Here is a 57,671-nt window from a genome sequence, read left to right as displayed (position 1 = left end):
AACTCCGGAAATATCATTGTAAAAGCCCCGAATAAAACACTTTTGGAGTCCATATATCAGTACAATGACAAAATAGATAGATTCGAGAAAAATATAAAAAGAGCAGCGCTGCTATTTGTCATCATTATGGCAGTAATCTGGATTGGCGGAGACATAGCCGGAATGAACTCGAATCTTGTGCTGATGTTTGGTCTGTTGACTATTTTCGGATATCCGTTGATATTGGTGATGGGGGTGATATGGGTAAGCAGACCATCGCTGAAAAGAAAATCTGAGGAAATGTCAATGCTGGCTGGCGGTGAAATGGACGTACCTGATGATGCAATTGAAATTGAAATGTTATTTCCGCAAATTGTTTCAGATGATTTTAATCAAAAAAAGAATCTTCTCTTTGATAACAGCCTGCAACTTGTCTACGCAGACACCGAAGCATTATACTTTGTAGATGTGACTGGAACTGCAAAAATATCTTATTCGCTGATGGAACCGTGGATAGATGCCGAAAACAATGCAAGGATTAAGCATTGGATTCAGAATAAAAAGCCGTCTGCTTATGCGAAGGATGGTGTGAAAAAGAAAGGAAGGCTGATCTCACTGATACCTTTTGTAGGGAGTTTTTTTTCGGATCATTATTTGATTCCATACAAATATACAGTTCTTCATACAAGCAACGATGATTACTTGGTTTGTATTCCTGTATATGAAATGGGGAAGATTCAAAACCTTTGATCTTGATTAAACGTTTAATTAGACATTAGAAATGGAGTATACAAAATGTTTGAATTCATAGGTTTTGTAAAAGAGGATTATAAACATGAACATGAATCACTGCCCTGCAATGCAAGAATAATTCCAGAAGAGGCATCGAATTTAAAGAGAATAACTGCCGGATTAATGGGGATTGCAATAGGATATGGGCTGTTACTGCTCAAGCAATATAAATATAATAACGGAGATTCCATATTGAACAAGCCTTTTATTCTAGCAGGAATAATATTAGGAGTATTGTTATTATTACCACACGAGATACTGCATTTAATTCCTTATCCTAAGAACAGTACGAAAAAAATATTAATAAGGAATTGGGCACCAAGCGCTTACTGTTCAGCGGCTGTCAGTAAAAGGAGATTCATTATATCAAGTCTTTTGCCTATTTTATTAGGAATTGTTCCTCTATTACTATTTATGATAACATCTTCAGTTCATAGTGTAATTAATACCATTCTTTGGACGGCGGGAACAATAGGACTTGTCACACCAGCAAATGACTATATTGATGCCTTCAATTGTTTTATTAAAGCACCATCGAAGAGTATGATTCAATCCGGAAATGATGGATTTTATTATTTCTCTAATGAAAAGTAATGGAGGAGGCTAATTTAGGGAAAATAATGAATATGCTGAAAATACAGATACCGGTTTGAATGCAGGTGATATATCATAAATAGCAAAACAGCTCCCTGTGACTAAACACAGGGAGCTGTTTTGTAAGCGTGCCAGGCATGGCACAGTTCTAGCGGGTGAAAGTCCTGCCACGGGTATTTACCGCCAAGTGTAGTGAACCGCAAGCCGTTGTCAGCAATGACAACGGTGGAGGAAGCGGTGTAGAAAAGTCGACGGGCCTAGTAACCGTGATTTTGTGCGTGGAGCGCACGCTGAAAAAATTTTTTAAAAATGTGTCACAATTTCAATACTTGAATTGTATGTATTAAGTGAAAGCAGATCTGTTTGGAGAATGCCGGTATGAAAAACTATCATGCTGAACAGTCTCAAATTAATATGAAAGGAGTTAAGGAATGAGCGAAAGCGAAGTAAATGACAAGCTTAAGCATTCGCCTGATGATGGCCATCGTGCTTTATTTGATCATTACTACAACTATGTATATGCGATCACATTGCGTATTCTTCGCGGAAATGTATCCATGAGTGATATAGAAGAATGTGTCATCGACACATTTGCAGATATTATGCTGAACTATGATCCTGACAAAAGCGGCTCACTAAAAGCTTATATAGGAACGGTTGCCAAAAGAAATTCCATAAATATGCTAAGAAAATCAAACAGGAAATCCAACAATACCATTTCCATTGACAGCGATGATTTAGGTGAGCTCGTTTCCGGCACGGATGTAGAGCAGATTGCTGAAAATAATAATGTTTCCGAAGCTTTAATTAACGCAATAAAGGCACTCGGCGAACCTGACTCCATAATCATAATACAAAAATACTTCTACGACAGAAAGTCGTCAGAGATAGCAAAGATAGTGGGGCTTTCGTCAACTGCGGTACGTGCAAGAATAAGCCGTGCAATGAAAAAACTAAAAAAGGTCCTCGCAGACTTTTGTTGATAGGAGTGAATAAGTATGAAAGACAAAAGGAGAATAATAAATATGCTAAGGAATCCTGATGAAAAGACTCTGGAAAGACTGTCTTCAGAATATCCTCAGGCAGAACAAAGCCAGAAGGATAAAATGTACGAAAAAGTCAAAGAACGAATGAACAGTAATGACAATGTATTCACCGATGAAGTAAGCGGCGTTGAAAGATACACACGCCGTAATCTGTGGAAGAAAATCCCTGCAGCTGTGATGAGTATAGCTCTTGTAGGCGGAGCTATCAGTGGCAGCGCAATTATGCTTAAAAATAACAGAAGTACAATGCCGTCATCTGAAGTATCTGAAGAAACATCTACTGAAATAACCGAAGAAACAACTACCATAAATGACAATGAAACTACGGCGAATAGTGTAATCGATGAAACCAATGCTGAACAGAGTATTGATCAGTCTGACGTAACCAAGGAGCTGATATTCTCAATATGTGAAAACGGCAATACAAAAAATTTCGACAAAATATCATATTCTTATGAAAGCCGATCTGACTATGATACCGGTTATCATGATGAAATAAACGCCGAAGTTTATGTCGATAATATTCAGGATACAGCAATAAAAAAAATAAATGGCGGATATTATCGTGGCGATGGCAGTGTAGTGTACAATAGTAATTATATCGAATATTTCCATCATAATGATGCGGCTGGGATTAGCGAGCCTGATACCAATGAATTAGGCAACAAAAAAGAATTCTATACCTTCCAAAATGAAGAACTGAGCTTTAAAATCACAGATTTTAAAGTTGATGGAAAGAATCTCCTTGAAAATCTTGATAACTGGGATATTACAGGCTTTGAAGAGTATCTTGGAAGAAAATGTGCAGTTATAAACGGAACAACAGATATTAAGATCCCATATGAAAGTATTTCTGATGAAGAAGAAAACTTTGATATATGCACGTGTGAATTTACAATTTTGATCGATTATGAAACAGGTATATGGATGAAGAGTGACATTAAAGAAAAAAATTATGGTTCCGCGCATTATACATTCACAATTACCGATATAGCTTTAGAAGATGATGCAAAACCACTACCTATGTCAAAGGAAGAATTCAAACAAGCTGCACTTAATGACTGTGTTAAACGTGTATGTTTCGAAAACGAAGAGGACTATATTATCGAACCAGTCGATGAATCTGATCTTGCTTTTCTTAATTAAATCATAGCTTAGCACTCAATTATTTGCACATTGCAAGCTCAGACCTACGTTTTGTTTGGAAGCGGTGTTGAAGTGATATCATATAAATGCATCTGTAAGTATACTTAAGGATCATACGTCTGGTATTTCTGGTGAAAATGATACACTTCAATGCTGAAATTATAATTGAATATAAGAACTAAGGCAGCGTTTGGCTGCCTTTTAGTTTTATATGTTGCTTTATGTATATAAAGTACCTCGTCAGCTGCCACGTTTTAAAAGAAGACAATGTTTAACGTTTTTTCTGCCGATTTGTCTTTTATTCATTATAGAACGTAAAAGGAACTCCGCCGGAAGCATTTTCCTGTGAATCATACCAGTAAGCTTTATTATCAGAAGCCATGAAATCTATCTCACCGCTGCCGTCCGTATACTCTATCGTGTTGCTCATGTTCGAGCCGTCACCTGCATAGCTGACAGATTCCTTTGTACAATTATTGTATGTCACTGTAACTGCCTCGGTAGTTGCTGTAACATTACCGCTCATCGTCCATACAGAAGAATCAGCAACGTTGCCGCTCCATTTGATAACTATCGAAGCCTGATCAGTACCGATGCAGGAAACATACATCATAGCTCTGCCGTTAGAATAATTGCCGATGTAATTCATCAATGGATTCTGCTTGCCATCCGGCTGGATCCTGTTATCCGGATAGCAGAACTGATAGCCTGAATAGTAAGTTACAGTATCAGGTCCGTTTTCTGTGGTCACAGGCTCAACAGCCACTACCCAGCATTTAAAGCCTTCAAGACTTGTTCCTTCTGTAACGCTGACGATTTTTGCACCCGATCCTGCCAGTTGTTTTACGTTGCTGATAGCTGTTTCACGATCCACGCCGATGTTTCCGGAACTGTCGGAGGCGGCAGTGCTTCCTTCGACATTGCTGTTATCAGCAATGTCCTTTGAAGCTTCTTCTGTTGTTTTAGTTGTTGCTACCGTTGTTGTCTTGGATTCAGCAGTGGTTGTCACTGCTTCGGCAACGGTTGTTGTAACTGTTGGTTTACTGTTAGGAGCAGGACCGTCGTTGCTTTTTCCACAGCTTGTAAGTGTAGCTGTGATCATGAGTGCTGTGATAATGTTCATTCTTTTCATTTTTTATTTCCTCTTTCTTTCAGTTTAATACTGTAATTAGCTTATTCTATATATCGCTTCTTGTATAGAAAATGCTTCGACCGTTATGAGAAGAAAGCTTCTCTCGAATGGCCAGGCGTAGGCACGGTAAATATTTTCAGATAATAACCGCAGACGAACCATTTTTTCGTCTGCGGTTCTGTTTTTATATCAGTAAGTCAGATCGTACCTTGATACGCCTGTTTCGAGAGTCTTTATAGACCAGACGTCAGGACCTGCGGAAGTGTAGCTGGAAAGCTTGAGGTACTCCTGTATCTCCTCGCAGTCTATCCAGCCCAGAACATCTCCTGAAGTGAATATCTCGAGAAAAGCAGGCTTTCCGTCGCTGTCGCTGCCGATAAGGTACAGTGTGGACTGTCCCGCGTCAAACATCTGACCTATCCTTTTACCAGGTTGATCATTAAGATGCTTGTCCAGCTCTCGGGAAAGCTTTCTTGCTCTGCCTACAAGCTGGTCGGGCAGATTCTTTCCGTCGGCATTTTCGCTCGTCATCATGGCTGTCAGTCTTTCGTACCAGTTCTCGTCGTAGCCTAAACTGAATAACTCGTCATATGTATTCTTATCTGTTCCTCTTTTGGAACTGCCATAGGACATACTGTATGCGACTCCATTCTCATCATATAAAGTCATGCTTTGCTGCGTTCCCCAAGCAAAATTCTGATAAACAACAAGCAGCATGGGCTTGGGCTCCGCAACAAGTCCGTAGGAGCCCCCCTCACCATTTACGACCTGCTTCTTCATGCTGAGCAGATCGAATATGTCAAGAACTCCGTCTCCGTTCATATCCGCATTCTCAGGCTTTCTGAGCTTGCCGCTGCCCAGGATCCATTTCTGAAGGACTACCACATCGGAAATTCCGAAGACGCCGTCATAATTGCAGTCTCCGAGGATAAGGGAATCGCACTCCTTCCTGCTGATGATGCTCGGGATAAGATCGTTATCGAACCTGACAGATACTTTTGAGTCCTTGGGCTCATACTCGCTCTTTCCGCCACTGTAGCCGAAATCCGCAGTCAAGGTGCCTGGCCTGTCTCCCATATAAAGTATTACTCTTGCATAGGGAGCGCCGAGGATATCAACCAGCTGCGCATTCTCAAGATGGTAATCGAAGCTCTTTTCCAGCTCGGGTATGCCATCCTGTGAAAGATCAATGCTGAAAGCATTGCTGACTGAGCAAAATACCAGATATTCATCATGGGTGGAAATATTGCCGTTCTTTTTTATGTATTCCCTTGTCTCTGCGATAGTATCCGGCACCCAGCTGAAGAGATCATTCTCGGTTATAACGCCGTCCTTGTCTATACTGAAGCTTAGATTGCATTTTCCTCCAAAGTCGCTTCCGATATTACCGCGGTAGTCATCGAAGTACACGTTCAGCCTTGAAGACGGCTTAGGCTTGAATACATTAACGCTGTAGCGTATCTCCTTATTGGCGTATTCCAGCTCTTTTTCCGTAATACCAAGCTGTTTAAGCTCAGAAAGGTATTTTTCATATGCCTCCGAGGAAGTGTCCTCGGGCTCAGGGAAGGTAAAGACCTTTGAGTAAACCTGACATTCGTACGGATTGTACTCTTCCTCGTCCAGCAGATCCATATATATCCTCTTTGAAAGTCCCTTGCCGTATCTGTCAGATCTACGTATACAGCATACATAGCCGTCTGCAACATATGACGCGCCGTGCTCATTTTCAAACTTCACGGTCTGAGTATAATCCGTAGGCACCCATTCTGGAAGATCACTGTTGTTCTTGACGATCTTGAAGTTCACATTCTGAGCCTCGTCCTCTTCAATAGTAAAGTTATTGCTTATCACTTTATTTACCGTATTATCAAAGCGGACATGACAGAAATCAACATCGCACTCGCCCCAGGAAACAGGCTCGTACATCTTTACTGTCATTACGGGAGCTCCGTCAGGAGCATTGCTCATATCAGCCAGCTTTTCACTGATAGTATAGCTTATGACCTCCCTCACCTGAGCATCGCCATTCTGCTCCATTTTCAGTTCCTCTCCTGCCGAGCTCAATACATCGCCGCAATAGATCAGATAATTGTTGAAGACGCAGACATTTCCATGTTCCTTTATGAAGTCATCATACTCTTCAACGCTGTCGGGCATGAATTCAAAGATATCCCGCTGTTTTTGGTTGAAAATAGAGAGCTGATAACCGAATTTATAGGTATTCGAGGAAGTGACCACAGGAGTTTCTCCGTCATACCAACCCTCCTCCAGCGTCACATCTATATAGGATAGAACAGGTCTGTATACCTCGACTCTGAAGTAATTGTCCAGCTCCTCTGTATCCTCGGATATCCCTGCTGCCTTCAGTCTTTTATAATATTCCTCATATGCCTCCGTGTCGCTCTTGTCGGGAGCGTCATCGGGACTGAAGTTTATTTCTCCTGAAAAGGCATATTGTACATTTACGGATGACCTGTCGGACAATGTACAATCCATGGCATAATAAGCATTAGGCGCCTTTGAACGCTGCTGTATAACGCAGACATACTCGCCCTGCACATAGGTGGCACCGTGCTTGTTGATGAACTCAAATGCATCCAGATAGTTCTTCGGTACCCAATCAGGAGCATTGCCGGCAGCAAGCTTTTCGGGAAACGACACACTGACATCAGGACTCACACCGACCGCAGTCGTCGTCACTGCAGAGGCTCCTGCAGAAAGCATTACCGCCGCCGAAGCTGCAATTGATAATAAACGTTTAAAAATACTCATATCTAACCTCCTTGCGTGTATTTTTCTTTACACATATTATAACGTCTGAAAATTGACGATGTGCGGCTGAAATTGTAAATATTCTGTTAATTATGCTGCAAGATGGAAAACTTCCGCTCCCCGCAGAAAAACAGGAGCAGCCCCACGCCGCAGCAAAAGCTGTTCAGTGAAAATAAACCCGTTGAACATATACTTCCCTTTCATAGTATTTCCTTTGTAATTGGTTGACCTGCTATAAGACGTTTTCTCATTGCGCATATATCAAATACATCTATTCTGTCGTCCTCGCAGAGATCTCCAGCTTTCCAGTTCTCCAGTTCAACATCGGAAACAGCAAGTAGCCACTTCTGCATAAGTACAAGGTCTGAGACGTTGAAGCTGCCGTCAGCGTTTACATCACCTGCAATGAAAGTTTCACCTCTGAGGGTATCACTGATGACCTTCAAAAGCGACTTTTCGCCCTTTGCGTCCTGTGTAAGCTCCCATATCATGATACCGCCGTAATTCTTAGCAAGTTCAGCTTTCTTAGCTATCGTAGCAGCTCCGTTGTATGCGATATCGTTGTAGTTGTTGGCATTATAATACTTGCTGCCTTTGCTCACTATATCCGCAAATGACATATATGAGTTCCAGTCAAGCTCACCGTCAGATGTATAGCCTCTGCCGTAAAACGGTACACCGAGAACCAGCTTCTCTTTAGGAATTTTCTTTTTTGCTGAGAAGTAATCGAGGCACTTGCCAGAGTATTCATACGATGCATGGGAGTATCTATCCTCGTCATTGTCGTAAGCCATAACATTTACAAAGTCGAACAGTGCAAAAGTTTCGGGAGTGACTTTTTCAGCTACCCACTGAGCTGTAGCTGTGGACATCTCCATATTTCTTTCGTCACAGAGAGCACGTAGCTCCATACACCAGTCTCCGTAGAAATTCCATATTTGATGATCAGAACCCAGCTCGATATCAAGATCGATACCGTCAAAGTCGTAGCTTTCACAGTAATTCATAATATTCGCATTGAAAGCAGTTCTTTCTTCGTGGGTGTCAAGGTGTTGAAGATAACCGTCACAGCCATCGCCGCCGCCCAGTGCAGCAAATACTTTCACATCATTGCTGTGTGCATCAGAGATAATGCTTTTTAATTTGCTTTCGGGAATATTACAGTGCAGCTTGCCATTTTCATCGGGATTGCAGAAGGCGATGTTGATATGTGTCAGCTCACTGAGGTCCAGCTCACTGAACGGACGATAGTTCCAATCGGGAAGGTAACCGACTATCCTATGCTTTGCTTCACTTTCTGCTGCCGATGAATATGTGGGAATCAAAAGAAATGCTGCGGCAGTTACGGCGATTACCCTGTGTGTCTTCATACAGAACCTCCTTTTTGGCATATTTGGCCATGGGGACTTCTCCTTATGTTTAGATAATTTTATTTTATCATATTTAAGTATATATGGCAATATCCAATATCTTGAAAAAACCAGGATTATGTGATATAATTGTAAAAAACAAGGAGTACGGATATGGGACTATTTTCAAAGCTTTTAGGGAACAAAGAGCAGCCACAGGTGCAGCCGAATGATAATGCAAAACAGATAGCGGAACTAATTGGCTGTGAATGTAAAAATATAAGCGGCTTTCTGAACAGCGATAGCATAATGAAGCTATATAAAGATGAATCAGAAAAGGGGCAAAGAGAAGGATATATACCGATAATACTTGTGCTTAATGGTCATCTTCTTGAGATGATACAGTGCAATTACAAGGACAATGGCGGAGCCGAGATTTACAGGAGCAAGATGCTTAGCGCCGATATATCTCATGGAGAGTCCTTCTTAAAACAGCGCTTTGATGAGAATATGGAAATGTTTGATGAAGACTTTGGTGATGATGATATATATGGCGAATACACCGACGGCGTAACGCCTGCTTTAAACTTTCTGAGCACTGATAATAATGAAAAGCTTATTCTTGCCAGGATCCCTGCGAATAAGCCATGGGAAGTCTTCGCGTGGATACCTTTCGGTGGTTGGAATGAATGCCCTGATACCGAAGACATGATGGCAGTTTGCAAGTACTGGCATGAGAAATATAAAGCTGTGCCTGCTGTTATTTCAAGCGATGAACTACAGATGTTTCTTTCTGCTCCGATAAAAAGTATAGATGAAGCCTTGAAAGCAGCTGAAGAACATTACGCTTTCTGCAATGATACTGTGGATCAGGGAGCAGGTACGCTAAAAGCACTTGCCAGTACACTTAAGGATTCAAACGTCTGGTATTTCTGGTGGGACTGATACATTTCAAAGTTGCAATTATAACTGAATATAAGAACTAAGGCAGCCCGTAATGGGCTGCTGTTCATTCATAGGATATAATAAGTAATGAGGTGAAAAATGAACGAATTGTCGAAATATCTGTGTTTGCTCCTTCGCCATCAGCCTGCGAAAGCGGAGCTTGATATGGATGAGCACGGCTGGGTATCAGTAGAACAGCTCATAAACGGCGTTAACGGCCACAGCAATTATAATCTGGATCGTGAACTGCTTGAACAGATAGTAGCCGAGGACAACAAGGGGCGCTACAGATATGATGAAAAACACGAAAAGATCAAGTGCTGTCAGGGACACTCGGTTCCCTGGGTTGAGCCCGAGCTTGAATACTGCGAACCACCTGATTTTCTGTACCACGGAACGACTACAAAGGCTCTTGAAGCCATTGTAGAAAGCGGAGCTATAAAGAAGATGCAGCGACATGCTGTACATATGCAGGCTGATATAAGCAAAGCATGGCAGTCGGCTGAGCGCTGGCATAAGACTCCTGTTGTGCTAAAAATAGCAGCATCGGAGATGTACAGGGACGGATACAGGTTCGGAGTTACCGAGAACGAGGTCTGGTGTACCGAGGAAGTGCCTGTGAAGTATATTTGTGACAGGGTTTATACCAAATAATAGTTTACGTTTAGGGGGAGAAAACATGAAAAACAAAAAACAAGGCAATAACTGGACAGCTTACTATGATAATGATACGAAACGATACTTTGCGGAAATAATGTACACCAGCCGTGAGGGGCGTGAGCAGTATGATTATGAGATTACTCAGGATATTTACGCCCGTCTCGGTACATTCAGCGATGATGTCCACAACGAGAGACTTATCAAAACAGGCAAGAGTGTATACTCTTTTGAGAACACGATGTATGGCACTCTCGGCCCCGAGAGAACGGTCTGGGATGAAGAAGCTAATGAAACCATGAATAAGTGTGTGAAGAAAAACAATGACTAATAAAGCTTATTTTCATCTTCCTGGTCTGTTTGAGTTCTATGACCTGTACAGTGCGTTCCTGCCGCTGTATCGTAAGCACCGGGAATATTTTTACGACTGGTGTGAAATAGCATCTGTCTATGGTGCTCCGGCAGACTGTATCTGGGGCGGCGGACGTGCCGGATTCGGAGAATGTGAAGCTGAAGATGTACTTGCACTTATGAATGAATACAATATTTCTTCAAGGCTCACTTTCAGCAATTCGCTTTTAAAACCTGAACATCTCACCGACAGGAAATGCAATGCCATGTGTGAGCTTTTCGCCAGAAGCAAAGGTGTACAGAATGGTGTGATAATCTACTCAGATCTTCTGCTTGAACATATTAAAAATAATTATCCCGATCTTTATTTCGTTTCCTCGACTACAAAGGTTCAGACTGATTTCGATCAGTTTATAAAGGAAACGGAGCGAAGTGATTTTAAATATGTTATTCCTGATTTCAGGCTGAATAAGCTGTACGATAAACTTGATACACTCTCGCAGGCCCAGAAGGAAAAAGTCGAGTTTCTGTGCAATGAATGCTGCTCGTTTTACTGTAAAGACAGAAAAGCGTGCTACGAAAATGTAAGCATGAAAAATCTGGGAGAGAACTGTCCCGAGCATATCTGTATCGCACCAGATGCCAGTGACGGATATCGTTTTTCAAAGGCAATGAAAAATCCCGGATTTATCAGTATAGATGATATCATCAACACCTATCTGCCCTTCGGTTTTTCTAATTTCAAAATAGAAGGAAGAGGACTCGGAAGTGCTGTCAATCTCGAATTTCTGCTTTATTATCTCACAAAGCCGGAATATCAACTTACTGTCCGTGAAGAGATCTATCTCGACAGTATGCTGGATCTTTTCTGAATATTTGACATGATATAGGAGGAAAAATGAAAAACAAACTGTTACCTTTTCTTTTACTGCTGTTCTGCTCAGTCAATGCAGTAAGTGGATGCAGTGGTGATAAAACATCGAAAAATGATGTTTCTGCAAGCGACAGTATCCATGTACAGCAAAATACTACCGACACTAATAAAGTCGAAAACGAAAAATCTGATATCACAAATATAAGTATTTGTGGAAATACGCTTGTTTTCCCTTTTAAATTTGGCGAGCTTGGCAACGATTTTAAGCTTGAAAACGGTGTTTATTATCCTGATGACGATTATACGCTCTATGATATGTATAACAGTAAAAACTACATTTGTACTATAGCTATCGAAGGAGATAAAGCTGATAATAATTCAGAGAAGAAAGTAGTTTTAGTTGATGCCAAATCGCCCGAAAATGATTATATCAAGATCAATGGTTTAGATTACAAAACGTCAATTGAAGACTTTGCATCAAGCTTTGGCGAAACGAGCATCCAAACGGAATCTTACCTTGAATATAAAAAAGACAATATTATTTTAGGTCTTTTATTTGACAATACTAAAAATGAATTATCAAATATCATGTTAATCGAAGAAAGAAAATAAGGATTAAGTCAAATTATATGGTCGATATAAAATGCAAAAATAATGAAAGTGGGTGAAGTATGTTTGGTGCGTTCTATGGTGATGTTATCGGCTCGGAATACGAAAATGCATGCACTAAGGATTATGACTTTCCTTTTAAACGTGAAAGCCATTTTACTGATGACAGTGTTATGACTGCAGCTGTGTGCAGGGCTATACTCAATAACGGTGAAAATATCGGCAGGTTCGGGATACGTAAAAGAGCTTTTGAGTATGCGGCTCAGTACAAGCAGTATTATTCCCGTTATCCCCACGCCGGATACGGGAGCATGTTTGTGCGTTGGGCAAAGGAGAAAAGCCTCAGAAGGCAGCACAGCTATGCTAACGGAGGTGCAATGAGAGCAGTTCCTATTGGTTACGCTTATGATGATATAGAACAGGTCATGCTGCAAGCTAAAGCAAGCTGCTATTATACTCACGCTCACCGTGAGGGGATCAGAGGTGCACAGGCTGTAGCCTGTGCAGTATTTCTTGCCCGTCATGGTGAATCGAAGGAACTTATCCGCAAATTCATCGCTGAAAAATTCCGCTACGATCTAAATTATACTGTTGAGCAGATACGTTCTGAGTATAGCTTTGACAGCAGCTGCGAATACTCAGTGCCGCCATCAATTGTTTGTTTCCTCGATTCCACTGACTACGAAAGCGCTGTGAGAAATGCCGTATCCCTCGGAGGCGACGCTGATACTATGGCTTGTATTGCAGGAGGTATTGCCGAAGCTTATTATAAGAATATTCCTGAAGGAATAAGACGTTTCTGCGACAGCCGTATTGACATCTCTCTCAAGGAAACTGCTCGTGAATTTAATCTCAAATATAAAAATACCTGATATGATTTTTAAGCTATATAAAAGGACAGTTTAAGATAATGGAAAACAAAGAAGACAGAAGAATATATACACTTAGTCAGGAAGTCCCTGCCAAAGCAGTTATTAAAATGAGCATACCGCTGATATTCGGTATGTTTATTATGGTGCTATACAATCTTGTAGATACATACTTTATCGGGCTCACTGGCAATGATTATCAGCTGGCAGCTGTTAATCTTGCATATCCTGTTATGATGGTTACTGTTGCCATATCTAATATTATAGGTACAGGAGCTTCATCATACATAGCCCGATGTCTCGGTGCAAATGAAAAGGATAAGGCGGCACATACACTGACCGTTGCCTTTACCCTCACATTTATAAATAGTATTATAGTAATGGGGCTCGGGCTCGGGTCCCTTCCTGCTTTAGTCCGTCTTCTCGGAGCCAAGGACAATACTTTTATATTTACAAAGCAATATGTTCAGGTAATACTGACAGGAATCTTTTTCACTATGGGAAGCTATACAACAGGCGCTTTGCTGAGAAGTGAAGGCTCCGTACGCTATTCCATGACAGGAATGATAGTTGGAACAATTATGAATATCATTCTTGATCCTTTGTTTATTTTTACGCTGAATATGCAGATACGAGGAGCTGCTGTTGCAACTATCCTCAGTAATGCAGCAGGTTTCGGAGTATCAGTTTTGTATTATGTGCGCAGAAAAACTCTGCTTCGTCCATCAGTTAATATGCTATTGCCGACCAAAGAGATACTTTCTGAGATATACTGGGTAGGTATCCCAGCGTCATTAGAGACACTTCTTACCTCAGCTGCATATACGGTAAATAATAACCTTGCAGTTAATTACAGCGAATTGACGGTGACCGCTATGGGTATAGCCCAGAAGGTATTGTCTTTGGGTAATTATGTCTATCAGGGCTTTGCATCAGGAACACAGCCTATTATGGGCTATAATTACGGCGCAGGTAATACAGACAGAATGCGTAAGGTACTGAAAGCTGGAGTTTTAACAGTAACAGGTACAGAGACCGTTCTAATGCTGCTTTATTGTATATTTGCTCCGCAGCTGATAGATATTTTCACTGATTCGGCGGAAGTTATCAATATCGGTTCCCATGTTTTACGCCGTTTGATGTTTATCCTGCCGTTTGTAGGGACAGTATCTATGTGCCGTATGTCATTCCAGGCAATGGGTAAACCCCAGTATGCATTTGGTATAACGCTTATACGTCAGCTTATACTGTATATCCCGCTACTTTTGTTACTGAATCATTGCTTTGGCTTTAATGGTATGCTGTGGGCACAGCCGATAACAGAGGCGGTTATGATGGCAGTATCACTTTCATTGCTTTTACAGGTTATAAGACGTAATACAGTTAAGTTATAAAAGCTGATTATACCATACTTCTTGACATGATATGATAGTATTCTTATGAACATTCTTTTCAGTTGTTCATATATCAATCATGACGTTGTTCAGAGTTGCTGAATGTTTCGCAGAAGCGTCCTGCAAAAGCGGGAGGTTCGCCGTGATTATTCAGGTGAGAAATATCACCGAAAGCAGTAACGCGGAAGTATGCTATTCCCTCACGGCGTTCTTCTGTGCATACAGTTGTTACCGAGGTAGGAGCTGCCATGAAGCCGTGCCAGAGTAGCATAGGGGAGATACCGAGAAGATGTCCAAGTATTACGCACTCAACTCCGAAATGGCAGAACAGTGCGATAGTATATTCATTTGGACGAACGGCACTATAGTAATTGCCGTTACGCTCATATCCGTGTCTGGCAAGCAGAGAATCAAGACCGTTTTGTACATAGGCAATTCCGTTTTGCATATCGGCTTCTGCCATAACTGGAACATCAACCCATTTGTCCTTGTCATAATATTCAGGAACAGCTGTCCAGTTCTGAGGCAGCATATCCCATGCAATGCGGCGCTGACCGTCGGGGCCGATAATGAGATTGCGGTCAAATTCGCGGAGCCAGTCCAGAGTTTCTGCTGAGCGCCCGCATTTTTTCAATGTATATCCGGCAGTAGCCTGAGCTCTGCCGAGAGGAGAAACATAATATGCAGCAATGTCCATGGGCGCTATACGCTCTGAAAGCAGTTCAGCTTCTCTATGTCCCTTTTCAGTAAGTGAGTCGATGGTGTAGTCCGGATCACCATGTCTGATAATCAGTAATTTCATAATTATCTCCCTTCAATAAACGGCACAACGTCCTGCCATATAAGATCCTAGCAAATAATATTCGAATACTGTTATTTTATCACATTTTAGCATTATTGGCAATATCTGTATAAAAAGTCATTTGCATGCCCGATACCGTATGTTTCAATAAGTAGTTTGGGTTGAGATACACTTCAGAAAGCAGAAACATTTCAAAATTGTAATGTCCTGTAATTATAAACGAATGACAGATATCATATTACGGTGTATAATAAGATCATGGAAACGGGAACAACCCGAAAATGAACACCGAAAGGAAGTATTTACCATGAAAAAGTCAGAGAAGATCATTTTTACAATTTTTAAGACAGTATACTTTATGTGTCTTATTGCATTCGTAATAGCATATATAACAGAGCTTGTCAGCCCTACAGCTGCATATTGCAGCATAACTTCATCTGACTGGTTCACTCTTGGACTTATGTCATGCGTTTATGTGCTGATTGCAGATAAGCAGAAAAAGGATAAGGCTTCTGATAATAACTGAATATAAAACCGGAGGCAGCCTATGGCTGCCTTTTCAGTTTAATGTTCGATTTTGATTAATAACGTGTCTTATCCAGTATTCAGGTATACCCTGATTTCTGTCTATAAACAGTAAAACGGGATTATCTGCTTTTGTTCACTTCATAGCCATTCCAAGCTTTGTTCCATTAAATAGGTAAATAGTAATATAAAGCGGTTAATTTAGCAATAGATTTCCGCCTTGAAATAAAAACGGATTTATGTTATAATGAGACAAATCAGAGAGAAAGCGGTGGTAAAATGCATACAAGCGTCCTTGTTATTGACGACGAGCAGGAGTTGGCTGAATATACGGCTAAATACTTCAATATGTCAGGTATAGAAACACAGTATGCTCTGACTGCTCAGGATGCTCGTAATTTCCTAAAAAATAATACTTGTTCGCTGATTCTTCTTGATATAAACCTCGGTGATGATTCGGGGTTTGAACTTTGCAGGGAGATACGTACCGGTATTGATGTGCCTATCTTCTTCATAAGTGCAAGGGCTGCAGAAGACGATATGCTTCTCGCGTTGAGTATAGGCGGTGACGATTATATATGCAAGCCCTATTCTCTTGGGGTGTTGCTTGCAAAGGTCAAGGCAGTGCTTAAAAGGTATGAAGAAACGAAGAATACAAATGACAAGGATAACAGTGACGGCATCATTCCTCTCGGCAATGCATTCTTTGATATGAAAAAGGCTGCAATAATTAGGGACGGTCAAAGTACAGCACTCAAAGCGAAGGAATACAAGCTACTCATGTATCTTCTGAAAAACAAGAACCGTGTTATTCCCAAAGATGAGTTTTTCGTGAAAGTCTGGGAAACCGAATATGTCAGCGATGTTACGCTGAACGTACATATCCGTCATCTGCGCGAAAAAATAGAAGATGATGCAGGCACTCCGACAGTTATAAAAACTATATGGGGTGTTGGTTTCATGCTGGAGGATAACAATTGAAAAGGCGGTTTATTGTATTATATGTCGTTTTGTTCTCTCTGATTAGTTGTTTCATATGTACTTACATACTTCATTCCGGCTCAAAGCAGGTCATGCCGCAGTATACAACGGAGATAAATAGGCTTATTATCGATACAGGTGAGAAATGGGATGAGATCTCCTCATTGGACAACGCCTTTGTTGAGAGCGGAGAAGCTTTTGATTATGCAGTTATTGACAATGAAGGTCGTCTTCTCTGTTATACTAAGGAGGGCATGTCAACGACTGTCTCTTCTGCCACAGGGCATTATGACATTATACGAGATATCGGGGTAAACGGTGAAACAGCAGGGAAACTGATAGTTCACAATCCATATGCTGAACAGAAACACAGCAGCGATGTAAGAAATGCAATAATGATAGGAAGTATGGCTGCACTGATGATAATGATATCTGTGGTATACTTTATTATCCTCAGAAAACGTGTAGTTGACCCTTTCAGAAAGCTGAAGAATTTTGCAGTGCGTGTTGCGGGCGGAGATCTTGAAACTCCTCTTGAAATGGATAGGGGAAACATATTTGGTGCATTCACTGAGAGCTTTGATATAATGCGTGAGGAACTCAAAGCTTCACGGAAGCGGGAGGAAGCTGCTGTTAAAAGCCGCAAGGAGCTTATAGCTGAGCTTTCACATGATATCAAGACGCCTGTTTCATCTATAAAGGCAATGGTTGATTATCTTGAACTTGTCACTCAGGATGAAGAGACAAAAGAAACACTTAAATCGATAAACAGCAAGGCTGACCGTATAGACAAGCTTGTGCTTAATATGTTTCACGCCACTCTTGAAGAACTTGAACAGCTTGAAGTTAATCCACAGGAAATGTCTTCGCGTGATATTGAAAACATCATAAAAGAGTGCGATGCCTTAAAAAGGGTGACAGAGGCAGATATAAAAGACTGCATGGTATATGCCGATAAACTGAGGCTTGAACAGGTATTCGGCAATATATTCTCAAATTCATATAAATATGCAGATACTGAGATAAGAGTTACAAGCTTTTTCGATGACGGCTTCTTCGTTATTGAGGTATCTGACAAGGGCGGAGGAGTTCCTGATGAAGAACTTGATATCATAATGGAAAAGTTCTGCCGTGGAACAAATGCTGCAGGAAAGGAAGGTTCGGGGATCGGACTATATATTTCACATTATCTGATAGGACAGATGGGCGGAGAACTGACTTGCCGCAATAACGGCGAAGGCTTTACCGTTTCACTGAGTTTCAGGCTCATTTAAAGAATAATTAAAGAATCGACAAAGATTTAAAAAATGCAATATGATATAATAAGATCATACAGAAAAGAACTGTATGATCTTATTTTTTGGAGGACTGCTATGAATAACAAGAAAGTTATTGTCAAGACCGAAAAGCTTTCAAAAAGCTTTTCAGTTGGCGGAAAGCAGCAGCACGTTATAAAAAATCTCGATCTTGAGATATATGAAGGTGATTTTACTGTTATAATGGGCTCATCGGGAGCAGGAAAATCGACTCTGCTCTATATGCTTTCGGGTATGGATAAGCCCTCTCTCGGCAGTGTGGATTACTGCGGTGAGCATATCACTGATATGAATGATGACAAACTGGCTGTTTTTCGCAGAAAGCACTGCGGCTTCGTATTTCAGCAGATTCACCTTGTTGATAGCATGAGTGTTATGGATAATGTGATAAGTACTGGTATGCTTATCGGTCAGAAGCAGAAGGAACTGAAGAAAAAAGCTATAGGGCTGTTTGGAAAAATGGGGTTAAGCGAAGAGCTTACCAGGAAATTTCCGGCTCAGATATCCGGTGGTGAAGCACAGAGAGCTGCAGTTGTACGGGCGCTTATCAACGATCCGGATATAGTATTTGCGGACGAGCCTACCGGTGCTCTTAACAGTGCCGGTGTAAAGTCTGTGCTTGATGTTCTGACAAATATCAATAATGCCGGACAGTCAGTTGTAATGGTCACACATGATATCAAATCGGCAAGACGCGGCAATCGCATAATCTATTTGCAGGATGGCGGTATAGTCGGGGAATGTGAGCTCAGTAAATATGTCAGCGGCGATGAGGAACGTCATGAGAGGATAAGGAAGTTTCTGGAGGGAATGGGATGGTAAAGCTTATAAAAGCCGGTTTCCGCAAGGACAGGACTATCATGGTGGTGTTCCTGATGATAATCTTTATCTCCACATTCTTGCTGCATACTGGAATGCTAGCGTCTATGTATCCACGTCTGTTTGACGAATATGCCGATGAGCAACACCCTGCTGACTATATAATATGGACGACTGCGGACAACGGCAGTATTGATACAGCACTTGCAGAGTGTAACGGTGTGAAGTGCTATGCTACAGAGGATATGGTAAATATACCTGTATTCAAATTCACAACGAGCAGATGCTCGAAGGAAAGAGCGCAAAGTGGTTGGTTCGTTCAGCGGCTCGGTGATAACGTAGGCTATGAGACCTTTGTATTTGATAAGCGCAATGACAACATAGGTGAAAAAAGAATATATATCAACACCTACATTGCGGCGGCAAATGATCTCTGTATTGGAGATAAAATGAGCCTCGACACACCTTACGGCAAGTTCGAGTATTATATCGCAGGCATATACCAGCATCTCATAATGGGGAATTCGTATTACTACGAATCTGCTCTTCTCGATGAGACATCTTTCAGGGAGCTTCAGGAGGCTGCGGGAAAATCAGACAGCGGTAAAATGCATTTGGTATTTGCATTTGCGGAAGGCGGTGCAGATATAGAGGACGAAATGGAAGCTGCGTTATTGCAGCTTCGCGGAGACGGAAGCACATACGCGAATGGTCACGGTATTGAACTCTCAAGAAGCGGATACACCGTTGTCGTGAATATTCTTGCGGGATTTATTGCAGCTTTTGCAGTGATAATCATGGCAATATGTTTCATAATGATAGTGTTCACCATTAACAACAACATCAGCCGCGATATAATCAACATCGGAGCTCTGCGGTCTGTCGGACACACTGTACGTCAGATACGTGCGGCACTGACTGCCGAATTTGTGATTCTTGGAGCAGTCGGCTCATTGGCAGGCATGATCCTGTCATATGCCATTTATCCCGCTATGGAAAAGATGTTCATCAGGGAGTTGTGCGGTATAATCTGGAAGGAGCGCTTTTACCCCGGCATATCGCTCGGGATGCTTGCAGGAGTACTGCTTATGACAGCGGCAGTTGCTATGTTCTCTACGATGAAGATTAAGAAGCTTCAACCCGTAACTGCTCTACGCTTCGGGTTAAGGTCAAATAGCTTCAAGAAGAATCATTTTCCGCTCAGTGAGACAAGGGGAAAGCTGAATTTACTGCTCGCATTGAAGAGCTCTATGCAGAATATGGGGCAGAATATCGTCATCTTTTTTATGATAACGGCGGTCGCATTTGTCACTCAGTTCTCAGGACTTCTCTTCTACAATACAAGGGTCGATATCACAAATTTTCAGCGTATGATACAGGGTGACGCTCCGGATGCTTATGTATACCTTAAAGACGATTCTTATGAATCAGCTTGCCGTGTCATAGACGTTCTGAGCAAGGTTGACGGAGTATCTGAGGCATACGGACTATTCTCTGTGGAGGCGACTGTCGGAGAGGATGACGTTACGCTCATTTATGTTACAGATCCTGACTGCGTTTATTGCGGTGTCTATGAGGGAGAGATAATGCGTGAGGATAACGAGGTCGTGATAGGAAGCTCGGTCGCCGAGAGCCTTGGCGTAGGAGTAGGCGATGAAATAACAGTTGGATATGGTGAGAACAGCAGGCGCTACCTTATCACCGGCTTGCAGCAGTCAGTAATGAATACGAGACTATATATGACTGATAAAGCTGCTCAGGCACTTGGAGTCGATACAAGATACAATCGTATTCGCGTGAGGGTAACTGATGCGACAGATAAGAGAGTGGAAGAAGTACTCGGCAGGATAGACAGTCTTGATGACGATGCTATCACCGAGACGAAGAATTATTACCGTGAGCAGCGAAGCTCGGAGAATGTTCCGGTATATGCAGTGGGCTTTATTGTCCTGATAATGATAATACTTAGCGTTGCGACTGTACTGTTGGTAATACGCCTTTTGCTGAAGGCAGTGTTCATCAGGAAAGAGCGTGAATTCGGCATTAAAAAGGCGGTCGGCTTTACCAGTACCCAGCTACGTTATCAGCTTTCGCTGTCACTTATGCCGACAACGATCATAGCTGCCATTACAGGCTCTGTAGCGGGATACATACTGCTTAATCCGCTATTTACGCTCATACTTGGCGGATACGGTATAAGAAATGCAAATCTTCTGCTTCAGCCGCTTCTGATACCGATAACAGCGATTTCGGTAACGCTGCTTGTATTTGCATTCAGCTTTATTATGTCGGGCAGGATGAAAAAACTTTCGGCTTATAAACTTATACAGGAATAATATATTACAGGGGGAAGTATTATGGATATAAGAAAAATAACTGCATCATTATCAGCGGTGTGTATTCTCGGTAGCGGAATCGCTTTAAACAGTGAGGTATGCATCCAACATTCACTTATTGCAAAAGCAGCGTACTTTGATTCCGGTGAATTCGGTGATGGCCTGAGATGGGAACTGGATGATGAGGGAATACTGAAATTCGGCGGAAGCGGAGAAATAATAGACTGGCCCTGGAGAGAATATGAACCGAGGATATACAGTCAGTGCAGAATAAGAGAAGTAATAATAGACAAAGGAATCACAAAAGTTGGATTTTTTGATTATTCGAACTATGGTCTTGAAAAAATAACAATTCTGAATCCTGATTGTATCATATGTGAAACACCGGATAATGCTGATCCGAAAGATAGTGGAGTCATCAGTAATGTAAGGTTCAATGGTTGTATATACGGTTTCAGCGATTCAACAGCTCAGACTTATGCAGAAAAGCACGGATTTGCCTTTGAAGAGATAGATGCAGCATCTGTCAGAAAAGCAGGTGACATAAACTGCGACGGAGAGTTCAGTATCGCTGACATCGTCCTGCTCCAGAAATGGCTTATTGCCGCTCCTGATACTGAACTTGCAGACTGGAAGGCGGGGGATTTCTGTAATGATGATGTCCTTGATATTTTTGACCTTTGTATTATGAAGCGTGAATATCTGAAACAGGCAAAGTGAGATGTCCAATAGATGATTGTGATTCCCAAATGCAATCAAGGACAGGAAATCTTCATTAATTCAGTATCAGCGCCAACAGTATTATCCCTTAATTCCTCCCAGATCAGATTACCATTGCCATTGAGTCGGAAATGCGCGCATCCGTTGGTATAACGTATAGTGGCAGATTCATTTCCGTTCTCATCATAAATCGAATCTACGCAGCGGCCGTTTGTAGAATCGAGGTATTCACCGTTGAATTCGCAGCTATATGTCCAGTTCGTCGATTCTGCAGCACTGCTCGACCATTTGACAGATGCTTCGTAACCGGCACCGCTTTTTACAATGGTGATATAAATTCTGCCTACACTCCATGTACCGAGGAAATCATCACCTGAATGCTGTCCTATGGAAGATTCGTCCGCCATATTATATTTCTCTATAGCTTTGATATATTTGCTTTCTACATAGCCTATCTTATTCTGATAATTTACAACACACCAGTTTGCATCAGAAGGGAGTAAATAATAATTAACCTGTGTGCCGTTCGGGATTGTGATAAGGCTCTCTGCATAAGAATGAGTGCCGCTCATCAGATTGATATCCCTGGTAACGGAGCCGCCAAGTACATTATCGCCGCCGACTGCCGGATCAAAAGGCGTGATTTCTTTGACATTGTTTGCAGGGATGTAACCTACTGTTTCCTTGAAATCCGTCATAAACCAACCTTCAATACCGCTTTCAAATACACCGATCTGGGTACCGTCAGGGATTGTCAGCAGCGTTTCAGAATTTGCGTCCGCTGTCTTTTTTACAGCTGTATCAGCTGTGACATAGCCTCCGAAAATACTGTTTCCGAGCTTTGAAGATTCTGCTATGGTGCTGTTCCCTTTGTTTTCAGATTTTACATTATCAGATTTTTTATTTACAGCAGTCGTTGTTATCTTATTAGCTTTTGACGTAACTGATTCAGTTGTTGTTACAGCTGTAGTTTGGGGGGAGGATATTAAGCTTTCGGTTGTTGCGCCGCTTTCTGTACTTCCACATGAAACCGTGGATGCTAATAATGTGAGTATTGCAAGACAAGATATCATTTTTTTCATAATAACTACCTCATTTCAAATTAATTTTGCAGACCTGATGTTCTTGGTGTAATTGTATAATACCACATTAATCACGAAATGTGTTCAGAATTACAAATTTGTAATTCTGAGAAATTCAATAAGTTGAGAATGTAACTAAGGGCGTTCGTGGTTATATAATTGAAGAATTACCGAATATAAGAAGTAAGGCAGTCCATTACGGACTGCCATTCATTTTCTGTAGAGCTTTGGTATATGGTCGGGGACTATTGAACTGAGATACGTAGTAAAGCGTTCAAATCCTTCTTTGTCAAAAACAGGTTCGGAGCAGGCTATGGTGAATTCGGTGTCATCATAGAAGCTGTACCAGTCGGTTTCGTAAAACCCATTTCTCAGGTAAAAATCACGCCTGCGAAGTCGCATTGCATTATTATCGCAGCTTACATCGGGTGTCTCGAATTCGGTCACTATCTGTGTGCCATGATAGCGTTCTTTCAGAAGCTGTAAAGCCTGACTACCGATACCGGAGGAGCGTTTATCACGGCTAACGGCAAAATATGCAAGATAGCGTATATTCTCATATTTGCGCACCGTGAAGAAGCCGACGATAGTATCATTATCATATATTCCTAGCATATCGAGCTTTTCACTTGTATCGGAAGCATACAGATCATCAAGGGAGTTCTTTTCACATTCGGGAAAGGATTCTTCGTTTATGGTGTCTGCAATGCGTTTATCCTCCGAATCCTGCTGTAATATTCTTAGCTCCATTATGTTTCTCCTGTTTTTTTACTCGTTGACGATATTGCAGAAATAGTAAAAGTCATCATGCATTCCGTACCAGCTGGTCATTACTTCGTGGCGTTTTCCGTTGTCTTCCGTGTATATGAGCTGGGTTTCTGTGACATCGCCCTGAGCGCTCCAGGAACGATAAAGCAGATGTTCATTTTCAAATTCGGTCCAGACTTCTTCTTCATGCGAGCCGAATTCTTCGAAAAAGCGGTCAGTAGTTACGGCTTCGGGGATGTATTTGTATAATTCGTAAAGGGGCATGACGTTCAGTATCTCAACGCTTATGAAAGCTGAAAAATCATCTGCCCACAGAACTTCCTCAAAGCGGCAGAGCACAGCTGCGGCTTTGTATATATCCTCAGGTGACGCGGCACTGTCCCAGCCGTTGAGAAACATCTGCCATGGTTCATATACATTTGTGAATACTGCTCCTATCTCCACATCGAATGGCGCTTTTACCCTGAGTATGCGCTTGTCTCCGACCTTTGGAGTAATATTTGTCTCTGACCATTCTCTCTCATTTATCGGTTTAATGTTTTCTTCTTCATCGAAAACAGCCCATTCCATGTGATAGGCTTTTTCGTGGATACCTGCGGACTCTATATAATCCGAACGTTTGTCCTCAGTTACACGCGACTTGCAGCATTTGCATAAAAAATTCATATCCATTCTCCCTGAAAAAAATCATTTTATCCTTTCAAGTATGAGCTTTATGTGAGTATGCTCGGTGAGCTCAAAACCGAAATCTTTTCGTATCTGCCATGAGGTATAGGGGAGTGTGAAAACGTCCTTGTATACGAGCCTGTATGAATCGGGTATCCTTTTCATAAGCTCCTCTGTGAAAACAGGGAAGTAGTTCTCGTGGACCTCTCTGTCCCAGTTCTGGGTATATTTGTACTTCAGCAGAAAATGAACGAGCTGGCGCTGTTCTGTGATCTTGCCCCAGACACTCTCAAAGCTCTCCAGCCATTTTGCATATATGCTGTTTCTTATGGCTTCAAGCTGTTCTGTTCTTACGGGAATATTTTCAGCCTGTGAGAACATCATGTCGCGTATGGTCACATACCTGAAACCGCTGCCGAAAACTCTGTCCCAGAACAGGTCGATGTTCTTTTCTGTGCCGTAGGAATAGACCTCGTGAATAGTGCTTGAGATATTGATAAGGCTTTCATCAAACGGGATATCTATCTTGTCCCAGTCTTCATAGAACTTCGCGTCCGGGACGTTCTGTCGTGCGGCTTCTATCATCTCGCGGCTGATATCGTAGCCTGAATACTCATAATCGGGAAACATGGGCTTCATAGCCTTGATAAGCTCTCCGTTGGCACAGCCGAAATCAAGGATATATTTAAAGGGCTCGAAAACCTTGTCAATGAAGAACATTTTATCAAGTATCGAGCGCTGCATTCTTGTCAGGTAAATATCCAGATCGGATATACGGTTCATATCTGTATCCATAATGGCTCCCCCTTTTGGAAATCAATTTCAGTTTTTCATTTTCATCAGAATATAAGCGGATATTAGTGACCTTGTTCTTTATATAATTATCACTTATTTTTTTCAATGAGCTGCTGTATCACAGGAACTCCACTTCGCCGCTTTCAAGGTGATATATAGCTCCGAGGACCTTTAGTCCGTATTCCTCTTCGTCCTTCTGTATTTGCAGGCTGTGCTCGATAATATCGCAGCTGTGCTTTACATTAAGACAGCAGGCTTTTACTTCGTCCTTTTCATTACCGATAGCCTTGACTATCTCGTCTGTGATATACTTAATATAGCCGTCAGGCTCGTGGTTCATAGCGGCGTCAACTGCTCCGCAGTGGTCATGTCCGAGAACCACGATAAGTCCCGTACCGAGGTGCTCTGCGGCGTATTCTATGCTGCCCAGCTGATGTGAGTCGATAACGTTGCCTGCAACTCTGATAACAAAAAGGTCGCCTATGCCTGCCGAGAAAATAAGCTCGGGAACTACCCTCGAATCCGAGCAGGCAATGATAATTGCATAGGGCTTCTGACCGCTGTTGCTGAACTTCAGGAGAGTATCAGGCGAAACATCGCTTGTTAGTTCATGGGACTCAATATATTTCTGATTGCCGATGATAAGACGTTTCTTTGCTTCTTCGGCTGTTATTCTGTATGACTCCATAGCTGTTACCTCACTTTGAAAATAGTTTTATGGTTCTGAATACCTGTTCTGCTGTATCGGCAAGATTACGGTAAGCATTAGTCCTGTCCATAGCCTGTTCAAGTGTCGATACAGTCCTTAATACAGGGAAGTATGCGTCTATGCCGTTTTGGTTGCAAAGCTCCGCTCCGCTTTTAACTGCTCCGCTGAATGCAATAACAGGCTTTCCGTATTTCTTGGCTATCCTTGCGATTCCCACGGGAGCTTTTCCCATAGCGGTCTGACTGTCGAGACAGCCCTCGCCTGTGACGACTATATCTGCGTCTTTTATTGCGGCTTCAAGCTTTGTTTCGCGTATCATCAGGTCGATACCTGATTCAAATTCAGCGCCGAGATAATACATCAGCGCAAAGCCAAGTCCGCCTGCCGCCCCTGCCCCTGCGGTATCGGGAGAAGCCGCAGGATTATAGTTTTTGGTGAGTTCGGCGTAGTTTTTCATGGCGATGTCCATAATCACTATTGATGTCCCACAGACAAATTTCTGCGGACCGAATACAACGCTGCACCCGTTTTCACCGCATAGCGGATTGGTAACGTCGCAGGCAACATGAAAACGGCATTCCTTTAGTTCGGGTATAACATTGTCGTCGGTTATGCGGACGAGCTGCATAAGTCCTTTTGCACCAAAGCCGACCTGCCGTCCGTTATCGTCGAGCATACCGAAACCGAGAGCCTGCAAACAGCCGATACCGCCGTCGTTGGTGGCGCTTCCGCCTATGCCGATTATGAAGTTACGGCAGCCGCGCTTTATGGCGTCGAGTATGAGCTCGCCTGTACCGTAAGTGGTGGTGTGCATCGGAGCGTCCACAAATGGTGGGATCAGAGTAAGCCCCGAAGCGGCAGCCATTTCGATAACTGCGGTATTATCTGGGAGAACGCCGTATTTTGCGGTGATAGGCTTGCCCAAGGGATTAGAGACCTCAGCTTCGCATAATTGTCCGTTCATTCCGCTTACGAGAGCTTCAACAGTTCCTTCGCCGCCGTCGGCAACAGGTTTTATTATGGTATCAGCGTCGGGAAAAACGCGGCGTATTCCCTCTGATACAGCATTTCCTGCTTCGATTGAGGAAATGCTGCCTTTGAATGAATCCATTGCGATAACTGCTTTCATTTTGCTCCTCCGATGTTTTTGTTGATTATATTATAACATTTTTCAAATGTGTTGTAAATAGAGTATCGGTGTGCTATAATTAAGAAAAAACATAGGAGAAGATTATGTCAGTAGAAAACGGTGAATGGATAATGCACGGGCTTGCGTGGGACGATCCATACAGGATACGAAGTCCTAAAGAGCTTGTGAACTGGATAAATGAAGTGGGCTTTCTGCCTTTGTTCGGTAATGGAGTTAAGGGATTTTCGGTAGAGGAGCACGTTGCTTCTGATTACTGGTGGACAGGTGACAGGGAGCAGGATCCATGGGAATGGCGTGAAATAATTGCCGCAGGGCATGAGGTTGTATACGGCAAGTTCTTTGACAAGAAAGCAGGCTTCATCAGCCTTGAATGGCTGCCATATTTTGCCAATTACAGGCGGGATGGTTACGATTTTGATTCCGCATGGGAGGACAGCAAGGTCAACCGTCGTGAGAAGCTGATAATGGACGTTCTCACTGATACTGACGGCGACGGGGATATCGTGTGGAACGACAAGCAGATACTTTCAACGGAGCTGAAACAGATTGCAGGCTTCGGAAAGGGCGGAGAGAAGAACTTCCCGGGTATCACAACAGACCTGATGATGAAGACATATCTTGTTACTGCTGATTTTCACAGGCGCAGGAACAAGAAAGGTGCAGAGTACGGTATGGCTGTATCGGTATTGTTGCCGCCTGAGTCTATATGGGGCTATGACGCGGTCACTTCTGCATACAGCGAAGCTCCGCATGATTCGTGGGAGCGCATAATAAACAGAGTAAAAGAGCTTTATCCCGACGCTGATGAAGCTGAGATAATAAGGCTTATCGGGAAAGAGCCGAAATAAAGGAATGATAATATGAAGATACTGAATTTACACGGCTTCATGGGCGAAGCCGATAACAAGAATTACAAGGCGCTTTGTGAGATGTATCCTTCGGAGAATATCATTTCGCCGAAGATAGATTATATAAACACTGCTCCCGAGGAACTGATGAAAAGGTTTTCGGATATAGCTGATACCGATGATTTTATCTTTGTGGGGCAGAGCCTCGGAGGCTGGTATGCGGACAAGCTGAGCAGAAAGTTCAAGCGTCCCTGCATACTTACAAATCCATGTTATTATCCGCATGAACTGGAGCTTATATCGACTTCGGGCATTCCTGCGGAGTTTCTGGAGCAATACCGTGCTATGTCTGCTCGTGATAGGAACGAGCGGGCTTATACACTTTACAGTGACGCTGATACTATTCTTCCCGATAACTTCTCAAACTGCAAAAAGCTGTCGGAGCAGGTAGTAAGAGTTCACGGCAGCCACAGTACTATCGAAAATGTGGGGGAGCATATTTCCGGGCTGCTCGCTGAGATACAGAACGACAGCCTGCTCCTGTTTTTAGGCAGAGGCTCGGCATTTGCAGACGAGCATAATTCTGCATTCTTTGTAGAGGACAACGAGCTTGTTCTCATTGACTGCCCTGCAACTTCCTATCAGAAGGTCAAGAAGATGAACTGGGAGCAGTACGATAATATCTATATCCTTATTACCCATACTCACGGCGACCATAGCGGGGGAGTGGGTACTATGCTGCAATACGTCTGGTTTGCCAGCTATATGAAAAAGAAAGTCACTATTGTTGCACCTTCGGAAGAAGTTAAGGAGGACCTGCTCCTTATGAGGATAGAGGGCTGCGAGCAGGAGTGGTTCGATATTATTACTGCTGATGAGCTCAATAAGAAGTGGTTCATTGCGGCAGTGCCTACTACTCACGTTAAACCGCTGGAGGGCAGGTGCTTTGGTTATCATCTGAATATCCACGGGAATAATGTAGTCTACACAGGTGATACGGCTACCCTTGAGCCGTTCAAGTCTATGCTGAAAAGGGGCTCGTTCCTGTATACAGAGGCGGCGTATTATAAAAGTGCAGTTCATATGCATCTGAAAGATATGCTTGCGGAGTATATAAGCTTTGCGGAAAGCGGCGTTCATGTATATCTCATGCACCTTGATGTTGAGGAAGAAATAAAGAAAATGACAGCCGATACGCCTTTGAAGCTTGCGCAGCTTTATGACTAAGATGATATGACGAAAAAACAATCAGGAGTTGCATTGATGATATGAAAAATCATTTTTATTATCTGATCACAAATACAAGAAAAGAACGCAGGCTGTCAGTGGAAGATGTTAAGTTTATTCTTGAACACTGCGGTTATAAAGCTCAAATGTTCGATACACAGTTTAAAATGGGCGCTAAGCGCTGGAGCAAGCGTAGGGAGTTCACAAATGCTTTGATAGACAACGGGCTCACATATTTTGCATACATCAAATTCTATAAAGGAGGCGATAATTCCTATGCTATTGTAGCAGGAAAGACTAAGGTAACAGAGTGCTATCGTACAGATATTTGTTTTACCAAGAGTGAGAAGTTCAAGGGCAAAGCTAAGGCGTTCCTGAGAGATAATAACCTTGAATGGGATACGGAAAAGATCATGGTCGTTATTCCAAATAATACTAAAAGCGAGCAGGAAGCCATAGACATCGAAAGGGAGATTACAGGCTTATTAGGTCTGTATTCAAGCTGAATCATCCTGACAGATTTGACAGGACTAAATGGAATGGACAGAATCTGCTTGGATATGCATTGATGATGGTTCGGGAGGAACTATAATATTTGATATCCTGAGAATAGATGAATATAAGACTCTAAGGCAGCCAGATATGGCTGCCTTTTGTCATGCGTACAGTGTGGAAAACTAAGCAGGCTTATTTCTTATTGTTAATACGTCTTTATATGCTGTATTCTCTATATAAAAAAGGCGGTATTTTATAGGAGCGACTTCTGTAAAGTCGGCAGTAAAAACTATGAACTATAAATAACTTGTAAAATTCAAAACTGGAATGAGCAACAGTAAGTGTTAAAGGGCAGCCATTTTGGCTGCCCCTCAGTATGTCTCGTGTGTCTTCTGATCCAAATTGAATCAGAAGGTTAAAATTTAAAGTAATATGTAATGATACGAATATTGGGTGAAAATGTACAGTAAAATCAGAAGAAGACAGCTTACTTTCTCAGATTCATAGCAGCAAATAAAAGCTTGTTTGGATAAAGACATTTCACTTTTTACTTTTATCATCGTTTGAGGAATTTTTTAATGTGTCATCTGGTATCTGAGGAGTGCTTTCACTCTGATACCATGGAGGTACTTTTAAAAAATCTAAGTATTCAGGAACTGTATCAACACCAGGCATAACCCTATAAACGCTCGGAGAAACGGATGTAGAATTTCTAGAAATTCCTACACCTGTTGAATTTGCATTCACGGTGGATGTGACAGATGCCATTAAGCTTTCTCCAGTAACGATGTTGTCACTGGGCAGAAGTACTATTACTACTACAGAGCCGTTGACACTGATTTCAAGGAGTCCAAGCCGTCGAATACTGTTGAGTGTATTCCACTGGACAAGGATAAACCGCAGATAGTTCATACTCCTGTAACGGACTCCGAGCCAGATAAGACAATTACTATCAGTGCAAATGTTACCGATAATGTCAAGGTCGACAGTGTAACCCTGTTCTATAAGTACAGCGATGAACAGGAGTGGAACAGCGAATCTATGAGAAATCCATCGGGATCGACATATAATAAGATCTTCTCTCAATATGAGGTGAGAAAAGGTCAGCTCCAGTATTATATCGAAGCTACAGACGGTATCAACAAGGCAAATGTCGGCAGCAAGGAGAAGCCCTGCGTTATTGATATCAAGCAATATACGGAGACTACATCTACAACAATAAATACAGCTACAGTAACTACGACAACGGTTTATTCACCGCCTGAGTATGAAAAGCATATCATAAAAAATGGTTATGTATCAGGTACAAAATCCGGTTCTGAAATGATAATATCAGCTGAAACTGATACAAATATAAGAAATATCACGCTTTATTACAAGTATTCTGATAACAAAACGTGGAATAGTTTGATAATGTCAAGTAATTCAACGGACTCGTCGTATAAGGCTGTACTTCCTGCGTCTAAGATAAGAGAAGGTACTCTGGAATACTATATAGAAGCTTCTGACGGTATAAATATTGAAAAATACGGCAGCAGAACGGAGCCATATACCGTTAAGGTAACAGCTTCAAGTATCATAACTCAGACAACGACAACTTTGTACAGAACTACTACTACAACTACAACAACTACTACTGCCGAGCCGCCAAAGATATCAAATGTTACTATATTCGGAGCTGCAGCTAATAGCGATATAACCGTCAATGCTGACATCACAGGAAGCGAAAGTATAATTGCTTCTTTCTATTATAAAATCGGAGCAAAAGATACATGGCATAAGATCACAATGAATAAGCTAACAGGCACAACCTATAACGCCATTATTAGGGCAACTAATGTGAAGGAGGGAACTCTTAGATACTATATCACGGTCAGTGATGGACTTAATACAGCAGAATACAGAAATGCAGATTCTCCCGCCTTTATTGTGGTTACTGCTACAACGAATACAACTACTTCATCAATGACTATTACTACCACAACAACTACTGCCGAGCAGCCAAAGATATTGAATGTAATTATATCCAAGGCTAAGGTGAATGAGGGCATCAAGGCAGAATCAGACATAACAGGAAACGGTGATATAAGTGCGGTTCTGTTATATAAATATGCAGAAGATTCCGAATGGAGCAGGGCGAATATGACAAAGGAAAATGGTTCGACATATAGTGCTTATATTCCGGCATATGAAAGCCGACAAGGAACGCTGCAATATTACGTTGAAGCTTCATGTGGCAAGAATACAGCGTATTTCGGAAGTGCAGAAAAGCCGTTCAGAATAGTAGTTATGCCAGAAACTACTACTACCAAGCTTACAACAACAACAACTACTACGACACGCATTTCGCCTACTACTACCACAAGCTCTTCAACAACGTCAACTACAACAGCAACGAGAACTACTTCATCAACATCAAGCAGTTCAATGACAACTTCGGTAAGCAGTACATCATCAACATCAAAATCTGCTTCTTCAACTACCACAAGTACAGGAACTATGGGAACAACCACATCTACCATAACAAATCCGCCTTTGATAACAGGAGACACCTCAATTACAATAAGCGATGCCGAACCATATAAAATACCGCTTGCACAGAATGAGGGAGTCACATTTGTATCAAACAACACCGATGTTGCGGTAGTTTCAGCTGACGGTGTCGTTACTCCTGTCGGAGAGGGCGTGGTCGTTATCTTCATCATTGATAAGAATAATAATGTGATACGACTCAAGATAGCTGTTAGACACAAAGAAAATGCCTATATGCTGGGAGATGTCAATAACGACGGCAAGATAAATGCGGTCGATGCTTCTGAGGTCCTGACTTATTATGCGATGAATCCACAAATCAGAACGGAGACTTCAACGAAGTACAGAAGCATGCGGCAGATGTAAATTATGACGGCAAGATCAATGCAGTTGACGCTTCTTGTATCCTTTCATACTATGCGTATACTTCTACTGCAAAGGAAACGATAGTATCGTTGGAGGAATACTTGAAGAAAAATGTGTAAAAACAATTTAAAACCCGAGGCTCGTATGAGCCTCGGGTTTTTCAATGTTGGTATAAGGGGATGATTTATTATCTTAGATATAAACTTTTACGCAGAGTTATATAATTATATATTATATCATTATCAAAATTTTGATTTAGCAAAAATTGTTAAAAATAGAAATATATGTTTGCAAAGTCGGAAGAATCGGCAAGAAGTTAAGATATAATGAACGAGATATAATGATATACAAATATTAAATAATCTCTATGTTTTGACTTTAAGTATATTTTTTTATGCTATTTAAACAGTGGACTATGAATTTTTTTTGTTTAATATGACAAAAATATTTGTGAGTTTAGAATTCCCTAATTTTTACGCTTGCTTTTTTTTATGCCAAAGGGTATAATTGAAACGTACAGCCTTTACCATACATTATTATTATATATCGCTTGGTATCATCAATGCGGTGCATAACCATGGCATAGCTAAATGCAAGTAAGAAATTATTGCCCCACGGAGGGGCAGGCAAATGATAAATATAGGCTTGTTGATTTTGCCTATGTCGGAAACGACAGAGTGGATTCCGGGGTTACGGATCGGATCAATAACGCTGGGTGGATAGGAGTAGAAACATCAGATGTTTGTAAACAAAAGCAACATTAAACCCTTTGAAAAGAAAGTATGGCTTTCATCGCCTACTATGCACGGTGACGAGCAAAAATGGGTAAACGACGCATTTGAGAAAAACTGGATAACAACAGCAGGAGAGAACATCAATGAGGTAGAAAAGCTCGTTGCAGAGTATGCCGGAGTAAAGTATGCTGTAGCTCTTTCCTGCGGAACAGCTTCACTTCATCTCGCAATAAAGCTTGCAGGCGAAAGACTTTATGGTCAGCCTAAGCCTAATTGCGGAACACTTCAGGGGCACAAGGTATTCTGTTCGGATATGACATTCGACGCTACTGTAAACCCTGTTGCTTATGAGGACGGTGAAGCCGTTTTTATTGATACAGAGGCAGATACATGGAATATGTGTCCCGATGCTCTTGAAAAGGCATTTGAGATATATTCAGATGTAAAGTTGGTAGTAGTTGCTCATCTTTATGGCGTTCCCGGAAAGATCGACGCTATCAGAAGAATATGCGACAGACACGGTGCACTCATAGTTGAGGATGCTGCTGAGTCCTTCGGTGCTACATATAAGGGTAAGGAAACAGGCTGCTTCGGCGACTACAGCGCTATCAGCTTTAACGGAAACAAGATAATCACAGGTTCGTCAGGCGGTATGTTCCTCACAAACAGCATTGACGACGCTGATAAGGTTCGCAAGTGGTCAACTCAGAGCCGTGAAGCCGCTCCATGGTATCAGCATGAGGAGATCGGCTATAACTACCGTATGTCAAACATTATCGCTGGCGTTGTTCGTGGACAGATGAACTACCTTGACGAGCATATTGCCCAGAAAAAGGCTATATATGAGCGCTATAAAGAGGGCTTCAAGGGACTTCCTGTTACTATGAATCCATTCGATATAATTGACAGCGTGCCTAACTACTGGCTCAGCTGTATGCTCATAGATAAGGAAGCAATGTGCAAGCAGGTTCGCGGCGAAAACCAGCCTATGTATATTTCCGAACAGGGCAAGACATGTCCTACAGAGATTCTTGAGACTCTTGCAAAGTTCAATGCAGAGGGACGTCCGATATGGAAGCCTATGCATATGCAGCCTATTTACCGTATGAATGGCTTCGTTACTGCAAAGGGTAACGGCAGAGGACAGTCCAATGCGTATATTGACCGCGGTGCTGTGCTTGATGTTGGCGCAGACATCTTCGAGAGAGGCCTTTGTCTCCCAAGCGATAATAAGATGACACCCGAGCAGCAGGATATCATAATCGAACTTATCAGGAGTTGTTTTGAATAATGTATGCAAAGTATTTTAAGCGTATGCTTGATTTTACTCTTTCACTCGGAGCAATAATCGTTCTTTCACCGATACTTTTGGTCCTGACTATTGTCGGAGCAGTTGCAATGGGCGGTAATCCGTTCTTTACGCAGGATCGTCCGGGTAAGAATGAAAAGATATTCAAGCTTGTAAAGTTCAGAACCATGAACAACAAGAAGGACAAGAAGGGAAATCTTCTGCCGGATGAGAAGAGACTTACCTCATATGGTAAGCGACTCAGAAGTACAAGCCTTGATGAACTTCCCGAATTGTTCAATATTATTAAAGGCGATATGTCTATTATTGGTCCGAGACCATTACTTCCCAGAGATGTAAAATATATGAATTCAATTCAAAATAGAAGACATTTAGTTAGACCTGGATTAACTGGTTTAGCTCAATCTTCTGGCAGAAATGCTTTGAATTGGGATGAGAAACTTAAATATGATGTCGAATACATTAATAATATTAGTTTTTCTGAAGATATTAAGATATTATTTAGAACAGTTAAAAAGGTTTTTCTGCGTGAAGATACCACATTTGCTGAAGGGGCGGATATGGATCTGAAAGATTGGAATGAGTTAAAAAACAAATCATTATAAGTCTGGAAGGTTTATTATGAGTTTAAAGATTTATAGTATAACAGAATGTGAAGAATGGGATAGAATTGTAAGAAGCTTTTCTGATTATGACGTGTATTGGCTTAGTGGGTATGTTAAAGCTTTTATGATACATGGCGACGGAATACCTTTATTATTCTATTATGATGACGGATCTGTTCGTGGAATAAATGTAGTTTTTAAAAGAGATATTGCTGATTGCGATGTTTTCAAAGATAAAATACATAGAGACGAATACTTTGATTTGACAACACCATATGGATATGGTGGTTGGCTTATAGAAGGCAATCAATCAGATTGTATTTTTGAGGAATATGAAGAATATTGCAATGCAAATAATATAATAAGCGAATTTGTCAGATTTCACCCTGTATTAGGTAATAGCTCTTTTTCATCTTCTTTTTATGATATTATCGAACTTGGAAAAACAATTACAATGGATCTTTCATCACCAGATGTTGTGTGGGAGAATTTATCAAGCAAAAATAGAAATATGATTCGTAAAGCGCAAAAAAATGGCGTTTGCATTATGAACGGAAGAAGCCAAGAATTGTTTGATAAGTTTATTGATATATATAATGAGACTATGGCCAAGGACAATGCCAAAACATATTATTATTTTAAGTCGGATTTTTATAAGAGTGTACTGAATGATTTACCATACAATTCACAGATTTTTTATGCTGAATTGAATAACCAAATAATTGCAAGTTCTATAATACTGACAACTAATGGAATGATGAATTATCATCTTTCAGGTTCTAAGCGTGAGTTTTCAAACTTAGCACCAACTAATTTGTTGCTCTATCATGCTGCTCTTTGGGGAGCGTATAATGGATATAAGTCTTTTTATTTGGGCGGCGGTGTTGGAAGTGCGGAAGATAGCCTTTTTAAGTTTAAAAGAGCTTTCTATCGTAAAGATGACTTGCATAGTTTTTTCATTGGAAAGAAAATATTTATGAAAGAGAAGTATGAGTGGTTAGTTTCGTTAAGAAATAATGTTACGGATGATGCCTTTTTCCCAAAATATAGAGCATGAGGGTTGAATAGATGGATATTCTTATTTTATCAAATTTTTGTATGGATTTTTCAGAAAATGATAATGACCGTTTTTTGTATATAGCAAAAATGCTTTGTAAGGAGCATAATGTTGAAATCATTACAAGCGATTTTTATCATACAGAAAAACGATTTCGTAAAGAGGCAGTAGCGAAATGGCCGTTTAAAATTACATTTTTACATGAAACAGGATATTCAAAAAACGTGTGCTTAAAGCGTTTTTATAGTCATTATATATGGGGAAAAAGCGTAAAAGAATATCTTGCTAAACGTAAAAAACCAGATGTTATATATTGTGCAATTCCATCTTTGTCAGCACCTTTGTCAGCAGCGAAATACTGTGAAAAGAATAATGTACGATTTGTAATTGATGTTCAGGATTTATGGCCAGAAGCATTTCAGATGGTAATGAATATTCCAATTTTAAGCGACATTGCATTTTTACCAATAAAAAAAATGGCTGATGGTATCTATAAAAGAGCGGATGCTATTTGTGCAGTTTCTCAAACATATGTTGATCGTGCTATGAAAGTGAATAATAAGTGTAGTAAAGGTGTGTCTGTATTTTTAGGAACAGACTTAAATGTATTTGATGAAAATGCATTAAATAATAAGGTTGAAAGAGATGTGGCTGACAGATTAAGACTTGCTTATTGTGGGACTTTGGGAAGCAGTTATGATTTAACATGTGTAATTGACGCACTTGATATTATTAAGAAAAAAGGACTTCAACCACCAAAGTTTATTGTAATGGGAGATGGACCAGACAAGGAGCGCTTTGAAAAATATTCAAAAGAAAAAGACATTGACGCTGAGTTTTTAGGGCGAATGTCATATGATAAAATGTGTGGAATGTTAAAATCTTGCGATATTACTGTTAATCCGATTAAGTCTGGCTCGGCTGGTTCAATTATTAATAAACACGCTGATTATACAGCTTCTGGTTTGCCTGTTCTGAATACTCAGGAATGTAGGGAGTATAGAAAACTTGTCAAGGAGTACAAAATGGGCTTTAACTGCAAAAACGGAGATGCTGAAGATCTTGCGGACAAGCTTGAAAGACTTATCAAAGAACCAAAGCTCCGTAAAATAATGGGAAATAACTCCAGAAAATGTGCAGAAGAGTTATTTAATAGAAAGAATTCTTATCTTAGAATAACAGACCTAATAGAGAAGGAATGAATCATGGGATTGAATCTAAATTACAAGGACATTCTAAATGAGTTGGCAAGAAATGATAAGAATGTCCGTCAGATGACAGACGAAGAGCATGAGTCACTGAAGGATTGTCTTTATGAGATGTCTGTCGATATTGAAAAAAGATGTCGTAAAAACGGTATAAAGCTGTTTCTTGTTGGAGGAAGCCTTCTTGGTGCTGTAAGACACGGTGGCTTTATTCCATGGGATGACGATATGGATTTCGGTATGAAACGCAGCGACTATGAGAAAATGAAGAAGGTATTTGACAAGGAATTTTCTGATGCGTATGAACTTAGGTGTCCGAATTCAGATTCACCCAATGGCAATCGTTTCATGCAGATTTTTAAAAAAGGAACTGTGCTCAGGACTATAGGCGACGAAAATCCCTTGCAGCCAAGTGCAGCGTATGTAGACATTTTTCCTTATGATTATGTTCCAGAGAACAAAATTTTGAGAAAAATCAGGGGAATCAAGTCGAATATTGAGATGTTTATTGCATCTTGTGTAATGGATGAGAAATACATGAGCAAAAAGACAAGAAAATACTATGCACAAAGTAAAGATGGAAAGCTTTTCTTTCGAATCAGACGTTTTGTCGGTAATTTCTTTTCTTTCAGATCTCCTGTAAAATGGTTCAATACCGTGGATAATACCATACATTACAGAAGAAAAACGTCTCTTGTGACAAGTGCAACGGGCAGAAAGCATTATTTTGGTGAGATTTATTCTACAGATACCTTTTTCCCTCTAACAGAAATAAAGTTCAAGGAGCATTTTTTCTATGCACCAGGTAACTATAAAAGGTATCTTGAAGGATTGTACGGAAACGATTACATGGTGATTCCTGATAAAATGCACAGAGAATGTCATTTTATAACTGAATTAAAACTGTAAAGGATAGTACAATGGAAAAAGTAGCTGTATTGATGAGCACCTACAATGGTGAAAAGTACATAAAAGAACAGATAGACAGTATTCTTGCCCAGAAGGATACAGAAGTCTCATTGTATATAAGAGATGACGGTTCAAAGGATAGTACATTGGATATTATCAGGGAGATTTGTTCGGAAAATGAAAATGTACATCTGCTTGTTGGCAAAAATAACCTCGGAGTCGGCAACAGCTTCATGAATCTCATTTATATCGTTCCTGATATCTTTGATTATTATGCGTTGAGCGATCAAGATGATATATGGTGTGAGGAAAAGCTTATTGAGGCTATAAAGTTGCTTAAGGAAACTGATTGCAGCCTTTATGCCTCAAATCAGGAAAATGTAGATAAATACGGCGAGTCAATGGGACTTAGATATACAGACGAGAAGATTCATCTTACAACTGAGAGCATAATATTCAGCAATATGCTGGCAGGTTGTACAATGGTGTTCCCTGTTGAGTTTAAAAAGCTTCTGAGTGAAGAAGGTCGCAGACCTTCCCAGGCTCTTTTGAAAACTAGGATACATGACGTTTGGGTTGCAGGTGTGGCAACTGTTGTTAAAGGTATTGTTTATGATGATCGTTCGTTTATGAAGTATCGTCAACATGAAAACAATGTTGTAGGAGCGAAAAAGGATACTATCATTGATGATTTTATTCTAAAGTGGAAAAAGGTGAAAAATCCAAATTTAAGAAATGGAAGAAGTGCATTTTCAACTGCTCTTGTAGTGTGCTTTGGTGATTATATTCCTGCTGACTCGAAGGTAAGAGTTTTCAGCGAAGCTAGTAAGAATAAGTTGAAGCTCATTTTTGATACTAATGAGTTATGTAGCTATAATGGTGAAAAGCCATTTTTGTTTATACTAAAGGTGCTTCTGGGACTATTCTAAGGAGAATGAGAAAAATGAAGAATATAGGTGTAATTTTTGCAGGCGGTGTCGGAAGTAGAATGCATAGCAAGGACAAACCCAAACAGTTTCTTGAGATTTTTAATAAACCAATAATAATACATACTCTTGAACATTTTGAAAAAAATGATGATATTACCGATGTGGTGATTGCTTCTGTTAAGGAATGGATACCATATCTTGAAGGTCTTATTGAAAGATATATGATTAAAAAAGTGAGAAAAATTGTTCCAGGTGGCGAAACGGGTCAGCTTTCAATATATAATGGGTTAGTTGCCGCAAAAGAGGTGGCAGGTGAAGATGAGGCTGTTGTACTGATACATGACGGTGTACGTCCACTTATTAATCCTGATCTCCTTACTCAAAATATCGAATGTGTAAAGAAGAATGGCTGTTGCATAACATCCGGAATAGTCAAGGAAACAATAGTTGTCGTTGATGATAACAATAAGATTTGTGAAGTACCGTCAAGAGCTCATTCTCGTGTAGCAAAAGCTCCTCAGAGCTTTTGGCTCAACGATATACTTGAGGTTCAAAATAAGGCTATAGAGGAAGGAATCACCAACGCTATAGATTCCTGTACTCTTATGAAGAGCTTCGGCCGTGAACTCTATATGATAGACGGTCCCTATGAAAATATCAAAATAACTACACCTGATGATTTTTTTACGATGAGAGCTGTTCTTGAAGCAAAAGAGAATGAGCAGATTTATATAAGCTGATAGGAGAAGGTATGAAAAATAGTTCTGTAATGATAGAAGATTTTGAGTATGTAAGTTCAGTAAATTTTATACCATGGGATAAGCTTAGTAATAAAACGATTTTGGTTACAGGTGCAACAGGACTTATAGGTCTTAATCTTATTAAATCCGTAATATATGCCAGCAAAAAAAAAGAACTCAATGTTAAAGTGATTGCTCTTGTTCGCAATATGGAAAAAGCAAATAATGTATTTGAGGATGAGATAGCGTATCCAGGACTGAGTTTTGTCTTAGGCAATATAAAGAATATGCCAGATATATCAGAGAATATTGATTTTATCGTCCACGGAGCGAGTGTGACTTCAAGTAAGAGTTTTATAGATGAGCCTGTTGAAACAATAACTACTGCAATTAATGGCACAAGGAATATTCTTGAGCTAGCAAGAGTGAAAAATGTTGCTTCCGTAGTTTATCTTTCCAGTATGGAGGTCTACGGTCATCCTGATAAAGGACATATTGTCACAGAGAGCGAGGTAGCAGGCTTTGATACTTCAAATGTAAGAAATTGCTATCCGATAAGCAAGCAGATATGTGAATCCATGTGTTCTTCCTATGCGTCTCAGTACGAAGTACCTGTAAAGTGTATAAGGCTTACTCAGACTTTCGGTCCCGGCGTTTCTTTTGATGACGGCAGGGTTTTTGCTGAGTTCATGCGTTCTGCTATAAATAAAAAAGATATAGTATTAAAAACAAAAGGTGAGACAGAACGTTGTTATCTTTATACTGCTGATAGTGTTACGGCAATCCTCACGGTTCTTCTTAATGGGAAAAACAAAGAGTGTTATAATGCTGCTAACCCCAGAACATATTGTTCAATTCTTGAAATGGCAGAAATGGTTGCTAATGATGTGTCAGGGGGAGATATAAGTGTGAAGATTGAGCTTTCAGATATTGAAAAGCTTGGGTATGCTTCAACACTTTATATGATGCTTGATGTTAATAAACTTATAGGAATTGGTTGGAATTCATATTTTTCACTTAAGCAAGCGTTTGAACGTATGATTAATAACATACGTGAAGAAAAGGAAAACGTTATTTTATAATGGGTGATAGTTAAAAATATTTAATTCTTGAGAATAATTCAAGTATTAGTTGAAGAGGTCTAATATAAACATATCAATATATTATTTTTATAGTATTTGAATTGTAAAACGTAGTATATTAGCTGTATGTAGAATATGAAGTATGTGATGTGTTAAAAAGAATTTTTCAAATTGTTGAGGATGGTAAAATGCTTGTTTTATGTAAAAATGAGATGAAAATTAATATAAAATCGTTGATTAAAGCTTGTATAATTATTATACAGATGTTAATTGTGTTCACTCCTGTTGCTGTTACAAATATGGGAATAATGGGATATTTAAATTATTATAGATTATTGTTCCTTTTTATAGAAGTGGGAATTTTTTTTATTACATCAAAAAAAATTGTTGATTGGGAGATTATAATATGTATAATCGGATTTTTTAGTGCTAATTTATTTATAACTTTTAAAAATAATAAGAGTGAATTTATTTCAAGCGTAAATACAATGGTTTTATATCTACTTTCAGTAATAACTATGTTGAACCTTGGAAGAAGATCAAATAAAAGTACTATTAGTATAGTTTATAGTTATATTGTATTTATCATGTTTATTAATTTATTGTCTCTTATATTTTTGCCTGATGGTTTTTATAAACAATATCTTCATGAGATGACGATAGAACAAGCAAATAGTGTGTATTTTTTAGGTGTTGATAATGGATTTGGTGCTTATATATTTCCTTTCATTTCATTAGGATCATTTATAAATTATTATTTTGATAAAAAAATAATTTCATCAGTTATCCTATTTAGCATTTCAATTCTAACATATTTAATATCTTTCTCGGTTACAGGGCTTTTGGCAGAATTGTTTTTTTTAGTTATATTCTTTTTTCTCGTAATAGGAAAAGAAAAATCATTGATATTTAAAATAGTTGATATTAAGACAATTATATTATTTTATATAGCTATGATGTATTTTTTGGTGTTTAATAATACTTTTTCAAATAATGGAATAATTGCTGATATAATAAAAAATAAATTTGGAAAAAGTATGACTTTTTCTGGAAGAACTGATATATGGGAAAAAGCAATTAATAAAATAAACGGAAGTTTACTTTGGGGATATGGTTCTGTTGAATATGGCGCTTATATAAGTTTACCGGGTACAAGTAAGGCATTTGGAGCACATAATACAGTATTGCAGCTTCTTCTACAATATGGCTTAGTAGGTGTGTTTTTCTTGATTTTGGGACTTGTAATATGCTTTTATAAATTTAAAAAAGACAAAAAGTTTATTATTGCAAATAAATATTTTTATGCAGGAGTTATAGCGGCTTTGATTTATTATTGTTTTGAGGCCGCTAATATTGCCCCAGCGTTAGGTTGCTTGTTTTATATATATGGATTTGAAACTTCAAATAACAAGAGGAGAATTAATTATGATAGAACGTAAAGAAATGATAATTGCATTTCATTTACCTCAGTTCCACGCAATTAAAGAGAATGATGAATGGTGGGGAAAGGGATTTACAGAATGGGTGAATGTGAAAAAAGCAAAGCCATTATATAAAAATCATTATCAACCACGTATTCCGCTCAATAATAATTATTATGACCTAAATGATTTAAATAATATGCTATCGCAAATGAGGCTTGCAAGTAAATATGGCATAAACGGTTTTTGTTATTATCATTATTGGTTTAATGGGAAACTATTGCTTGAGAAACCGTTAGAGTTAATACGCGATTTTGAAGGAGAAAAGTTACCATATATGCTTTGTTGGGCAAATGAACCTTGGACAAGATCATGGGATGGACAATCAAAATCTATAATTATGCCACAAAAATATGGGAATGAGCCTGAATGGGAAAAACATTTTCAATATATTTTAACTTTTTTTAGGGATCCTAATTATATATTTATAGATAAAAAACCAGTATTTGTAATTTATCGTTGTAATAATATTCCTAATTGTGATGATATGATTAATTATTGGGATAAAAGATGTATTGAAGAAGGTTATAAAGGGATTTATATAGTTGAAGAGCTAAATGGATTTCAAGATAAACCGATTTGCAAAAATTCAAAAGCTTATGTAGAGTTTGAACCTATGTATACGGTAACTTATAGGCGAAAAACAATTAATAAAGTAGTTGACCGATTAAGAACCTATGTTTACAATTTAATGAGCAAAGGGTCGTTTTCAAGAGTATATTCTTTTAATACTATATGGCGAAGTATTCTGAATAGAAAGGGTAATTTATTTAAGAATAAGGAGCGTTTTGTTGGAGGATACGTTGGATGGGATAATTCGCCCAGAAGAAGTAGGGGAGCAAGTATTCATATAGGTAGTACTCCAAAGAAATTTAGTAAGTATCTTAATTATCAAAGAAAAAAAGCTCGATATGAAAAGAATCGTTATATTTTTATTAATGCATGGAACGAATGGGGCGAAGGTGCTTATTTAGAACCAGATGAGAAAAATAGATATGAGTATCTTGAAGCTATAAAGAAAACAGGTGAAAAGAATGAAAATCTTATTCATAGGTCATGAAGATGATTTAAATGGGGCTAGTAAGTCATTGCTTGAAATTATAAGTATTCTTGAAAAAAAACATCAAATATATGTTTTAACTCGTTCAACTAAGGGAACATTTTATAAGGAATTATTAAAACATAATATTAAGGTAATTGTAATGCCTTATTATCGCTGGTGTATAGTTAAAGGAACTTGTTTAGGTTGGTTGCGAAAAAAGGCAATATGGTATTTTTATCATCAGTTTGTTAATTTAATAACAGCTAAAAAGATATCAAATATTGTAAAAAAAGAGCATATTGATATAATACATACAAATACAAGTGTTATTTCAATAGGTGGGTTGATACATGAAAGATGTAATGTCAAACATGTATGGCATATTAGGGAGTTTGCAGATTTGGATTTTAATATGTATCCTCTTATAAATAAAAAAAAATATTATCACTTTATGAACAATACAACAGATTGCTTTATTTTTAATTCAAATGCTGTTGCAAATCACTATACATTGTTAGATAAACAAAAGAAGGTTGTAGTATATAATGGTGTAAGTTCAAAAAATATTATACAAAATATCGAAAAAGAACAACATTCAAACTGCAATATACTTATTTCTGGAAGGATAGGATACGCCAAAGGACAGAAACAAGCATTGCAGGCGTGTGAAAAACTAATTAGAATGGGAATTACAAATTTTCATTTGTTTGTTGCTGGAAGTGGGAATATTGACATACCTTCAAGTTTGAAATCACATGTGACTCTCCTTGGAGTTGTGAATGATATGCCTTCTATTAGAAAAAAAATAGATTTTGAATTGGTTTGTTCGCGTGCTGAAGCTTTTGGTCGTGTAACTGTAGAGGCCCAGTTGGGGGGGATTCCTGTGATTGGTAGTAATACAGGTGGAACTACAGAATTGATAGTTGATGGTTATAATGGTTTCCTTTATGAATTAGATAATATTGAAGAATTGGCAAATAAAATGGCTGTTTTGATACAAGATAAAAAAATGTGTGTTAAAATGGGAGATCAGGCACGTGCGAATGCAATAAAAACATTCTTAATCGAACGATGTGTAAATGAGATAGAGTGTATTTATTCAAAATTAGTAGGAGTTGAAAATGTATAAAGTAAAAGAATTTATAATGAGAGTAAGAAGAAAATGTAAAAACTTAAGCTATCGAATAAGAATTAAAGATAAGGATTTTACATTAATAGCTCAAAACTGCATTGGAGGAGTTATTTATTCTCAACTTGGTATAGAGTTTAAATCTCCAACGATTAATATGTTTATTGAAGATGAAAATTTTGTCAAACTTGTTGATAATCTTCCTTATTATTTATCGACAAAACCGTATCCAATTGAAGATTCATATATAGATCCGATTGATTCGTCAATATGCTATCCTAAAATAGGAGTAGGAGATATCGAACTATGTTGTTTGCATTATAAAGATTGTAAGTCGGCAATAGCTGCGTGGGAAAGACGTTGTAAACGAATTAATTTAAAAAAAGTATATGTGATTGGAAACTCATGGAATATGCATAATGATAGAGAATTAATTAAACATATTGCAGATTGCAAGTATCCTGTACACATTTTTACAACAGATGATATGAAATATAAAAACTGTCAACAGTTACCAGGTGAAAAATGGATAATAGATAAAAGAGGAATAGTAAGACCGAATATAACGGATACGGTTCCGGGATCTTACTTAAAATATTATGAGACTTTTTTTGATTTTGTTTCATGGCTGAATGGAGATAAAAAGTGAAAATACAAAGAGCTAAAAATACTAAAAGAAGTATTTTTTATGGAAGTATTAATCGTGTAGTTGTCCTGTTGTTACCTTTCATAAATAGAACGGTAATGATTAAGGTATTAGGTGCTGACTATTTGGGGTTAAACAGTTTATGTACATCAATACTTCAGGTTTTAAGTCTTTCAGAGTTAGGAGTCGGTTCTGCACTTGTATATAGTATGTACAAGCCGTTAGCAGATGATGATAACGAAGAGATTTGTGCTCTCTTGAATTTATATCGAAAGATTTATAGAATAATTGCAATAGTTATGACTGGCTTGGGAATATGTGTGTTGCCTTTTTTAACACTATTAATTCATGGGGATATTCCAAATGGCGTGAATATATATATTGCCTTTTTTCTATATCTTATTAATTCTGTGTTAAGTTATGTATTGTTTGCTTATAAAGCGAGTATTCCTACAGTTATGCAGCGTAATGATATAATAAGTAACATTAATACATTAACTCAGGGAGCGATGCAGATTGCTCAAATTATTGTTCTATTAATATTTAAAAACTACTATCTTTCATTAATTATAATGCCTTGTTCAACTATCTTAAACAATTTAATTTTGTCGTGGATAGTAAGTAATAAGTATTCGCAATTTAAACCTAAGGGTGAAGTTAGTCAAGAGAAAAAAAAAGAAATAAAAGTAAAAATATCAGGCTTAATTATTAATAAAGTCTGTCAAGTTACGCGTAATTCTCTTGATAGTATTTGTATATCTTCTTTTTTAGGATTGACAATTACTGCAATGTATAATAACTATTATTATGTTATTACTACATTAATAGGTTTTTGTGTTGTAATTTTATCTTCAATGCAATCAGGAATTGGAAACAGTGTTGTAACAGAAAGCGTTGAGAAGAATTATGAGGATATGGAAAAGCTTAATTTTGTATATATGTGGCTAAATGGTTTTTGTACAGTTTGTTTAGTTTGTCTATACCAACCATTTATGAAATTATGGCAAGGTGAGAATATGATGTTCCCATTGCAAGTTGCGATCCTCTTTTCAGTTTATTATTATGCGCTAAAAATGGGAGATATTCGTGGATTGTATTCAGATGGTTTAGGATTATGGTGGGAGAATCGTTATCGTGCTCTTGCTGAAACAGTAGCAAATCTTGTTTTGAATATTGTTTTGGGATATTTTTTTGGTGTCTATGGAATTATTTGTGCAACATTAATTTCATTGTTGATAATAAATTTTGGATTTGGTTCAAAGATTGTATTTGTACATTATTTTAAGAATGAAAAAATCGGAAAATACTTTTTTTATCATTTCTTTTATGCAACAGTAACTGCGCTTGCTTGTATATTAACTTACTTAATATGTATACAATTCCATTTTTCATCCATGTTTTTAGAGTTGCTTATACGGTGTGTAATTTGTATTATTATCCCTAATATTGTTTTCTTTTTAATTTATCATAAGACAAAAATGTTTAAGGTTGCTGTACCATGGGTTCTTGGAAAATTTTGGAGAAAAACAAGCTGAATACAGAAAAGATTTTGAAATATGATACTTTAAGAAAAATGTATAAGTTATGGCATAAAATTGATGGTTTTTAATGTGAATAAACAGTAAAAAGATTTATTGTTAGTAGAATGTGCTTTATTAAGTATTGTTATAGGAAGTACAGTGATGATATATAATAAAGTGTTATATCATAAAAATATTAACTTGAAATTGCAGCCATTGCCAAAAATGAATCAGAGTTTATTCGTGAATGGGTGTTTTTTCATAAAGCTGTTGAAACGGGGATTCTTGTGTAATATGATAATGATTCGAAAGATGACATGAAGGCGGAAATTTAAGAATCTAGTGAAAATGAATTTGTTAATTATTATCTGATTTCTGGAATGCATAAACAAATTAATGTATATAATTATGTGATTGAAAAGCATGGAAATAAGTGTGAGGTGATTGCATTTATTGACTGTTATGAGCATTTAATGTTAACAAAAACGGACAGATATTTATACAATTGTAAACAAATTAAGAAAAATGGATTTTGTAACAGTAGGAATTTTTGTTCCGGTTGTATATAATATAATTAAAGAATATATATAATCACATACAACTTATTTTTTTACAAAAAGCCATGAACAGTGTAATAAGTGAGAGCATTTGAAATATGGATTATTCTTGTAAAAGAATTGAAGATGTTTTGATCTTCATAATAATAATGATTTTATGATATATGTGCCAAAAAATTATGAAGAACTGGTACATAATATAATGAAAAGCATAGGAGGAAAAAAATGAAAATTGCAGTAGCAGGAACAGGATATGTAGGACTTTCAATAGCAACTTTGCTTGCGCAGAATAATACTGTAACAGCAGTTGATATTATTCCTGAGAAGGTTGATTTGATCAATAATAAGAAATCTCCGATACAGGACGATTATATTGAAAAGTATCTTGCTGAAAAGGAGCTTGATCTTACAGCAACACTTGATGCCGAAGCAGCATATAAGGATGCAGATTTTGTTGTTATTGCAGCTCCAACTAATTATGACAGCAAGAAAAATTTCTTTGATACAAGCGCAGTTGAAGCTGTAATAGAGCTTGTTATGAAGTATAATCCCAGTGCAATAATGGTAATCAAGTCTACAGTTCCTGTCGGATATACAAAGTCTGTTCGTGAGAAAACAGGAAGCAATAATATCATTTTTAGTCCTGAATTCCTTCGCGAATCAAAGGCTCTTTATGATAATCTTTATCCAAGCCGTATTATTGTCGGAACAGATATGAACGATGATAGACTTGTTGATGCTGCTCATAAATTTGCTGGTCTTCTTAAGCAGGGCGCTATCAAAGAGGATATTGATACCTTATATATGGGATTTACTGAAGCAGAAGCTGTAAAGCTTTTTGCTAATACATATCTTGCACTTCGTGTAAGTTATTTTAATGAGCTTGATACATACGCTGAAATGAAGGGACTTGACACACAGCAGATAATTAATGGTGTTTGTCTTGATCCTCGTATTGGCACACATTACAATAATCCTTCATTTGGTTATGGTGGCTATTGTCTGCCAAAGGATACAAAGCAGCTTCTTGCAAACTATGCAGATGTTCCTCAGAATATGATGTCAGCTATCGTTGCTTCTAATAGCACTCGTAAGGATTATATTGCTGATCGTGTTCTTCAGCTTGCTGGTTATTATGCATATGGTGATAATTCGGATTATGATAAGAGCAAAGAGAAAGAAGTAACTATTGGTGTTTATCGACTTACAATGAAATCAAATAGTGATAATTTCCGTCAGAGTTCTATTCAAGGAGTTATGAAGCGTGTTAAGGCAAAAGGTGCGAAGGTTATCATTTTTGAGCCGACGCTTAATGATGGAGATACATTCTTTGGTAGTTTGGTTGTAAATGACATTGACAAGTTTAAAAAGATGTCAGATGCAGTTATAGCTAATAGATATGATTCTTGTCTTGATGATATTCAGGATAAGGTTTACACAAGAGATTTATTTAGGAGGGATTAACAATGAAAGGAATAATTCTCGCCGGTGGCTCTGGCACAAGACTTTATCCATTGACAATGGTAACATCGAAGCAGCTACTTCCTGTATACGATAAACCAATGGTGTACTATCCGCTGTCAACACTTATGCTGGCAGGTATCAAGGATATTCTTATTATCTCAACACCAACTGATCTTCCGAACTTTGAGAGACTCCTCGGAGACGGTTCTCAGTATGGTATCAACTTAAGGTACAAAGTACAGCCCAGCCCTGACGGGCTGGCTCAGGCGTTCATTTTGGGCAAGGAGTTCATAGGCAATGATGCTTGTGCAATGGTACTTGGTGATAACATCTTTTACGGCAACGGCTTTGGAAGCATACTTCGTGCTGCAAAGAAGAACGCTGAAGAGAATAATCGTGCAACAGTATTCGGTTACTATGTTCCCGATCCTGACCGTTTCGGTGTAGTTGATTTTGACAAAGACGGACACGCGCTCTCAATCGAAGAAAAGCCTGCTAATCCCAAGAGCAACTATGCAGTTACAGGTCTTTACTTCTACCCAGCAGGCGTAAGTGCAAGAGCAAATCAGGTAAAGCCTTCTGCTCGTGGGGAGCTTGAGATAACAACTCTCAACGAGATGTATCTCCATGATAATCTCCTTGATGTTCAGCTTCTTGGACGTGGCTTTGCATGGCTTGATACAGGTACGATGGACAGCCTTGCAGAGGCTACAAACTTTGTTCAGATGGTTCAGAACCGTCAGGGGATCGAGATATCAGCTCCTGAGGAAATAGCTTTCATCAATGGCTGGATCGACAATGCAGGACTTATGAAGTCGGCTGAAAAGTATGGTAAATCACCTTACGGTGCACATCTTAAAAAGGTTGCCGAGGGCAAAATAAAGTATTAAGGAGTTTTATATCATGACTATTTTCGTAACCGGTGGAGCTGGATTTATCGGCTCAAATTTCGTATTTCATATGCTTGATACATATCCTGACTACAGAATTGTATGTCTGGACAAGCTTACATATGCAGGCAACCTCTCAACACTTGAGCCTGTAATGAAGAACCCTAACTTCCGTTTCGTAAAGATTGATATCTGTGACAGAGAAGCTATTTATAAGCTTTTCGAGGAAGAGAAGCCAGATATCGTAGTAAACTTTGCAGCTGAGTCACATGTTGACCGTTCTATCGAGAATCCCGAGATATTCCTTCAGACAAATATCCTCGGTACACAGGTTCTTATGGACGCTTGCCGCAAGTACGGTATTCAGAGATATCATCAGGTATCTACAGACGAGGTTTACGGAGACCTTCCTCTCGACAGACCTGACCTCTTCTTCACAGAGACTACACCTATCCATACAAGCAGCCCATACAGCTCCTCAAAGGCCGGTGCTGACCTTCTTGTTATGGCATACAACAGAACTTACGGTCTTCCTGTGACTATTTCAAGATGTTCAAATAACTACGGACCTTATCACTTCCCAGAGAAGCTTATCCCTCTTATGATTGCAAACGCTCTCGCAGACAAGCCTCTTCCTGTTTACGGCGAAGGCCTTAATGTTCGTGACTGGCTCTACGTTGAGGATCATTGCCGTGCTATCGACCTTATTATTCATAAGGGCAGAGTTGGCGAGGTTTACAATGTTGGCGGTCATAACGAAATGAAGAACATCGACATCGTTAAGCTCATCTGTAAGGAGCTTGGCAAGCCTGAGAGCCTTATCACACACGTTGAGGACAGAAAGGGACACGATATGCGTTACGCTATCGATCCTACAAAGATCCACAATGAGCTTGGCTGGCTGCCTGAGACAAAGTTCGAGGACGGTATCAAAAAGACTATCAAGTGGTACCTTGAGAACCGCGAGTGGTGGGAGACTATCATCAGCGGCGAGTACCAGAATTACTATGAGAAGATGTACGGCAACCGTGCAGAGGTGTGAAAAATGAAAGCATTCGTAACAGGTGTAGGCGGACAGCTCGGACATGATGTAATGGACGAGCTTGCAAAGCGTGGATATGAGGGTATCGGCAGCGATATACTTCCTTCAGTTGATACAAAATATCCCTATGTACAGCTTGATATAACTGATGCAGCAGCAGTTGAAAAAGCAATATCTGAAGTAAATCCAGATGTTGTGGTTCACTGCGCAGCATGGACAGCAGTTGACGCTGCCGAGGACGAGGAGAATCGTCCGAAGGTAAAGGCGATAAATGTTGACGGTACTCAGAATATTGCCAATGTCTGCAAAAAATTGAATTGCAAGATGATATACATTTCCACTGATTATGTTTTCAACGGTCAGGGAACAGAGCCGTGGAAGCCCGATTGCAAGGATTACGCTCCGCAGAACGTATACGGACAATCAAAGCTCGACGGCGAGCTTGCTGTTGCAAATACTCTTGATAAGTACTTCATCGTTCGTATCGCATGGGTATTTGGCGTGAACGGCAAGAACTTCATCAAGACCATGGTAAATGTGGGTAAAACACATGAAGAAGTAAGAGTTGTATCCGACCAGATCGGTACACCTACCTATACCCTCGACCTGTCAAGACTTCTTGTTGATATGGCTGAAACTGAGAAGTACGGCTACTATCATGCTACCAATGAGGGCGGATATATCTCATGGTATGACTTTACAGTTGAGATATACAAGCAGGCAGGAATGTCAACAAAGGTAACTCCTGTTACAACAGCAGAGTATGGACTTTCCAAGGCTGCAAGACCATTCAACAGCAGACTTGATAAGTCTAAGCTTGTAGAAAATGGCTTTAAGCCACTTCCTACATGGCAGGACGCACTTTCACGTTATTTAAAGGAGATTCAGTAATATGGGACAGATAACAGTTGAGAAGAATGTCGGCGGTATTGAAGGGCTTTGCGTTATAACTCCTGCTGTTCACGGCGACAATCGCGGTTACTTCATGGAAACATACAGTCAGCGTGATATGGAAGAAGCTGGCATTGATATCGTATTCGTACAGGATAATCAGTCATGCTCTACAAAGGGAGTTCTTCGCGGACTTCATTTCCAGAAACAGTTTCCCCAGACAAAGCTGGTAAGAGCTATCAAGGGAAGAGTTTTTGACGTTGCGGTTGATCTCAGGAGCGGAAGCAAGACATACGGTAAGTGGTATGGTGTGGAGCTTACTGAGGAAAACAAGAAGCAGTTCCTTATCCCAAAGGGCTTCGCTCATGGTTTCCTTGTATTAAGTGATATTGCTGAGTTCTGCTATAAGTGTGATGACTTCTGGCATCCAAACGATGAAGGCGGACTCGCATGGAATGATCCTGCGATAGGTATAAAGTGGCCTGAGCTTGTTGGCGAGTATAAAGGTAATGCTGACTGTGAAGGTTATGCACTTGAAGATGGTGCGCTTCTTAATCTCAGCGATAAGGATAAGAAGTGGGATACACTTGAGAATACATTTAAATTCTGATTTGTTACAGCCTCTCTATGAGGCTGTAACAATATATTTAGAAAGGTAATTATATGTGCGGAATAGTAGGTTTTACAGGTAAGAGACAGGCAGCACCTGTGTTGCTTGACGGACTTTCAAAGCTTGAATACAGAGGTTATGACTCCGCTGGTATTGCAGTTCGTTTAGGCGATAAGGATACCGAGATAATCAAGGAAAAAGGCAAGCTGAAAAAGCTTGCTGATAAAACCGATAATGGCAATGCTGTTAAGGGCTGCTGCGGTATCGGTCATACTCGTTGGGCTACACACGGTGAGCCTTCTGCGTTAAACGCTCACCCTCACGCAAGTGATGATGAGAATGTTATTGCTGTTCATAACGGTATTATCGAGAACTATCAGGAACTCAAGGGAAAGCTTGTTAAGTCTGGTTATGAGTTCAAGTCCCAGACTGATACAGAAGTTGCAGTAAAGCTCGTTGACTATTACTACAAGAAGTACAACGGTGGTCCTGTTGATGCAATTGCCCGTGCAATGTACCGTATTCGAGGTTCTTATGCACTCTGCGTAATGTTCAAGGACTATGCAGGCGAAATCTATACAGCACGTAAGGATAGTCCTATGATAATCGGCATTGCAGACGGCGAGACATATGTTGCATCAGACGTTCCTGCAATTCTCAAGTACACACGCAATGTTTATTACATCGGCAATATGGAAATTGCTCGTCTTGAAAAGGGCAAGGTAACTTTCTACAATATTGACCGCGAGGAGATAATCAAGGAGCTTACTGAGATAAAGTGGGATGCTGAGTCTGCTGAAAAGGGCGGCTATGAGCATTTCATGATGAAGGAGATCCACGAGCAGTCTAAGGTCATTAAGGGTACTATCAATTCTGTTGTAACAAACGGCAAGGTTCATTTTGACAGTGTAAACCTTACTGACGAGGAAATGCAGCAGATACAGCAGATATACATAGTTGCCTGCGGCAGTGCTTACCATGTTGGCGTAGCTGCTCAGTATGTTATCGAGGAGCTCACAAGCTTACAGGTTAGAGTAGAGCTTGCTTCTGAGTTCCGTTACAGAAAGATGAAGCTCAGCAAGAACAGCCTTGTTATTGTAATAAGCCAGTCCGGTGAGACAGCTGATACACTTGCTGCTCTGCGTGAAGCTAAGGAGCAGGGGGTAAAGACACTTGCTATCGTAAATGTTGTAGGTTCTTCAATTGCCCGTGAAGCTGACAATGTGTTCTATACTCTTGCAGGACCAGAGATATCAGTTGCAACAACAAAGGCATACAGTACGCAGCTTATCGCAGGCTATCTTCTTGCACTTCAGTTTGCCAAGGCAAGAAATGAGATAGAGGAGAAGCGCTATAAGACTCTGCTCGCTGAGATTAATACTATCCCTGAAAAGGTTGAGAAGATATTACAGGATAAGGAGCGTATCCAGTGGTTCGCTAATAAGCTTATCAATATCAAGGATGCATTTTTTATAGGGCGTGGTATCGACTATGCTATCGGCATGGAAGGCAGCCTCAAGCTTAAGGAGATAAGCTATATCCATTCTGAGGCTTATGCTGCCGGTGAGCTAAAGCACGGTCCTATCAGTCTTATTGAGGACGGTACAATAGTTATCAGCGTCGTAACTCAGGAGAACCTTACTGAAAAGACTATCAGCAATATGGTAGAGGTAAAGAGCCGTGGAGCTCATCTCATGGCTGTTACAACAGCAGGAAACTATTTTATTGAAGATACTGCCGAGTTCGTATCATATGTACCAAAGATAGATCAGCTTTTTGCAGGAAGCCTGTCAGTAGTACCGCTACAGCTTCTTGGATATTATGTGTCTATAGGTAAAGGCTTTGATGTGGACAAGCCGAGAAATCTCGCTAAGAGCGTTACGGTTGAATAAGAATTAAAGCTGTCCTTTTGGACAGCTTTTACTAAAGATTTGTTTATATGACTTAACAGGAGGAGAAAAGAAATGCCAACAGTATTATTAGCAGGCGGAGCAGGTTACATAGGCTCCCACACAGCAGTTGAGCTTCTAAATGCAGGCTATGATGTGGTAGTTGCTGACAACTACTCAAATAGCTGCCCAGAATCAATCAAGAGAGTTGAGAAGATAACAGGCAAATCCGTTAAGCTTTATGAGCTCGACATCAAGGATAACGCAAAGCTTGCAGAGGTCTTCAAGGGAAACAAGATCGACGCCGTTATCCACTTTGCTGGACTTAAAGCAGTAGGTGAGTCCGTTCAGAAGCCTATCATGTACTATCGCAATAACATCGATACTACACTTGCGCTTCTTGAGACAATGAAGGACTTTGACGTTAATAACATCATATTCAGCTCATCTGCAACTGTATATGGTGAAGCTAACCCTGTTCCATATTTTGAGACAATGCCTCGCGGAGCTTGTACCAATCCCTATGGCTGGACCAAGTCCATGATGGAGCAGATATTCGAGGATGCAGCAAAGGCTGATAAGGAGCTCTCTGTAATCCTTCTCCGTTACTTCAATCCTATCGGAGCTCACGAAAGCGGCATGATAGGTGAGGATCCACAGGGAATCCCTAATAATCTTATGCCTTATGTATCACAGGTTGCAGTTGGCAAGCGCGAGTGCCTTACTATTTTCGGCAACGACTACCCAACAGCTGACGGTACCTGCACTCGTGACTATATTCATGTTGTTGACCTTGCTAAGGGACACGTTAAGGCTATCGACTATATACTTAAGAATGATAAGTGCTGCGAGATATTTAATCTCGGAACAGGTACTCCATACAGCGTAACTGAGATTGTTGACACCTTTGAAAAGGTAAACAATATCAAGGTAAACCATGTATATGGACCAAGACGTGCAGGTGATTTGGCAGAGTGCTATGCAAATGCAGACAAGGCATTAAAGGTTCTTGGCTGGAAGACTGAGAAGTCTCTGGAAGATATGTGCCGTGACTCATGGAACTGGCAGAAGAATAATCCTAACGGATACAATAAGTAATTCAAAGCTCGGGCTATGCCCCGAGCTTTACGTTTTACTTGCATTTTTATAGTCAATATGGTATACTATTAATAAGTGTAAATAGAAACGGAAGCAGCTTAAACGTCAAATAAAGTGCGTCACATTTCTGATACTGATAGCTATCTTTGAATTTCATGCATTCCAATCAAACTCCAGTTAGACTTCCTTAGTCATTTTTATTATAGTTTTTATTGGATAAATGGAATTTGAGGATTACGAAGTATGCCTGAAAAACATGAAATGTCATTATTTTACTAAATCACAGATAGTAAAATGATAGCCATGAAAAAACAGGAAAAAACGGACAAAAAGTACAGCTACCGTACAGCTACGCGGTGAAAAAACTGTATTTTATTCTCCGTGAGTCAAAATGAGAATTGCCTGTTTTACGCGGTATACGGTACTATGTGGCATGGGGCAATATACCCCAATCGCTTCTCATAACCCGAAGGTCGTTGGTTCTAATCCAGCCGCCGCAACCATATCGGAACCCTTATTTTAATACAAAATAAGGGTTCTTTTTTATGCCCGTAAAAGCTGTTAATATAGGCGAATATGGCTATATGCCGTTTTCTTTTGACTGTGCAATGGCTGCTTATGATGGCGGAATTAACATGAAATTTGCTGTATTTCTTCGTCCAGATAATAGCGCATGCAACTTTTTTAGGAACAATGCAACTTTTTTTGACTGGTGCAACTATTTTATGTTTAAATGCAACCTAAAACTAAAAAAGCCTCCATAGATTCCGCTTTTGAGCAGTTCAAATTTGATATGGATGAAGCCGAAGCAAAAGAGCATATGTTAAAAATCCTATTTCATTTGCTGGAAATTGCTAATGAGATTCGCATTATGAGCAATTCACAAATCAAACGTGAGTGTGAGAGCAAGGAACAATATTTGGAAAGAGTTCGGGCATCAGAAAGCTATCTTACTGAACGAGTAGCTAGTAATATTGACCGACTCTTATCTGAAGATAAACTTTGTATTGATGTAAAAACATCAAAAGAATTGTTCGGTCTGATGGGCGGCGGTATAAGAATTAATGGCGAGTATGTCCCGGTTGAACTAACAAAAGTACATGAAGCGATTCTAGCTCAAGATGATGCACCCAAACATTAAGCAATGATACTGTCCGTAAAGAAATCTATCTCGATAGTATACTGGATCTGTTCTGAATAAAACAAAAAGCTCCATGTGCCATTCACACATAGAGCTGAAACTACAAAGCAAAAAAACAGTTACATATATTTTTATGATATGATTGTTTTGACAAAGTCCGAAAAATAGCCATTCGTCTGAAGTGTTATACTGAAAGAGCAGTCGACAAACACCCCAAAATCTGGTAGAATATAAGTAACAAAACCAGAAAGGGAAAACGACTATGAAGTACAGTAAAGAATTCAAAGAAGAAGCGCTGAAGCTCTCAGACGAGATCGGAGTGAAAAAGGCTGCTCAGCAGTTAGGCATCCAGTATTACACGTTGTCTGATTGGCGAAGCAAGCGAAATGCTGATGCCAAGGCTAAGAAGTTTCAGATGACCGATGATGAAGCAAAGCTGCGTATTACGGAACTTGAGCGTGAAAATGCCGAGCTTCGCAAAGCAAATGATATTCTCAAGGATGCACTCGGTTTTTTCGCAAAAGACCGGAAGAAGTAAAGACGAGCGAACGTCACCTGTTCGTTAATGAATTCCGCAGCAAGTATGGAGCGAAAGCAATATGCAGATTTCTGAAAATAAGCGAATCAGGCTATTATCGCTGGCTCAGAAATCAGGGCAAGCCCGGTGCAAGGCAGCTTCTTCTGGTCAAAATACAAGGAATACTATCAGAGCATCCTGACAACAAGAATTACGGTGTCAGAAGGATGCAGGCAGCTCTTGCCCGGAAAGGCACTCACGTCAGTCTCAGAACGGTATACCGCACTATGAGCGAAGCCGGGCTCATTCACAGGCATCGCAGACCTCACGGTATCACAAAGTCTGATACCGAAACTCAGAACAGAGAGAATCTGATAAAAAGAAATTTCAGTGCAGATAAGCCGATGAAAAAGCTGCTGACCGATATTACCGAGGTCCAGTGTGCTGACGGAAAGCTCTATGTTTCACCGATTCTTGACTGCTTCAACGGCGAGATCGTAGCTCTTGAAATGCGTGATAATATGAAGAAAGAACTCTG

Annotated in this window: 55 protein-coding genes and 1 pseudogene (1 of these 56 running past the window's edge); 45 read left to right on the top strand and 11 right to left on the bottom strand. The window is 39.6% G+C overall.

What is annotated here, in order from left to right; all coding sequences use genetic code 11:
- From T497_RS0109815 to T497_RS0109800, 4 genes are all read left to right on the top strand, one after another.
- Positions 1 to 729 carry the 3' portion of a hypothetical protein gene (locus T497_RS0109815; RefSeq protein ID WP_028515463.1) on the top strand. Its footprint begins 30 nt before the window's first position, so only the last 729 of its 759 coding nucleotides appear in the window; the start codon falls outside the window, past its left edge; its stop codon occupies positions 727 to 729.
- Between the two features lie 45 nt (positions 730 to 774).
- Positions 775 to 1,365, top strand: a complete 591-nt coding sequence (locus T497_RS0109810) for a DUF3267 domain-containing protein (protein ID WP_028515462.1) — start codon at positions 775 to 777, stop codon at positions 1,363 to 1,365.
- Positions 1,366 to 1,796: 431 nt separating this feature from the next.
- Positions 1,797 to 2,348 (top strand): RNA polymerase sigma factor, encoded by a 552-nt coding sequence (locus T497_RS0109805; protein WP_028515461.1) that lies wholly within the window; start codon positions 1,797 to 1,799, stop codon positions 2,346 to 2,348.
- A 15-nt stretch (positions 2,349 to 2,363) separates the two neighbouring features.
- Positions 2,364 to 3,557, top strand: a complete 1,194-nt coding sequence (locus T497_RS0109800; protein ID WP_028515460.1) for a hypothetical protein — start codon at positions 2,364 to 2,366, stop codon at positions 3,555 to 3,557.
- A 298-nt stretch (positions 3,558 to 3,855) separates the two neighbouring features.
- On the opposite strand, the gene T497_RS0109795 is transcribed toward T497_RS0109800, so the two are convergent.
- The 3 genes from T497_RS0109795 to T497_RS0109780 form a co-directional block, all read right to left on the bottom strand.
- Complete coding sequence (locus T497_RS0109795; RefSeq protein WP_028515459.1) at positions 3,856 to 4,689, bottom strand: hypothetical protein; 834 nt, start codon at positions 4,687 to 4,689, stop codon at positions 3,856 to 3,858.
- Positions 4,690 to 4,878: 189 nt separating this feature from the next.
- A complete protein-coding gene (locus tag T497_RS0109790) occupies positions 4,879 to 7,461 on the bottom strand; it encodes a dockerin type I repeat-containing protein (RefSeq protein WP_028515458.1) in 2,583 nt (860 codons plus the stop codon).
- A gap of 200 nt (positions 7,462 to 7,661) precedes the next feature.
- Positions 7,662 to 8,831, bottom strand: a complete 1,170-nt coding sequence (locus T497_RS0109780) for a glycosyl hydrolase family 18 protein (protein ID WP_028515457.1) — start codon at positions 8,829 to 8,831, stop codon at positions 7,662 to 7,664.
- Positions 8,832 to 8,984: 153 nt separating this feature from the next.
- Here T497_RS0109780 and T497_RS16490 point away from each other — a divergent pair, with 153 nt between their 5' ends.
- The 7 genes from T497_RS16490 to T497_RS0109745 all read left to right on the top strand — a co-directional run bounded on the left by T497_RS16490 (position 8,985) and on the right by T497_RS0109745 (position 14,509).
- Positions 8,985 to 9,755: a DUF4253 domain-containing protein gene (locus T497_RS16490; protein WP_028515456.1), complete on the top strand. Its 771-nt coding sequence runs from the start codon at positions 8,985 to 8,987 to the stop codon at positions 9,753 to 9,755.
- A gap of 99 nt (positions 9,756 to 9,854) precedes the next feature.
- Entirely contained in the window at positions 9,855 to 10,409 is a 555-nt protein-coding gene (locus T497_RS0109770) for an RNA 2'-phosphotransferase (protein WP_028515455.1), read from the top strand.
- A 25-nt stretch (positions 10,410 to 10,434) separates the two neighbouring features.
- Positions 10,435 to 10,743, top strand: a complete 309-nt coding sequence (locus T497_RS0109765) for a hypothetical protein (protein WP_028515454.1) — start codon at positions 10,435 to 10,437, stop codon at positions 10,741 to 10,743.
- Positions 10,736 to 11,635 carry a hypothetical protein gene (locus T497_RS0109760; RefSeq protein ID WP_028515453.1) on the top strand — a complete coding sequence of 300 codons (900 nt, stop codon included), beginning with the start codon at positions 10,736 to 10,738 and terminating at the stop codon, positions 11,633 to 11,635. The genes T497_RS0109765 and T497_RS0109760 overlap by 8 nt, the downstream gene beginning before the upstream one ends.
- A gap of 26 nt (positions 11,636 to 11,661) precedes the next feature.
- Positions 11,662 to 12,249: a hypothetical protein gene (locus tag T497_RS0109755; protein ID WP_028515452.1), complete on the top strand. Its 588-nt coding sequence runs from the start codon at positions 11,662 to 11,664 to the stop codon at positions 12,247 to 12,249.
- A gap of 59 nt (positions 12,250 to 12,308) precedes the next feature.
- Positions 12,309 to 13,118 carry an ADP-ribosylglycohydrolase family protein gene (locus tag T497_RS0109750; protein ID WP_028515451.1) on the top strand — a complete coding sequence of 270 codons (810 nt, stop codon included), beginning with the start codon at positions 12,309 to 12,311 and terminating at the stop codon, positions 13,116 to 13,118.
- Between the two features lie 38 nt (positions 13,119 to 13,156).
- A complete protein-coding gene (locus tag T497_RS0109745) occupies positions 13,157 to 14,509 on the top strand; it encodes an MATE family efflux transporter (protein WP_028515450.1) in 1,353 nt (450 codons plus the stop codon).
- Between the two features lie 73 nt (positions 14,510 to 14,582).
- Here the strand turns inward: T497_RS0109745 and T497_RS0109740 are convergent, their stop codons facing one another.
- Positions 14,583 to 15,311, bottom strand: coding sequence for a histidine phosphatase family protein (locus T497_RS0109740; RefSeq protein WP_028515449.1), 729 nt, complete (start codon positions 15,309 to 15,311; stop codon positions 14,583 to 14,585).
- A 307-nt stretch (positions 15,312 to 15,618) separates the two neighbouring features.
- Here T497_RS0109740 and T497_RS0109735 point away from each other — a divergent pair, with 307 nt between their 5' ends.
- The 6 genes from T497_RS0109735 (at position 15,619) to T497_RS18540 (ending at position 22,008) form a co-directional block, all read left to right on the top strand.
- The gene (locus tag T497_RS0109735) at positions 15,619 to 15,837 is read left to right on the top strand and encodes a hypothetical protein (protein ID WP_028515448.1); all 219 of its coding nucleotides are present in this window, start codon (positions 15,619 to 15,621) and stop codon (positions 15,835 to 15,837) included.
- Between the two features lie 278 nt (positions 15,838 to 16,115).
- Positions 16,116 to 16,817, top strand: a complete 702-nt coding sequence (locus T497_RS0109730) for a response regulator transcription factor (protein ID WP_028515447.1) — start codon at positions 16,116 to 16,118, stop codon at positions 16,815 to 16,817.
- 92 nt (positions 16,818 to 16,909) lie between these two features.
- Positions 16,910 to 18,091 carry a HAMP domain-containing sensor histidine kinase gene (locus tag T497_RS0109725; RefSeq protein WP_242839999.1) on the top strand — a complete coding sequence of 394 codons (1,182 nt, stop codon included), beginning with the start codon at positions 16,910 to 16,912 and terminating at the stop codon, positions 18,089 to 18,091.
- 99 nt (positions 18,092 to 18,190) lie between these two features.
- Positions 18,191 to 18,955 (top strand): ABC transporter ATP-binding protein, encoded by a 765-nt coding sequence (locus T497_RS0109720; RefSeq protein WP_028515445.1) that lies wholly within the window; start codon positions 18,191 to 18,193, stop codon positions 18,953 to 18,955.
- On the top strand, positions 18,949 to 21,288 hold the full coding sequence (locus T497_RS0109715) for an FtsX-like permease family protein (protein WP_028515444.1): 2,340 nt from the start codon (positions 18,949 to 18,951) through the stop codon (positions 21,286 to 21,288). The genes T497_RS0109720 and T497_RS0109715 overlap by 7 nt, the downstream gene beginning before the upstream one ends.
- 21 nt (positions 21,289 to 21,309) lie before the next feature.
- Positions 21,310 to 22,008, top strand: coding sequence for a dockerin type I repeat-containing protein (locus T497_RS18540; protein WP_028515443.1), 699 nt, complete (start codon positions 21,310 to 21,312; stop codon positions 22,006 to 22,008).
- A 35-nt stretch (positions 22,009 to 22,043) separates the two neighbouring features.
- Here T497_RS18540 and T497_RS0109705 read toward each other — a convergent pair whose 3' ends face one another.
- From T497_RS0109705 to T497_RS0109680, 6 genes are all read right to left on the bottom strand, one after another.
- Positions 22,044 to 23,090: a hypothetical protein gene (locus tag T497_RS0109705; protein ID WP_028515442.1), complete on the bottom strand. Its 1,047-nt coding sequence runs from the start codon at positions 23,088 to 23,090 to the stop codon at positions 22,044 to 22,046.
- A gap of 210 nt (positions 23,091 to 23,300) precedes the next feature.
- Entirely contained in the window at positions 23,301 to 23,840 is a 540-nt protein-coding gene (locus T497_RS17570) for a GNAT family N-acetyltransferase (protein ID WP_051530613.1), read from the bottom strand.
- A gap of 18 nt (positions 23,841 to 23,858) precedes the next feature.
- Positions 23,859 to 24,524 carry a hypothetical protein gene (locus T497_RS0109695; RefSeq protein ID WP_028515441.1) on the bottom strand — a complete coding sequence of 222 codons (666 nt, stop codon included), beginning with the start codon at positions 24,522 to 24,524 and terminating at the stop codon, positions 23,859 to 23,861.
- A gap of 21 nt (positions 24,525 to 24,545) precedes the next feature.
- Positions 24,546 to 25,319, bottom strand: coding sequence for a class I SAM-dependent methyltransferase (locus tag T497_RS0109690; protein WP_028515440.1), 774 nt, complete (start codon positions 25,317 to 25,319; stop codon positions 24,546 to 24,548).
- A gap of 118 nt (positions 25,320 to 25,437) precedes the next feature.
- Positions 25,438 to 26,007, bottom strand: coding sequence for a carbonic anhydrase (locus T497_RS0109685; RefSeq protein WP_028515439.1), 570 nt, complete (start codon positions 26,005 to 26,007; stop codon positions 25,438 to 25,440).
- 10 nt (positions 26,008 to 26,017) lie between these two features.
- Positions 26,018 to 27,157 carry a glycerate kinase family protein gene (locus T497_RS0109680; RefSeq protein ID WP_028515438.1) on the bottom strand — a complete coding sequence of 380 codons (1,140 nt, stop codon included), beginning with the start codon at positions 27,155 to 27,157 and terminating at the stop codon, positions 26,018 to 26,020.
- A gap of 104 nt (positions 27,158 to 27,261) precedes the next feature.
- On the opposite strand from T497_RS0109680, the gene T497_RS0109675 reads away from it, so the two are divergent.
- From T497_RS0109675 to T497_RS17565, 3 genes are read left to right on the top strand one after another with little or no spacing between them, the layout of a single operon-like run.
- Positions 27,262 to 28,026, top strand: a complete 765-nt coding sequence (locus T497_RS0109675) for an AlkZ-related protein (protein ID WP_028515437.1) — start codon at positions 27,262 to 27,264, stop codon at positions 28,024 to 28,026.
- 12 nt (positions 28,027 to 28,038) lie between these two features.
- A complete protein-coding gene (locus tag T497_RS0109670; RefSeq protein WP_028515436.1) occupies positions 28,039 to 29,253 on the top strand; it encodes a YqiA/YcfP family alpha/beta fold hydrolase in 1,215 nt (404 codons plus the stop codon).
- Between the two features lie 41 nt (positions 29,254 to 29,294).
- Positions 29,295 to 29,759, top strand: a complete 465-nt coding sequence (locus T497_RS17565; RefSeq protein ID WP_051530612.1) for a hypothetical protein — start codon at positions 29,295 to 29,297, stop codon at positions 29,757 to 29,759.
- A 529-nt stretch (positions 29,760 to 30,288) separates the two neighbouring features.
- Here T497_RS17565 and T497_RS18320 read toward each other — a convergent pair.
- Entirely contained in the window at positions 30,289 to 30,516 is a 228-nt protein-coding gene (locus T497_RS18320; protein ID WP_155266890.1) for a hypothetical protein, read from the bottom strand.
- A 273-nt stretch (positions 30,517 to 30,789) separates the two neighbouring features.
- On the opposite strand from T497_RS18320, the gene T497_RS18835 reads away from it, so the two are divergent.
- The 25 genes and pseudogenes from T497_RS18835 to T497_RS18530 all read left to right on the top strand — a co-directional run.
- On the top strand, positions 30,790 to 32,646 hold the full coding sequence (locus T497_RS18835) for a hypothetical protein (RefSeq protein ID WP_028515435.1): 1,857 nt from the start codon (positions 30,790 to 30,792) through the stop codon (positions 32,644 to 32,646).
- Positions 32,640 to 32,765: pseudogene (locus tag T497_RS19035) on the top strand (dockerin type I domain-containing protein); the annotation flags it as partial. The gene T497_RS18835 and the pseudogene T497_RS19035, both read left to right, overlap by 7 nt.
- Positions 32,766 to 33,384: 619 nt before the next feature.
- A complete protein-coding gene (locus T497_RS0109655) occupies positions 33,385 to 34,671 on the top strand; it encodes a DegT/DnrJ/EryC1/StrS family aminotransferase (RefSeq protein ID WP_037324814.1) in 1,287 nt (428 codons plus the stop codon).
- On the top strand, positions 34,671 to 35,294 hold the full coding sequence (locus T497_RS16475) for a sugar transferase (RefSeq protein ID WP_051530611.1): 624 nt from the start codon (positions 34,671 to 34,673) through the stop codon (positions 35,292 to 35,294). Before T497_RS0109655 ends, T497_RS16475 begins: the two co-directional genes overlap by 1 nt.
- A gap of 16 nt (positions 35,295 to 35,310) precedes the next feature.
- On the top strand, positions 35,311 to 36,351 hold the full coding sequence (locus tag T497_RS0109645; protein ID WP_037324810.1) for a lipid II:glycine glycyltransferase FemX: 1,041 nt from the start codon (positions 35,311 to 35,313) through the stop codon (positions 36,349 to 36,351).
- Between the two features lie 11 nt (positions 36,352 to 36,362).
- Positions 36,363 to 37,553, top strand: a complete 1,191-nt coding sequence (locus T497_RS0109640) for a glycosyltransferase family 4 protein (RefSeq protein WP_028515432.1) — start codon at positions 36,363 to 36,365, stop codon at positions 37,551 to 37,553.
- Positions 37,554 to 37,556: 3 nt separating this feature from the next.
- Complete coding sequence (locus T497_RS0109635; protein ID WP_037324807.1) at positions 37,557 to 38,465, top strand: LicD family protein; 909 nt, start codon at positions 37,557 to 37,559, stop codon at positions 38,463 to 38,465.
- An 11-nt stretch (positions 38,466 to 38,476) separates the two neighbouring features.
- Complete coding sequence (locus T497_RS16470) at positions 38,477 to 39,394, top strand: glycosyltransferase (RefSeq protein WP_051530610.1); 918 nt, start codon at positions 38,477 to 38,479, stop codon at positions 39,392 to 39,394.
- A gap of 14 nt (positions 39,395 to 39,408) precedes the next feature.
- Positions 39,409 to 40,134 (top strand): IspD/TarI family cytidylyltransferase, encoded by a 726-nt coding sequence (locus T497_RS0109625; RefSeq protein ID WP_028515430.1) that lies wholly within the window; start codon positions 39,409 to 39,411, stop codon positions 40,132 to 40,134.
- Between the two features lie 11 nt (positions 40,135 to 40,145).
- A complete protein-coding gene (locus T497_RS0109620; protein WP_028515429.1) occupies positions 40,146 to 41,216 on the top strand; it encodes an NAD-dependent epimerase/dehydratase family protein in 1,071 nt (356 codons plus the stop codon).
- A 149-nt stretch (positions 41,217 to 41,365) separates the two neighbouring features.
- Positions 41,366 to 42,655 (top strand): O-antigen ligase family protein, encoded by a 1,290-nt coding sequence (locus T497_RS0109615; protein ID WP_155266889.1) that lies wholly within the window; start codon positions 41,366 to 41,368, stop codon positions 42,653 to 42,655.
- Positions 42,642 to 43,757 carry a glycosyltransferase WbsX family protein gene (locus T497_RS0109610; RefSeq protein ID WP_028515427.1) on the top strand — a complete coding sequence of 372 codons (1,116 nt, stop codon included), beginning with the start codon at positions 42,642 to 42,644 and terminating at the stop codon, positions 43,755 to 43,757. Before T497_RS0109615 ends, T497_RS0109610 begins: the two co-directional genes overlap by 14 nt.
- A complete protein-coding gene (locus T497_RS0109605; RefSeq protein ID WP_028515426.1) occupies positions 43,732 to 44,868 on the top strand; it encodes a glycosyltransferase family 4 protein in 1,137 nt (378 codons plus the stop codon). Before T497_RS0109610 ends, T497_RS0109605 begins: the two co-directional genes overlap by 26 nt.
- Positions 44,861 to 45,517 (top strand): DUF1919 domain-containing protein, encoded by a 657-nt coding sequence (locus T497_RS0109600; protein ID WP_028515425.1) that lies wholly within the window; start codon positions 44,861 to 44,863, stop codon positions 45,515 to 45,517. Before T497_RS0109605 ends, T497_RS0109600 begins: the two co-directional genes overlap by 8 nt.
- Positions 45,514 to 47,049, top strand: a complete 1,536-nt coding sequence (locus tag T497_RS0109595; protein WP_028515424.1) for a lipopolysaccharide biosynthesis protein — start codon at positions 45,514 to 45,516, stop codon at positions 47,047 to 47,049. The genes T497_RS0109600 and T497_RS0109595 overlap by 4 nt, the downstream gene beginning before the upstream one ends.
- A gap of 767 nt (positions 47,050 to 47,816) precedes the next feature.
- Entirely contained in the window at positions 47,817 to 49,055 is a 1,239-nt protein-coding gene (locus tag T497_RS0109585; protein WP_028515423.1) for a nucleotide sugar dehydrogenase, read from the top strand.
- A gap of 2 nt (positions 49,056 to 49,057) precedes the next feature.
- Positions 49,058 to 49,945 carry a glucose-1-phosphate thymidylyltransferase RfbA gene (gene rfbA / locus T497_RS0109580; protein ID WP_028515422.1) on the top strand — a complete coding sequence of 296 codons (888 nt, stop codon included), beginning with the start codon at positions 49,058 to 49,060 and terminating at the stop codon, positions 49,943 to 49,945.
- Positions 49,946 to 49,958: 13 nt separating this feature from the next.
- Entirely contained in the window at positions 49,959 to 50,987 is a 1,029-nt protein-coding gene (rfbB, locus tag T497_RS0109575) for a dTDP-glucose 4,6-dehydratase (RefSeq protein ID WP_028515421.1), read from the top strand.
- Between the two features lie 3 nt (positions 50,988 to 50,990).
- Entirely contained in the window at positions 50,991 to 51,878 is an 888-nt protein-coding gene (rfbD, locus tag T497_RS0109570; protein ID WP_028515420.1) for a dTDP-4-dehydrorhamnose reductase, read from the top strand.
- Between the two features lies 1 nt (position 51,879).
- Positions 51,880 to 52,488 (top strand): dTDP-4-dehydrorhamnose 3,5-epimerase, encoded by a 609-nt coding sequence (rfbC, locus tag T497_RS0109565; protein WP_028515419.1) that lies wholly within the window; start codon positions 51,880 to 51,882, stop codon positions 52,486 to 52,488.
- Positions 52,489 to 52,541: 53 nt separating this feature from the next.
- Positions 52,542 to 54,380: a glutamine--fructose-6-phosphate transaminase (isomerizing) gene (gene glmS, locus T497_RS0109560; RefSeq protein ID WP_028515418.1), complete on the top strand. Its 1,839-nt coding sequence runs from the start codon at positions 52,542 to 52,544 to the stop codon at positions 54,378 to 54,380.
- 72 nt (positions 54,381 to 54,452) lie between these two features.
- Positions 54,453 to 55,475, top strand: a complete 1,023-nt coding sequence (galE, locus tag T497_RS0109555) for a UDP-glucose 4-epimerase GalE (protein ID WP_028515417.1) — start codon at positions 54,453 to 54,455, stop codon at positions 55,473 to 55,475.
- A gap of 793 nt (positions 55,476 to 56,268) precedes the next feature.
- On the top strand, positions 56,269 to 56,616 hold the full coding sequence (locus T497_RS16465; protein WP_155266888.1) for a hypothetical protein: 348 nt from the start codon (positions 56,269 to 56,271) through the stop codon (positions 56,614 to 56,616).
- A 262-nt stretch (positions 56,617 to 56,878) separates the two neighbouring features.
- Positions 56,879 to 57,154 carry a transposase gene (locus T497_RS0109545; RefSeq protein ID WP_028515416.1) on the top strand — a complete coding sequence of 92 codons (276 nt, stop codon included), beginning with the start codon at positions 56,879 to 56,881 and terminating at the stop codon, positions 57,152 to 57,154.
- A 17-nt stretch (positions 57,155 to 57,171) separates the two neighbouring features.
- The coding region (locus T497_RS18530) for an IS3 family transposase (protein WP_196243035.1) at positions 57,172 to 57,671 on the top strand (500 nt) is incomplete at its 3' end.

The organism is Ruminococcus flavefaciens MA2007 (assembly GCF_000621845.1).
GTDB classification, from domain to species: domain Bacteria; phylum Bacillota; class Clostridia; order Oscillospirales; family Ruminococcaceae; genus Ruminococcus; species Ruminococcus flavefaciens_E.
The sequence above is the reverse complement of the archived record's forward strand: the minus strand, read 5'-3'. Positions and strand labels throughout refer to the sequence as shown.

Excerpts from the sequence above, each read along its gene's own strand:
- T497_RS17570 (WP_051530613.1), bottom strand. The coding sequence starts at position 23,840 with ATGGAGCTAAGAATATTACAGCAGGATTCGGAGGATAAACGCATTGCA.
- T497_RS16465 (WP_155266888.1), top strand. The coding sequence starts at position 56,269 with ATGGATGAAGCCGAAGCAAAAGAGCATATGTTAAAAATCCTATTTCAT.
- rfbC (WP_028515419.1), top strand. The coding sequence starts at position 51,880 with ATGGGACAGATAACAGTTGAGAAGAATGTCGGCGGTATTGAAGGGCTT.
- T497_RS0109745 (WP_028515450.1), top strand. The coding sequence starts at position 13,157 with ATGGAAAACAAAGAAGACAGAAGAATATATACACTTAGTCAGGAAGTC.
- T497_RS0109695 (WP_028515441.1), bottom strand. The coding sequence starts at position 24,524 with ATGAATTTTTTATGCAAATGCTGCAAGTCGCGTGTAACTGAGGACAAA.
- T497_RS0109620 (WP_028515429.1), top strand. The coding sequence starts at position 40,146 with ATGAAAAATAGTTCTGTAATGATAGAAGATTTTGAGTATGTAAGTTCA.
- T497_RS0109755 (WP_028515452.1), top strand. The coding sequence starts at position 11,662 with ATGAAAAACAAACTGTTACCTTTTCTTTTACTGCTGTTCTGCTCAGTC.
- T497_RS0109730 (WP_028515447.1), top strand. The coding sequence starts at position 16,116 with ATGCATACAAGCGTCCTTGTTATTGACGACGAGCAGGAGTTGGCTGAA.
- T497_RS0109680 (WP_028515438.1), bottom strand. The coding sequence starts at position 27,157 with ATGAAAGCAGTTATCGCAATGGATTCATTCAAAGGCAGCATTTCCTCA.
- rfbD (WP_028515420.1), top strand. The coding sequence starts at position 50,991 with ATGAAAGCATTCGTAACAGGTGTAGGCGGACAGCTCGGACATGATGTA.
- T497_RS0109605 (WP_028515426.1), top strand. The coding sequence starts at position 43,732 with ATGAAAATCTTATTCATAGGTCATGAAGATGATTTAAATGGGGCTAGT.
- T497_RS0109810 (WP_028515462.1), top strand. The coding sequence starts at position 775 with ATGTTTGAATTCATAGGTTTTGTAAAAGAGGATTATAAACATGAACAT.
- T497_RS0109670 (WP_028515436.1), top strand. The coding sequence starts at position 28,039 with ATGAAGATACTGAATTTACACGGCTTCATGGGCGAAGCCGATAACAAG.
- rfbB (WP_028515421.1), top strand. The coding sequence starts at position 49,959 with ATGACTATTTTCGTAACCGGTGGAGCTGGATTTATCGGCTCAAATTTC.
- T497_RS0109640 (WP_028515432.1), top strand. The coding sequence starts at position 36,363 with ATGGATATTCTTATTTTATCAAATTTTTGTATGGATTTTTCAGAAAAT.
- T497_RS0109720 (WP_028515445.1), top strand. The coding sequence starts at position 18,191 with ATGAATAACAAGAAAGTTATTGTCAAGACCGAAAAGCTTTCAAAAAGC.
- T497_RS0109740 (WP_028515449.1), bottom strand. The coding sequence starts at position 15,311 with ATGAAATTACTGATTATCAGACATGGTGATCCGGACTACACCATCGAC.
- T497_RS0109770 (WP_028515455.1), top strand. The coding sequence starts at position 9,855 with ATGAACGAATTGTCGAAATATCTGTGTTTGCTCCTTCGCCATCAGCCT.
- T497_RS0109655 (WP_037324814.1), top strand. The coding sequence starts at position 33,385 with ATGTTTGTAAACAAAAGCAACATTAAACCCTTTGAAAAGAAAGTATGG.
- T497_RS0109705 (WP_028515442.1), bottom strand. The coding sequence starts at position 23,090 with ATGAAAAAAATGATATCTTGTCTTGCAATACTCACATTATTAGCATCC.
- T497_RS0109585 (WP_028515423.1), top strand. The coding sequence starts at position 47,817 with ATGAAAATTGCAGTAGCAGGAACAGGATATGTAGGACTTTCAATAGCA.
- T497_RS0109765 (WP_028515454.1), top strand. The coding sequence starts at position 10,435 with ATGAAAAACAAAAAACAAGGCAATAACTGGACAGCTTACTATGATAAT.
- T497_RS0109625 (WP_028515430.1), top strand. The coding sequence starts at position 39,409 with ATGAAGAATATAGGTGTAATTTTTGCAGGCGGTGTCGGAAGTAGAATG.
- T497_RS0109795 (WP_028515459.1), bottom strand. The coding sequence starts at position 4,689 with ATGAAAAGAATGAACATTATCACAGCACTCATGATCACAGCTACACTT.
- rfbA (WP_028515422.1), top strand. The coding sequence starts at position 49,058 with ATGAAAGGAATAATTCTCGCCGGTGGCTCTGGCACAAGACTTTATCCA.
- galE (WP_028515417.1), top strand. The coding sequence starts at position 54,453 with ATGCCAACAGTATTATTAGCAGGCGGAGCAGGTTACATAGGCTCCCAC.
- T497_RS0109750 (WP_028515451.1), top strand. The coding sequence starts at position 12,309 with ATGTTTGGTGCGTTCTATGGTGATGTTATCGGCTCGGAATACGAAAAT.
- T497_RS18835 (WP_028515435.1), top strand. The coding sequence starts at position 30,790 with ATGAGAAATCCATCGGGATCGACATATAATAAGATCTTCTCTCAATAT.
- T497_RS0109715 (WP_028515444.1), top strand. The coding sequence starts at position 18,949 with ATGGTAAAGCTTATAAAAGCCGGTTTCCGCAAGGACAGGACTATCATG.
- T497_RS0109635 (WP_037324807.1), top strand. The coding sequence starts at position 37,557 with ATGGGATTGAATCTAAATTACAAGGACATTCTAAATGAGTTGGCAAGA.
- T497_RS0109645 (WP_037324810.1), top strand. The coding sequence starts at position 35,311 with ATGAGTTTAAAGATTTATAGTATAACAGAATGTGAAGAATGGGATAGA.
- T497_RS0109790 (WP_028515458.1), bottom strand. The coding sequence starts at position 7,461 with ATGAGTATTTTTAAACGTTTATTATCAATTGCAGCTTCGGCGGCGGTA.
- T497_RS16475 (WP_051530611.1), top strand. The coding sequence starts at position 34,671 with ATGTATGCAAAGTATTTTAAGCGTATGCTTGATTTTACTCTTTCACTC.
- T497_RS0109610 (WP_028515427.1), top strand. The coding sequence starts at position 42,642 with ATGATAGAACGTAAAGAAATGATAATTGCATTTCATTTACCTCAGTTC.
- T497_RS16470 (WP_051530610.1), top strand. The coding sequence starts at position 38,477 with ATGGAAAAAGTAGCTGTATTGATGAGCACCTACAATGGTGAAAAGTAC.
- T497_RS0109675 (WP_028515437.1), top strand. The coding sequence starts at position 27,262 with ATGTCAGTAGAAAACGGTGAATGGATAATGCACGGGCTTGCGTGGGAC.
- T497_RS0109735 (WP_028515448.1), top strand. The coding sequence starts at position 15,619 with ATGAAAAAGTCAGAGAAGATCATTTTTACAATTTTTAAGACAGTATAC.
- T497_RS0109685 (WP_028515439.1), bottom strand. The coding sequence starts at position 26,007 with ATGGAGTCATACAGAATAACAGCCGAAGAAGCAAAGAAACGTCTTATC.
- T497_RS0109600 (WP_028515425.1), top strand. The coding sequence starts at position 44,861 with ATGTATAAAGTAAAAGAATTTATAATGAGAGTAAGAAGAAAATGTAAA.
- T497_RS0109725 (WP_242839999.1), top strand. The coding sequence starts at position 16,910 with ATGCCGCAGTATACAACGGAGATAAATAGGCTTATTATCGATACAGGT.
- T497_RS16490 (WP_028515456.1), top strand. The coding sequence starts at position 8,985 with ATGGGACTATTTTCAAAGCTTTTAGGGAACAAAGAGCAGCCACAGGTG.
- T497_RS0109760 (WP_028515453.1), top strand. The coding sequence starts at position 10,736 with ATGACTAATAAAGCTTATTTTCATCTTCCTGGTCTGTTTGAGTTCTAT.
- T497_RS17565 (WP_051530612.1), top strand. The coding sequence starts at position 29,295 with ATGAAAAATCATTTTTATTATCTGATCACAAATACAAGAAAAGAACGC.
- T497_RS18320 (WP_155266890.1), bottom strand. The coding sequence starts at position 30,516 with ATGGCATCTGTCACATCCACCGTGAATGCAAATTCAACAGGTGTAGGA.
- glmS (WP_028515418.1), top strand. The coding sequence starts at position 52,542 with ATGTGCGGAATAGTAGGTTTTACAGGTAAGAGACAGGCAGCACCTGTG.
- T497_RS0109690 (WP_028515440.1), bottom strand. The coding sequence starts at position 25,319 with ATGGATACAGATATGAACCGTATATCCGATCTGGATATTTACCTGACA.
- T497_RS0109780 (WP_028515457.1), bottom strand. The coding sequence starts at position 8,831 with ATGAAGACACACAGGGTAATCGCCGTAACTGCCGCAGCATTTCTTTTG.
- T497_RS0109545 (WP_028515416.1), top strand. The coding sequence starts at position 56,879 with ATGAAGTACAGTAAAGAATTCAAAGAAGAAGCGCTGAAGCTCTCAGAC.
- T497_RS0109800 (WP_028515460.1), top strand. The coding sequence starts at position 2,364 with ATGAAAGACAAAAGGAGAATAATAAATATGCTAAGGAATCCTGATGAA.
- T497_RS0109805 (WP_028515461.1), top strand. The coding sequence starts at position 1,797 with ATGAGCGAAAGCGAAGTAAATGACAAGCTTAAGCATTCGCCTGATGAT.
- T497_RS18540 (WP_028515443.1), top strand. The coding sequence starts at position 21,310 with ATGGATATAAGAAAAATAACTGCATCATTATCAGCGGTGTGTATTCTC.